Source organism: Bartonella sp. CL25QHWL (assembly GCF_042195335.1).
Lineage (GTDB): Bacteria > Pseudomonadota > Alphaproteobacteria > Rhizobiales > Rhizobiaceae > Bartonella.
Genome location: NZ_JBHIOE010000007.1, coordinates 57,672 through 115,342 on the forward strand (window position 1 = coordinate 57,672; position 57,671 = coordinate 115,342).

The following is a 57,671-nucleotide window of genomic DNA, read 5'->3' on the forward strand; positions in this document are numbered from 1 at the left end:
AGTGGAATTATCCACAAAAAGCACTTGTTCTCAACTTTTCTCATGAGTTTTCTCATCAAAATACATCAACCGAATTTCATACAGAACACGGTCCATTTACACAGGTTCCACTACCAGGACGAAGATCTAGTCTTGTATGGGTTGTTCATCCTTCCCGTGCTGAAGAATTATTGAATACAGAACCAAAAACAATTGCAAAAATGATCGAAAACAAAATGCAATCAATGCTTGGAAAGCTAAGCTTAGAAACATCAATTCAAGCATGGCCGCTTTTCGGACTTCTTTCTCGTCATTTTGCTGCTAATCGAACAATTTTAGTCGGTGAAGCCGCTCATGTTTTCCCCCCTATTGGGGCACAAGGATTGAATTTAGGATTCCGTGATGTCCAAACTTTAATTGATATTTTACCTAATAAAATATCCAATTCTAACTCTGAAATGATTGTTGCACATTATAACAAATGTCGCAAACCAGATATATTAATCCGAAGTGGAGCTGTTCATACACTGAACTCTGCTCTACTTTCTCATATGTTGCCTGTTCATATCATACGAAGCATTGGGCTTGGTTTGTTACATAGTTTTCCACCATTACGTAATTTATTTATGCGCGAAGGAATGTATCCGGGTTATGGATTCAAGGAAATTATGCAAATATCTCCAACAAAATCATCAAAACAGCCCTACTGAACAATAATGGATAATAACGTAAAATAAAAAAATAATAAATTGCATTTTGCAATCATATCATATTACTGATGCGAAAAATATCTTTGTTCTTTCTAGGAAAGAAAAAATTATTATATATATTTAGCATATTGATATGAAATAAGATAAAACTTAATTATAGACTAAAGCTTAAATTGTAAAGATATCTTGCTAAATCACATCTGTTAAATTTTGCACTATAAAGAAAATGAAAAATAATACCGTTTTTAAAGAGTTATTTTATAATATTAATTTTAATAAGAAAATAAATAATAAAAAACAGTTTTATTTAATCAATAGATTTTAAAATCTTTTTATTATTAAGTATAATATTAAAAATAAAATCATCTTTGGAACCTGTTAGTAACACAGAGGTTAATGAAGTGTTGTTTTAACAAATGGTAACAAGATGACACTAAATAAATTTTTGAAATTAAGTACTTTTTTTATAATGATTGTATGTGTCTCGTTGATAGTCACTACTTCAATAAGTGAAGTTTTTCACCTTCCTTATTGTCAAACCTTTACCTATAGCTCTACTCAAAATGTCACTAAAATAGGTCAGAACTCATTTACTGCTTCACAAGTTAAAAATTGTCTTATGCAAAATGGTTTTGAGAATATTAAACGATTGCGTTTAGATGACAATGGCATCTGGCGTGCTTTAGTAAAATTTAAAAAGTCCCATTTTTTCGTATCCGTTGACTATTCAGGAACAGTTAGCATTCAAAATGAAAGAAAAGAATATGATTGATTTTAAAACTTACAGCAACGTTTCTTTTTACAGCCGTAAGAAAAAAAACTTAAAAAAGTGCTGCCATTCTATTAAAGAATTTGCTTTCATTGGCGGTTTAAATGGAAGCATATCAGGAGCTATCGCGGCAATTCTTTCAGCTTATGGTTATATTGCTCTTCCAGGATTTGGTCCAGTTATCGCAATGGGTATAGGAGTAGCACTTTCTGCCGGAATAATAATAGGAGCACTGATAGGATCAGGAATGGGAGGAAGTGTCGGTATATGCTGTATTTTATGGGAAATTTATATGAATCATAATAATTCTTTCTCTTATAAATTTCATAATGAATAGAAATTTCTCGTCATTTTTTCTATGAAAAACAATTAAATCATCAACAAATTATATGTTCTTTTTTTTGATGAAACGATTATCATATTATAAATGAAATAACATCTAACTTATTAAAACTGTTTGCTTAATTCTTTATTATACATCAAAAAAGTAGATTTTTTAAAGCATCTCTTGAAGAAATGTAAGCGAGATATAATTATCAGTCTATGGAAGCTACATTTTTTATAGATCAAAAAATGAAAGTTATGTTTAGAAATATATATATATAAACATACTTTAATTTATTTGCTCTTTCTAATAACTAATATTTCTATTTAAATTATTTTTGTAAAAGTTCAATTTAAGACACTTATATAATATATTATTATATATAGATTATTAATTATAGATAATAATCTATTTAAAATAAGTATAAAGGTATTTTATGAAAAAAATATTATTATCATTATTGTTTTTTATGGCATTTTTAATTCATAAAAATTCTGTATTAGCACTATCAACACAAGTAAATATTTATAAATTAGAAGATAACAATTTCAAAAAGGCTATTGGTAGCATTAAAATTGAAGAAAACACGTACGGTTTGATTTTCATCCCTAATTTATCTACTTTATCAGAAGGGATGCATGGTTTTCATGTACATGTGAATCCTTCATGTGATACAAAAGATGGCATAATTGGTGGAAGCGCAGGTGGACATTATGATCCGGAACATACCGGAAAACATTTAGGACCTTATAATGTCAATGGTCATCTTGGTGATTTACCAGCACTTTATGTTGATAAGCACGGATATGCCATAATGAGCGTTCTTGCTCCACGATTAAAAAAAATCTCTGAAATTAAAGGGCGCTCTTTAGTCATTCATTTAGGGGCTGATAATCAATCAGATAAACCATTACCGCTTGGCGGAGGTGGTGCACGTTTAGCGTGCGGTATTATTGAAAAATAAAGAGAGTATTGTGGCAAACTGTGATAGTACACCCCTTTACTATAAGATGTGAGAAAAATTTATTTTTTAAATCTATTTCAAGAAATTGAGTAAACTGTGTGAATATTTTATAAAATTAATATTTTTGAATGTTTACTTCGGATAATAAAAAACTTAATAATAATCAAAATGAACAGCAGTAGAAATTAAAGAAATAGTAGTGTAAATTCTCCGTAAGAAGACTTCAATATGAGAAAGTAATATTTTTAATGCTTGATATAAACAAAGCAAAAAAGTCGAATTTCACTCTCTAAAGTAGCAAATTTGTAATAAATTATAGTGATTAAGTCTAGTATCTAATGGAATCACGCCCAATGCACAAAATAGAACAGGCCTAAAACAGAATTTTTACTCTTCTCCTACTCAACCCCACTCATGAGGTACGCGAAAAAAAATTTAATTGATACAATATCAATATAATAAGTCAAACAAAATAGTTAGAGTAATTTTTCATCACCCTGAAAAAAGGGCTTTTAAACAATGGAGTCTTTTTAAAAATACCCCTCATAGATACATATGATCCCAATCTAGAGGACGCATCTCACCAGTTTGATAAAATTGACGAATGAGCTTAATATAATCAAGAAAATCTTTGTTTTCCTCCACTAATCTATTAGCAGTATCCCAGTCAATATCACTACGTTCTTTGGCAGGAATTAATATCTCACTCTCGGAAGAGTTTTCCTTATTAAGTCTTATAAATCCAATTCCATGCAAACTTGAAAGCATCCGAAGCTCTTTTAATGTATCAACTCCTTCAATTTCACTAGCTACTAAATAACTCAAATTAGCCCATGAAGAATTACTAACTGTTTGAAAAAATGCTTTTCGTAAATTTGAACGATTGATGAGAATTTTTACTTCAAAAGACCAAAGCTTTGTCTTTTTATCAAAATATTGCAAAACACAGTCTTTGATTTCACGATTCCATTCCTTGCTTAAATCTTGCATCCCTACGAGATCTGGATAAAGCCATTTATTTCCGCCTGCACCATGTTTATTACGAGAACATTTCTCATTAATGCGCTTGCTATAAACTGCAAGCTCTGACCATAAAAATTTAGATAATAACGGATAAAGATCATGCTCTTTAACAGAGCCACCTTCTGTTCTACTCTTTGCATTGTCCTCTATTGCGTCAATTTCAGCACTATCTGTTTGTTTAGTAAAATAATATTGTCGCGGTCGTCCTTCAGTGGTTTTAATTTCTGAATAACGCTTTTGTAATTGAGGGCGCTGCGATCCTATTTCAGCAACAATTTGCTGAATAAGAGCTGCATCACTATTAAGGGGATTGATTATCGCCGTTGAATGCTTTTGTTTTTGGCGGCATTTCTCTGGGTAATTTTCAAATATCCATTGAGCAATTTCTCGAGCTGTAAACTTTTTCGTCGGGTTTTTCTTTAAAAAATTAAAAACAGTGTTTGTTAAATTTAAAGTCATATGAAAAACTCCCCCTTTTATCCTCTGGGTATTTCATTATATTCAGGCGTTTTAAATGAAAGAACAATAAACTGTTTAAGTTTTTTAAAAAAAGAACATTTATCAAATTACTCAATAAAATCAAAATATTTTTTTAATTTATGACTATAACTCAAAGATCTTTTCACATAACGAAAATAAGATTGTACTTTTATAAAAAATTGTAAATGTGCTACAAATCCCCATACAAAAGCATAATCTTGTATAACTTTTCTATACATTTTTCTTTTTATTTTAACGTCGTTAGAAAAAAGTTAAAAATAATTATTCAAACATTTGATTGAACCTCACACCCGTCAATTAAAAAACTTATGTGTTTTATTTTTGAAGCAAAAAGTTACGAGCTCTCAAGTATAGATTCTGAAATGGTAAACTCTGCACACAAACCTTCAAAACTACTATTTGCTTTAATAGCATCATGGGGAATAAGAACATAATACCATTTTTTATCGCCATAAGTCGCCGCATAGCGCGTTGCATGACAACACCATTGAACTGCAGCTTCTCTCTTTTTTAAAACAATAGGATTTTGCATTTCAGAGGCTTTTTTAGGCTCACAAAGATATTTGGCATCCTTCGTTTCTACAACAAAGTCCGGTTCATAAGTCGATCCTTTATCATATTCTATTCTGAAAAAACCTCGAGCGGGTTTCATCCATTTCAAGACTTGTGCATCATCCTCTAATATTTGAGCAAATCGTAATTCCCCTTCTACTGAATCAAACTTTTGTAAAGGATAACAGCATTTTCTAAAGCCGCTGAATACAAGTTTTTTAATATCACTTTTAATGGCAGGAATATTACGAAAATCAAGAGGAGATGTCCCTTGCGGTAACACATAATGGATAGGTGATAAAGTTGTAAAACCTCGTGTAACTTTAACCGCATAATCTTTTTGCGTTTCCCATTGATGTTCTCTTAATTGCGCAACAATAAAACTAGTAAGCTTGTGCTGATAGTGAATTAATACGTTCTCAACAGCTGTATCATTGGGTAAATAAGATCGGAAATGTTCTACTATCTGACTAGCTAATTTTCGTAATAAGAGCGTATGGTTATCATAATCGACAAAGTCATTATCAATCAAACCACGAATGATGTAGTTTTCAAGATAAGGCTCTTTTACATATTCATTCTTAGAAGTAAGAAAAATGCTTTTATGGGTACGCAATTCTCGAATTAAAAGTTCTTTACTAACAGGTTGAAAATTTAAGCTTTCTAGATTTTTTAAATCAAAATCATAAAAACCATAAGTAACATCACGCGAAGGTATGAGTATAATATTTGGAATATCTATTATCAGTTCTGTTAATTGTTTTGTCAGAATTGTCACCACTTTTGATACAAGAGACTTTTGTGATGAAGGCTTAATATTCATAACTTTATTAGCAATTTTTTCTTGTATCTGTGCAGAACAAAGCATTTGAGAACTTGGCAATTTATCATTCTCTTTGATAAGATCCCACGCGATCGCTGCAATTTCTTGCTCCTCAGGCGTTAATGTAGGGGAATCTGTATTACGTAATATGATACCTTGTAAATCAGAAGATGCTCCATTTATATCGGAATTACGTGTTACCATCGTTTGCATCAATAAAGCTTCTACTTGACTTGGAACTGTCACTATATCGGTCTTTTCAAAGGGGATATTCCCTCCTGTTCCAATCTCAATATGCTTTTTTATAATTGAGTTTGGATCGTTTGCACGATCAATAATATCTTGAAAACGATCATGCGCAATAATTGTTAAACGATCAATAGCTTCCACGCCTGTTCTATACCCATAAGGCAAACGCAATCCACGCCCAATTGTTTGCTCTGTTAAAATTTCTGAAGCCGATGCACGCAACGGTACAATAGTATAGAGATTCGTAACATCCCACCCCTCCTTTAATTTATTAACGTGAATAACAATTTCTGTTGGGTTATGAGAATCTTCAATTGCAATCAGCTTTTGAATATTTTGATCTTCTTCTATATTCGACTGTTTTGTATGAATCTCTATAACTTTTCTCTTATAAGCTCCTGCAAAAAAATCATCTGATTCCAATAAATCACGCAATTTCTGTGCATGATTTGTATCTTGAGCGACAACTAAAATAAAAGGCTTAACGAACTTTTTGTTATAATCTTTTGCATAGACAATTAAATCTGCTTTCACGTTTTCATGGGCATGAATTGCATCTTGTAATTTGATATGTTCTAATTGTTCAGATGTATAATTTTGAGGTTGAAAATCTTTACGTGTAGCAACAGCAGGCTCTTTTACAAAACCATCCCTCATAGCCTCTGCAAGTGAATAACTATAGACAACATTTTTAAAATCTACGGGTTTTGCACCTATTGTTTTTGGTGTCGCTGTAAGCTCTATTCCTAAAACAGGTTTTAACTCATTAATTGCTGCCGCACCAGCAGAAGCTCGATAACGATGTGCTTCATCCATTAACAAAACTAAATCAGGAAGATTTGCGAGATAATCAAAATAACTTTCACCAATCGTTTCTTGTAAGCGTTTAATTCGCGGAATACTAGATTTTAGTGCGCCTTTTTTATTATCTGTTGTATTAATTTTAGAAATATTAAAAATATTGATAAAGGCCGTATCTCTATTCTCAAACAAACGCTTTTGTCCTTCAAAATGGTGTTCATCAACGCGAATACCTTTACCACTTTCATAATCTTCACCTGTAATAATAACGGGTCTATTGGCAATAAATTCACTCATTCCACTGAAAACATACTTTGGACTTTGGGGACTAAAATCCTGTTTTAACTTTTCATAAATAGTCAAATTTGGCGCTAAAACAAAAAAATGTCGGCTACGACCTGTTAAGTAAAGATAGCTAATAAAAGCCCCCATAAGTCGCGTTTTCCCAACACCTGTTGCTAAGGCAAAACAAAAAGAGGGAAAGTTTCGTTCAAAATCTTGCACAGAAGGATAAAGATTTTTTATCACTTCTAACTCTGCAACCAAATCAGCATTTTTAGAAAGCTCTATATTTTCTAAGATTTTTACCAAAATATTTAAAGATTCACGTTGAGGATCACGTAACGATAAGCGAGCAGAAATCCTTTTTTCAACAGTGTTCATGAAAAACTCCGCTTTTTATATATTATTCAAATAGATCTAATTCTGCTTGCGCAATATCTTTATTTTTGTTGTTTTCTTTTACCACAATCACTGGTTCAAGATTGGCTACATTTAAACTGTAATCGTCCCTTCCCCATTCGCATTTTTCTAATATTGCACGGGGGATTTTAGTGAGTGTCAGATTTTCAAAGGATGCTGATTTTGTATCAAAGGCTGTACCACAAACCAGCAACGTGCGATGAGAGCCTACCTCTTCACTCATTATACGGAGTTGTTCATGGGTCATAGCGCTTGTTGTGACATAAATATAATCTGTTTCGGTTGAATACCCTTGCATCCAATAATGATTTTCATCAGGTGCGTAGGTAAATCCCATATGTTTGCACATTGCTTCTGAAAGCATCGCAGCATTATATTCGCGACTAATAATCCATTGTCCCCATGGATCTTTTTGTAACAGAGAAGGTGCAAGGCGATAATAGCGAAATCCACCGCCACCTTGCCAATTGACACTTTTGGAAATTCCCCCTTGATCAGTTCCATCAATGACTTGTTTTAAACGAGGGATAATGTGGGTGTGACAATGTTCACCAAGTTCAATCATAATCCACTTTCTTCCCATTTTATGAGCAACAGCACCGGTTGTGCCGGAACCCGCAAAAGAATCCAATACAAGATCACCGGGATTTGTAGATATCTTAATAATTCTTTGAAGAAGATGTTCAGGTTTCGGAGTATTAAATAATTCTACTTCATGATTAATAAATATTTTTTTTAATTCATCTTTAGCATTTGCATTATTGGAGAGACCTATCCAAATAGTTTCTGGAATACTTCCTTTATTTTCTGAAAGAAAAAATTTACGGTATAAATTATTTCCTTTAATAAGAAGGCGATCCTCTTTATCTAACTGCTGCATACTCTCTAGATTAACAAGCCAAAGGCGTTTAGAAAAAAACTTCCCTGTTTTGGTGGTGTATTCATATTCAGATCCGCCTTGCTGTCTAGCCCACAACCCAAGAATACGATATGCACCTCTTGAATCATTATCTGGATTTACATATGCTTTTTTTGTTACATCATCTAATTCAATTCGATTAATATAAAATTTTGAAAAGTCTTTTGCATAAACTAAGATATGATCGTGGGTTGTGCTAAAATAACGAGAAGAATTATCCTTTCCTCTTTTTTTATGCCATATGAGATTAGCAACAAAATTATTACGTCCAAATAACTCATCACACAGTATTTTAGCATAATGTATTTCATTGTCATCCAACTGCATAAAAAGCGCACCATCATCCGCCAGTAAATGATGTAACAATTCTAGCCGGTCTCTCATAAGACTGAGCCATATGGAATGCTCTAAACCATCTTCATAATGTTCAAAGGCATTGCCTGTATTATAAGGTGGATCGATATAGATACATTTTACCTTCCCCGTATATTCTTTCTCAAGCGCTTTGAGCGCGAGCAAATTATCACCAAAAATAAGCTTATTATCAAAAATATCTTGGGATGATATTTGATGCGAAGCGTGATAAGATTTTTCAAGATCCTCTAATAAGATACGAGGCTCTAGTTTTGGGCGTTTTTCTTTTCCAATCCAGTTAAGTTCTAGTTTTTGTTTATTATAACTCATGCGATCGTCCTTAAATTCAAATGCTTGTGAAAAATAAACAGCTTATTCATGAATGGCTAAATTAGAGTCTCTTAACAATACTTTTAGTACCATCCGACAGCAATTTGAGCTTCTTCTGACATACAATCAGGTGTCCATGGTGGATCAAAAGTCATAGTGACTTCAACATACGAAACCCCTTCAACTGCACTGACTGCATTTTCTACCCACCCCGGCATTTCACCAGCAACAGGGCATCCCGGTGCTGTAAGAGTCATTTCAATTTTTACTGAACGATCATCTTCAATATCAATACGATAAATCAGTCCTAGCTCATAAATATCAGCAGGAATCTCTGGGTCATAAACTGTTTTAAGAGCAGCAATAATATCATTCGTCATACGATCAATTTCATCTGCTGGAATTGCTGATATGTAAGATTTTTTATTTTCACTTACAGTTTCAACAGATTCTGTAGAATGACGCTCTTCAATTAATTCAGCCATTAAAAAATGTCCTTGTTTCTTGCAATGCTTCTACCAATTGATCTATATCTTCTTTAGTGTTATACATGGCTAACGATGCGCGGCAAATAGATGTTAGACCAAAGCGCTGTAATAAAGGCTGTGCACAATGAGTTCCCGCACGTATTGCAACCCCTTTTCTATCAATAAACATAGCGATATCATGGGCGTGAATTCCTTCAATTGTAAATGATATAATAGCTCCTTTATTGGGAGAATGACCATAAATACGCAATGACTCAACCATTTTAAGTTTTTCCTGCGCATAAGCTAAAAGGGACCTCTCATGGGCATGAATCGTGCTACGACCTTTCTCTTGTATATAATCAATAGCCGCAGTTAATCCAATAGCTTCAACGATAGGAGGGGTACCTGCTTCAAAACGGTAAGGAGGAGCATTATAAAACACCTTATCGGTTGTTACCTCCTCGATCATTTCCCCTCCCCCTTGAAAAGGACGCATTTCTTCTAATCTATCTTCTTTACCATACAAAACACCAATACCAGTGGGACCATAAAGCTTATGACCTGTAAAGACATACCAATCACAATCGAGATCTTGCACATCAACGGTTAAATGTACTGCTCCTTGAGAACCATCAACAAGAACCGGAATAGAATTTTGATGTGCTAGTTTAATAATCTCTTTAACAGGAGGCACAGTTCCTAATATATTGGACATATGCGTTATAGCAACAAGCCGCGTTTTTTCGCTTAAAGCCTTTTGGAAATCTTCAATGTGCAGAACACCATTTTCATCGACAGGAACAAAAATAAGTTTAACACCTTTTTGTTCACGGAGAAAATGCCAAGGAATAATATTTGAATGATGTTCCATGATCGTTAGAACAATCTCATCACCTTCTTTGAGTTTTGGCATCGCCCAACCATAAGCAACAGTATTAATAGCTTCTGTTGCATTTTTCGTAAAAACAATTTCTTCAGCTTTTTGAGCATTTAGAAAAACCCGAACGGTTTCACGAGAATTTTCATAAGATTGTGTTGCTATATTGGCTAAAAAATACATTCCCCTATGCACATTAGCATAACTATAGTGATAATAATTATTCATTGCATTGAGTACTGACATTGGTTTTTGGGCAGAAGCACTGCTATCAAGATATGCTAATCGCTTTCCATAAACTTGATGGTGCAAAATAGGAAAATCACGCCGAATTTCTTCGACATTATAAGTAAATGTTTGTACGTTATTTTCCATTTTTTCTACCTTAAACATTTTTTTCAAGCCATTTACTAATGATATTCTCCAAAACGATTTGAATCTTATCCTGCTTGATGTCATCAATGAGCTCAGAGATAAATCCTTTAATCAAAAGTGCACGAGCCGTTTTAAATGGGATACCACGCGCCATAAGATAAAAAAGATAATCATGATTAATATTAGCAACTGTTGCACCATGACCGCACGCAACATCATCAGCAAAAATCTCCAGTTCAGGCTTTGCATTAAATTCTGCATCATCTGAAAGAATAAGGCTATTACAAGCCATGCGTGCATCTGTTTTTTGCGCTTTTTGAGAAACACGTATTATTCCTTGGAAAACACCAACAGCCTTATCTGTAACCACATTGCGTATAATTTCGGTTGATGTTGACTTTTCTTCCACATGACGAACAGTCATTGTAAGATCACTATGTGTTTGTCCTGATAATAAATTTATGACGCGTAATTGAAAATTAGATTCTTCTCCCTGTAATTCAATATCGATTTCTTGGCGATTTAATTGGCTCCCTATATTAATGACATAAAGTGATAACTTCGCTCTTTGATCAAGAACAGCACAAAATCGACCAAATTGTGTAGAATTAAAATCACGATTGCGAATGAGAATCCACGTAACATCACTATCAGCAGCAATACTTAATGAAAATATTGAACTGACAAAGGTATCTTTATCATTGCCAACCTGATGTTCAATAAACATAACTTGACTATTTTTATCAACTTTTATATCCGAAAAAATATGAGATTGTCCCCCCATTTGTATATTTTGTAATTCAATGGGTATATTTAACTTTGTATTTTCAGGGATGTGAAAAAGCCAACCATCTGTAACAAAAGCTGTATTTAACTGTCCAATAAAATCTTCATCAGAAATGTTTTGATTTATCTGCACAGAATTATCTTCTAATGCGTCTGAAAGGCGTTTTACTGTAATATTGTCTACCTTTGACTCTATCGATGTTTTTCCATTGTTTATGGAGAAAACAGAACTTTCTGAAAGCAATGCATCAACCAATTGATTGTCTTGAACTTTTGAAAAATTGCTAATAGACTTCAGTAAGGTACGCAGATTGGTATAATGCCATCTTTCGATTTTACGGGAAGGAAGCCGTGTCATTTGAAACTGCTCAATAGTTTTCTTGCGGATTTCCTGTACAGCTTTATCACCAGGTAAGTCGTTTACATACTGATTAAAATTACTGAGGATATTTTCTTCAACCGCTAACAAGTTTTGCTGTGCATTCATATTTAATAACCTCAAACCGCTTCCCTGATAAGACCAGCATACCCATTTTCCTCTAAATAAAGCGCTAAGGATTTATCACCGCTTTTGATAATTTGTCCTTTATAAAGAACATGTACCGTATCAGGAATAATATAATTAAGTAGCCGTTGATAATGGGTAATCACCAGAAATGAACGTTTTGAATCCCGAAGTTTATTAACACCATCTGCAACAATTTTTAGTGCATCAATATCTAAACCAGAATCCGTTTCGTCTAAAATGCAAAGTTTAGGTTCAAGAAGTGCCATTTGTAAAATTTCAGCGCGTTTTTTTTCTCCACCTGAAAAACCTACATTTAATGGACGCTTTAGCATATCCATATCTATTTCAAGTTTGGCTGAAACTTCTTTAACATATTTTATAAATTCAGGAATTTTAAGTTCTTCGTGACCTCGTGCTTTGCGTTGAGAGTTCATCGCAACTTTTAAAAATTCCATTGTTGCTACTCCTGGTATTTCCATTGGATATTGAAATGCAAGAAAAACACCATATGCAGCACGTTCTGCTGGATCCATTTCTAAAAGTGATTGCCCATTATAGAGAATATCTCCTTCTGTTATTTCATAATCATCACGACCAGCAAGTAAATAAGACAAAGTTGATTTTCCGGCTCCATTTTGTCCCATGATAGCGGCAACTTCTCCATCTTGAACTGTCAAGTTTAAACCACGAATAACTTTTGTATCGGTCTCAGCAATACGGGCGTGCAAATTTTTTATCTCTAACATAATTTAATCCTGTTTTGGCTGTTTTTTCAGATACAGATGCGGATTATTTTGCCTTAGCATCCATCTACTTTTGTAATTAGCATAGAGGTCATTTTTAGCATTATATGCTACTGTTACAGCCTTTTTACATAAAGTCTTCTATTTATCTAATTAAATAAAATTATCCAACACTACCTTCAAGGCTAATACCAATAAGCTTTTGTGCTTCGACAGCAAATTCCATGGGAAGTTTTTGAATGACCTCTTTTACAAAACCATTTACAATTAATGCGATAGCTTCTTCTTCGGGAATTCCTCTCTGCATAACATAAAAAAGTTGGTCATCAGAAATTTTTGATGTTGTGGCTTCATGTTCAAACTGAGCTGTTGCATTTTTTGCTTCAATATAAGGAACTGTATGCGCACCACAATCATTCCCGATTAACAAACTATCACATTGCGTAAAGTTACGCGCATTTTGTGCTTTTCGATGAGCTGTGACTTGTCCTCGATACGTGTTATTTGAAAAACCTGCAGAAATACCTTTGGAAATAATGCGACTGGAAGTATTTTTTCCCAAATGAATCATTTTTGTACCGGAATCAATTTGTTGATGACCGTTTGCAACGGCAATAGAATAAAATTCTCCACGCGCATTATTACCACGGAGTAAGCAAGATGGATATTTCCAAGTAATCGCAGAACCAGTCTCAACTTGTGTCCATGAAATTTTAGAGCTATCACCTCGACAATCTCCACGCTTCGTCACAAAATTATAAATACCACCCTTTCCATCTCTATCGCCAGGATACCAATTTTGTACTGTAGAATATTTAATCTCTGCATTTTCAAGGGCAATAAGCTCAACAACAGCAGCATGAAGTTGGTTTTCATCACGTTGGGGTGCTGTACACCCTTCAAGATAAGAAACATAGGAATCTTCAGCGGCGATAATCAATGTTCGTTCAAATTGGCCAGTGTTGCGTTCATTAATCCTAAAATAAGTTGAAAGCTCCATAGGACAACGAACCCCTTTGGGAATATAAACAAATGAACCATCTGTAAAGACAGCTGCATTTAAGGCCGCATAATAATTATCACTTATAGGTACAACTGTTCCTAAATATTCTTTAATAAGCTCAGAATGTTCAATAATCGCCTCTGAAATAGAACAAAAAATCACACCGGCGCGTGCCAACTCTTTTTTGAATGTTGTTACAACAGAAACAGAATCAAAGACTGCATCAACAGCCACCTGCCCCGATACAGACATACTGTCATCAAAAGTGGAGGGATCAGACTGTTTTCTTACTCCTGCCAAAATCTCTTGTTCTTTAAGGGGAATGCCAAGTTTCTCGTACGTTGCTAATAACTCAGGATCCACTTCATCCAAAGATTTTGGTCCTGTATGATTTTTTGGAGCAGCATAATAATAAAGCTCCTGAAAATCAATTCTAGGATATTCAAGACGCGCCCAATGAGGCTCTTGCATTGTCAGCCAACGTCGGTAAGCCTTTAAGCGCCATGTTAGCATCCATTCAGGCTCATGTTTTTTAGCGGAAATAAATTTGATAATATCCTCATTTAAGCCTTTTGGAGCTTTATCGGTTTCAATATTGGTTTCAAAACCATATTTATATTGGTCAACATCTATTTCACGTACTTGGCGTATCGTTTCTTGTATTGCCGGCATAAATTTTCTCCATTTTTTGGCGTCAAAAACCGGTAACTAAAGTCTTGTTTTTTACAAGATTAAAGTAAGCAAGTTATCTCTAGGCTATAGGTAAAGTGCAAAAATTTCAATCAAACTTATTTTATTTTTAAAATAATTCTAATTTTTATAACTTTCTGATGATAAATCTTCCCCTTTTTTCCTGCTTATAATTTGAGAAAAAAACGACAGAAAATCATCAATATCTTCAGAAGTTGTGCCACGCCCTAGCGAAATGCGAATGGCACCATTTGGAACATGATACCCCATTGCCTCCAACACTTTGCTTTGTTTTACTTTTCCCGAAGAACAAGCAGAGCCGGATGATAAAGAAAACCCTTCTAAATCAAAAGCAATTTGCATCGTTTCAGCTTTTATATTTTTCACGGTAAAGTAAGTTGTATTTGGCAAACGTTGAACTCTTTTGCCAAAAATCTCAACATTTTTACTTATTCTTTGTAGTCCATTTTCTAATTTATTGCGTAAATATATTAACTGTTTTATTTCCTCCTGTGTGAAGCAATCAGTCATTGCTGCCCCAAAAGCAGCAATAAGGGGCAATGCTTCTGTTCCTCCACGGAGACCTTTTTCTTGTCCTCCCCCAATAATAAGAGGGTGTGGCATGAGAAGATTACCACATGAAACAAAAGCACCGATTCCTTTCGGACCGCCAACTTTATGTGCAGACAATATAAAAAAGTCTCCTCCTAGCTGATTAATATCCACAAAATTTTTATCTACATATTGTGTCAAATCAACAATAAGAGTGCCTCCTAAATCCCGAACAATAGCGGCGATTTCTGTTAATGGTTGAATAACACCCGTTTCACTATTTGCAGCTTGAATAGCAACAAGAGGTAAACCTTTTGTTTTATCATGAACCGTTAAGAGTGATGTTAATTTATCTTGTTGTATGAGCCCATCTTGATCAACAGCAATGACGCTTATCAACTCTTTAGAAAAACGTCCTCCCTCTGCCACAGAGGGATGTTCAGTCGCTCCAAGGTAAAGACGAGAAAATTTAACTTTTGCATTCCCCATATTGTAAAAGGGTGTTAACAAAGTCATTGCGGCTTCACTCGCACCAGAGGTAAATACCACGTGATCTGGATCTGTTTTAAGATTTTCAGCGATTTGCCGACGAGCCTTTTGCAACAAAGTTTTAGCCGCACGCCCTTCCTTATGAACAGATGATGGATTACCAAATATTTCTAAAGATTCCAGTAACGCTATTCGTGCCACTTTTTTGAGTGGTGTTGTTGCGTTATGATCAAAATATCGGCGTTTTATAACCATTTTACATCGCAATCATTAATCTTATGAATTGATTAAAAAAATAGCGCAATTTTCTTGAAAAATGCACTAAAAAAAGAATATCTAATAATTATTTAAGAGATTCTATGGTAAAAGTCGACCAAGATCAATGAAAGCCTTTTATTGCATTTAAGGAGCATTTTATGCCAGAAATTATTTTTAACGGTCCTGCGGGTCGGCTCGAAGGACGTTATCAACCTTCACAACAAAAAAATGCACCCATTGCGATTATTTTGCATCCTCATCCCCAATTTGGTGGAACTATGAATCATAAAATTGTCTATGACCTCTTTTATATGTTCCAACAACGTGGCTTTACAACTTTACGTTTTAACTTTCGTGGTATTGGTCGTAGTCAGGGTGAATTTGATTATGGAATAGGAGAACTTTCAGATGCTGCTGCTGCTCTCGATTGGGTGCAAACACAACATCCAGACTCTAAAAATTGTTGGGTAGCAGGATATTCATTTGGAGCATGGATTGGTATGCAGCTTTTAATGCGCCGACCGGAAATTGAGGGATTTATCTCAGTTGCCCCTCAGCCTAATGTTTATGACTTTTCATTTCTTGCACCTTGTCCCTCCTCTGGGCTTATCATTCATGGCGGTATCGATAAAGTTTCCCCTCCAAAAGATGTTCAAATACTTGTCGATAAATTAAAAACACAAAAAGGTATCATCATCACACAAGAAATATTAGAAGAGGCTAATCACTTTTTCAGTGGATGTCATGAAGAACTTATTGAGCGATGTGCCCACTATTTGGATAACCATATCTCCAATGAACTTCTCGCTCCTCCTCCTGAAATACTTTCACTAACTTAGGAAAATACGATAGATTTATAAAAAATTAGCAAAAGTCGTTTCTGATCATAACAAAGTAATTTTTTCAGTTTGCATTTAAAATTTTTCTAAATTTTATTTCAGGATAGAAATGAGAATAACAGCATACCTGTTTTCTATCACTGATAAGTCTCTTTTTTAACGTAAAAAGGAAATAATACCTGTATTATTATCTTTATGTTACCAATATGTCTCTTTCTCTTGTGAGGTGTGTGTCAGTTATGATAGATAACGCATTAATAACTCATTATATAATCGCCTATTCTATAAAATAATGCACTCTTAAATTAGGAAATTAAATCTGTGTTTGCCTTTAAATCTGATTTTTTACACATTATGAGCGAACGTGGTTTTATCCACCAAATTTCAGATGAAAAAGGCTTAGATGATCTTTTTTCAAAAGAAACTGTAAGCGCTTATACTGGATTTGACCCAACAGCATCGAGTTTACATGCTGGAAGTCTTCTTCAGATTATGATGCTTTATTGGTTACAAAAAACAGGTCATCGCCCCATTGCTTTAATGGGTGGAGGAACCGGATTGATTGGTGATCCTTCTTTCAAAGATGAAGCGCGACGCCTTCTGACACAAAATGATATTGCTGAAAATATTGATGGTATTAAAAAGGTATTTGCTAACTATTTGACATTCGGTGACCGAGAAACCGATGCTTGTATTGTGAATAACGCGGAATGGTTATGCAATTTAAACTACTTAGAATTTTTGCGTGATGTAGGAAAACATTTTTCTGTCAATCGTATGTTGTCATTTGATTCCGTTAGACTCAGACTTGAGCGTGAGCACTCTTTGTCATTCTTAGAGTTTAATTATATGATTCTGCAAGCTTATGATTTTGTTGAACTTTATAAACGTTATGGATTGCGTATGCAAATGGGGGGCTCTGATCAGTGGGGCAACATTATTAACGGAATCGAATTAGGGCATCGTTTAGGAACACCGCAATTATATGCGTTAACATCACCATTGCTGACAACCTCTTCCGGTGCCAAAATGGGTAAATCATTGAATGGGGCTGTATGGCTGAATGCGGATAAGCTTTCACCTTATCAATTTTGGCAATACTGGCGCAATACAGAAGATGCTGATGTAACACGATTTCTAAAGCTCTATACTCCATTGCCAATGGATGAGATTCTTAAACTTTCTCTATTACAAGGGACAGAAATTAACGAAGCAAAAAAAATTCTTGCAACAGAAATTACAGCAATGTTGCATGGACGTGTTCTTGCTGATGCAGCAGCAGAAACAGCTCGCAAGACGTTTGAAGAAAAAACTCTAGGAGAAAATCTTCCAACTGTTGAAATTAATGCCTCAGAATTAAAAAAAGGTGTTGGATTGCTCACTCTTTTAGTACAAGCAGGACTCGCTAGATCTAATAGTGAGGCACGCCGACACGTTCAAGGTGGGGGGGTCCGTGTAAATGATCAAATTATTGAGGATGAAACACATCTTATTATTGAAGGGGATGTCAGTGCAGAAGGAACCGTTAAACTTTCTTTTGGTAAGAAAAAACATGTTGTGATGAAACCAGTATAATCTTTTGCTGTTTTGTTTATGTTGTCGACCTTGTTCTTTCAATTCAATTGTTGTGATAGGGCGAGTTTTGTTAGGAAATAAAGGTCTCTTCAAAACAATAATATTCTAGAGAGTTGAATAGTTCTTTTCTTCTGTGTACTCTGATATCTTATACCTGTTACACAAGAAAGAAAGATGAAAATAATGACAAGACCAATGAAAGGTGCTCTTGCTCCTGATTTTAATTTGCCGCGCGATGGAGGAGAGATGGTATGTCTTTCTGACTTTAAAGGAAAGTCTGTTGTTTTATATTTTTATCCAAAAGATGACACCAGTGGTTGCACAAGCGAAGCACTTGATTTCACAAAATTAAAGATGAAATTTGATGAAATCGGTGTTTCTGTTATTGGAATCTCTCCAGATAATGTAAAAAAACATGATAAATTTAAAGTAAAACATGAACTTGATGTCATCTTGGTTTCTGATGAAGAAAAAACAACCCTCGAAGCTTATGGTGTTTGGGTTGAGAAAAGCATGTATGGACGCAAATATATGGGAGTTGAACGGAGCACTTTTTTAATTGATGCAAATGGAATAATAGCAGAAGAATGGCGTAAAGTAAGCGTATCTGGGCATGCTGAAAATGTTTTAGCTACTGCAACACTTTTATATCATAATGGTAACTTGTAAATTGAGTGTTTGATTTACCTTAAAAAGCAAAAGTTATCCTCCTTAATTGATTTTAGTTTTTCAACGGATTCAATTTTTACAATATATTGATTTATAAGGATAATGAATTGTTTTACATTTATATTAGTCCCCCGAATATCGCAAATTTTCCTTATTTCAGATTCTTCCTATCACTTGCAATATCATAAGCAGAATTGGCGTGTGAGAAAAAAAATGAAGAAAGAAACAAGAAAATCCCTCTTTAAACCTTTAAAGTATCAAGGACTATCGTAACATCACAACATCAATAAAACGAACAGCTTAAGAAAAAATCTACATGGCTTGAAGGAAGGATATATAATTAACGAATATCCTCAATTTTTTTGTCTTGTCTATAAATGCGCCGTGCGAGTGCTGCCTCTATAAATGCATCTAAATTACCATTAAGTACGGATTGTGGATCCGTATTTTCAATTCCTGTACGCAAATCTTTGACAAGCTGATAGGGTTGAAGAACATAAGATCTAATTTGATGTCCCCATCCGATTTCTGTTTTAGAAGATTCAGCAGCATTGGTTTCTTCTTCTCTTTTTTTAAGCTCTTCTTCATAAAGCCGTGCACGCAACATCGACCAAGCCGTAGCGCGATTTTTATGTTGAGAGCGCTCTGTTTGACATTGAACAACAATACCCGTTTTTATATGCGTGATGCGAACAGCAGAATCTGTCGTGTTAACATGTTGTCCTCCTGCTCCCGATGCACGATATGTATCAATACGCACATCTGCCTCTGAAACATCAACTTCAATATTGTCATCAATAACTGGATAAACCCAAATGCTTGCAAAAGAGGTATGGCGCTTTGCATTCGAATCAAATGGAGAAATCCGCACTAAACGATGAACGCCTGATTCTGTTTTTAACATTCCATAAGCATTATGCCCTTTTACAAGAATAGTCGCTGACTTTATTCCTGCTTCTTCTCCATCATGAATTTCTAAAATTTCAACCTTCATTTCATGCTGTTCAGCCCATCGCATATACATACGTAAGAGCATAGAAGCCCAATCTTGGCTTTCTGTTCCCCCTGCTCCAGCATGAACTTCTAAATAGGTATCATTCGGATCTGCTTCTCCTGAAAGAAGTACATCAATTTGCCTTTTATCTATCTCATTTTTAAGATTACGTATTGATCTTTCTGCATCAGCGATAATTTCAACATCACTTTCTTCTTCGCCCATCGCAATAAGCTCAATGCATTCTTCAAGTGTTTTTGTAAATGATAAAAGACCATTGATTGAATCATCAAGACGTTGACGCTCACGCATCATATCCTGTGCTCGTTGTGCATCATCCCATAATGATGGATCTTCTGCTTTTTGATTAAGATATTCGAGACGCTTTAGTGATTGATCCCAGTCAAAGATGCCCCCTTAGCAATTGTATTGCTTTCTGGATTTCATCAACTAATGTTTCTATTTCTGCTCGCATAATTTAACACCGTATTTTTAAAAACTCTTTTTGGTTGTGTCTCTTAGCATTTTATACAAATTTAATAGCTGCTATCAGAAAATGGTACAATTCTATCACTCTAATTTACAGAACCGACATTGTAAAAAAGAGATAAAAACCATGACTCATGGCAAAAGGAGATTTTGTCGATTAATACAGCCCACCTGTCCCACTTTCAAGTGCTTTGTTGACTTGTGGAGAAGTCGTTACTGCAGGAACACCTTCTTGAAAAGAATTTGTACTCCCAATAACTTGATATATATCAGCAGGACCAGTCCCTGGTTTAAATGCTTCTATAATAACATCTTGATCTCCTCTTTCGGCAAGCATTCCTGTTTTTCGATTAATTGGCATTAAAATCATGCCCTTTGGCATCTTAAAGGGAACATCTGGCTTCCCTTTAAGAGCATCTGCCATAAAATCACCAAAAATAGGCGCAGCTAATGAACTTCCTGTTCCATTATATCCTAACGGAGCTGGTTGATCATAACCGACAAAAATACCAACGACAATATCAGGAGTAAATCCCATAAACCAGACATCCTTAGAGTCATTGGTTGTTCCTGTTTTAGCAGCAATATGTCGATTAAGATAACGTAAACGTGCCGCAGTACCACGCTGAACAACCCCTTCCATCATCGATGTAATCTGATAAGCCGTCATAGGGTCAAGAACTTGATCTCTTTCATCAATCAATGTGGGCTCACTTTGATTATTCCATGAATGCGTATTACAATTTTCGCAAATACGATCATCATGACGATAAATTGTCTTCCCATAACGATCTTGAATTCTGTCTATCAGAGAAGGTTTAATAGAGCGTCCCCCATTGGCAATAACTGAATAAGCTGTAACCATTCGTAATACTGTTGTTTCGCCAGCCCCTAAAGCCATGGGAAGATAAGGCTGCAATTTATCTACGATCCCAAAGCGTTCTGCATATTCAGCGACAAGAGGCATTCCCATATCATTGGCAAGCCGTATTGTCATAAGATTACGAGAACGCTCAATACCATAACGCAACGTTGAAGGTCCTGCAAAGGTACCTCCATAATTTTTGGGTTGCCAAACTTCACCATTATATTGACGAACTTCAATGGGGCCATCTAAAACAACGGATGCTGGTGTATATCCGTTATCAAGAGCTGCTGCATAAACAAAAGGCTTAAAAGCAGACCCCGGTTGGCGATAAGCTTGGGTTGCACGATTGAATTCAGATGCGGCAAAAGAAAATCCTCCCACCATAGCAAGAACGCGCCCTGTATGAGGTTCCATAGCAACAATTGCACCTTCAACCTTTGGAATTTGTTGTAAACGATAAGTATTGTTTGTATTGGGTAGTTTTTCAACAAAAATGACATCCCCAACTTGCAGAACATGAGATAAGCTCTGAACAGTTTTTTGATAACCATTTTCTTTTACAACATGGAGTGCCCATTTTGAATCAGCTTCAGATAAAACAGCAATTTCCCGTTTTTTTGATAATATACCTGAAGCTTCGCGCTGTGGCTGTAAACCAATCTCTACTTTGTTGGGATTAGTAGAAAGAACAACAGCTAAACGCCATTCAGGAACATCACTTAGCCCTGTGATATTTGCAAGTTCTGTCCCCCAATCACTTTTCTCATCAATATGCGCATAAGCTCCACGCCATCCTTGCGCATGATCAAATCTAATTAATCCATCGTGCAAAGCACGTCGCGCAATAAGTTGTAAATGCGGATCAAGCGTTGTACGAATGGAAAGCCCGCCTTCATAAAGTGTTTTAGCCCCATAGCGATGTATTAAACGACGCCGCACTTCTTCAGTAAAATAATCAGCCGCAAAAACATAGCTATCACTCCCACGTATTGTCGCTCCTAAAGGTTTAGCTTTTGCTTTTTCACCTTGTTCACGCGTTACATATCCATTTGCAATCATCCGGTCTATAACCCAATTACGCCGATCAATAGCACGTTGTGTATTCTTAAATGGATCATAATTTGCTGGTCCTTTTGGAAGAGCAGCCAAATAAGCACATTGTTCTAGCGTCAGGTCATTGACGGATTTATTGAAATAAGTCAAAGAAGCAGCTGCTATACCATAAGTGCCACGACCCAGATAAATTTCATTGAGATAAAGTTCGAGAATATGATCTTTTGAATAAGTTTTCTCAATACGCATTGCTAAAATAGCTTCCTTAAATTTACGTTCTAACGTTGTTTCTGAACTTAAAAGGAAGTTTTTAGCGACTTGTTGCGTTATAGTTGATGCACCCTCTGGACGTCTTCCAGAACCAATATTACGAATATTATTGATCAAAGCTCGAGAAAGTCCTTCAGGATCTAAACCAAAATGATGATAAAAGTTTTTGTCTTCAGCCGAAATAAAAGCATTTATAACAAGCTTTGGTATTGATTGAATCGGTAAATAGAGGCGATGTTTTGTTGCAAACTCTGCCATAAGACGGCCATCAGAAGCATGGACGCGGGTCATTACCGGCGGCTCATAAAGTGAAAGAACTTCATAATCAGGGAGTGCATTTGCTTGACCACTGGTCATAACACCCCACGTTATTGCACCACAAAGTCCAATAGCAATAAAAAAACGAAGAAGATATCTTAAAAAAATTATCATAAAAACGGCTATCGCTTTCTTAAGAATTAATTAAAGAAAAAATACGTTACTTCAAACACACCAAGTGGATATCACCACAAGATTGAGATCAAGAGAAATTGTTTTCTATCTTTTATTTATACTAGGGTACACTAGAAGCCCATACTGATACTCTATTTTCTCACAAATTTAAAGAGGCTGTATCATTTTCTGCCTATAATCAGCAAATTGACGAATAGAATGAGCAATAGAGGCTGCCATTTGTTTTCTCCAATGAGGATCATTTAGTAACTTTTCATCCTCTTTATTGGATAAATAACCTATCTCTATCAAGACTGAGGGTATATCTGAAGCTCTTAAAACTTGAAAATTAGCATACCGATGTGGGTTATTAATCAAGTTAATATGATTCTTTGATAAACTTGAAATAACACTATTTGCAAAATTAACCGAAAATGTATGTGTTTCACGTCGTGTAAGATCCATCAAAATATCTGTAACTTCGAGCGTTTCATCTGCAGGCAAACCATCAAGCAAATCAACTTTATTTTCATTTTCAGCTAAAGATTTTGCAATGGCATCAGAGGCTTTTTCTGATATGGTATACACTGTAGCACCGCGAAGAGAATGTAAATCAATCGTATCCGCGTGAATAGATATAAAAAGATCAGCATCAAACTCTTGCGCTTTTTTAACTCTTTCACTTAGTCTTAAAAAAATATTGGAATCTCGTGTTAAAGCAACGGTAATATGAGAATCCTTTTGTAATTCGTCTCGCAATGCACGCGCAAAGTCTAAAGTCACATCTTTTTCTAAAATTCCAGTAACACCCCGTGCACCACCATCAATACCACCATGACCAGGATCAAGAACAACACGGAAATTATATGCTGGCATTAACTGTGTTTGTGTATCAAAATTGCTTCTTTGCTGTTTTTTTAATGTCTCATCAAATTTTTCTTGTGTACTTTTACGAATATCAATCAGCAACTGCCATAAACCATTATTTAATTTTTTTACGACATTTTTTTCAACCACAAAAGCCGTTTTACTTGTCAAAATAATGCGTGAAGTCTGTATATCAGAGAAAGCATAACGTACATCTGAAAGCATAACGGATAATGTATTCCGTTTCTTTAAAGGCGTATTTTGCATTGAAAAGTCAATTGTAGGTAAATTGATAACCAAACGTGCTGGCCTGTCCAAAATCTGTAAACGAACATTTGGTTTTGAATTAAAAACCGCAATAATACGCGTATGAACACTATCACCAATGGTTCGAAAATTAATAAGTCTCAGAGGATCTGCGGCTTGAACACTGGTTTGGAGTAGAAAAAAAGATAATAAAAAGTATGTGACGAGCACAATAACATCCCCATAAGCTGTTTTCAGCTTTTTGGTAAAAAAAACTCTTATCATAAGCAAAATACTCTACATTACCTTTGTAATAATTTATCTTGGTTATATAAAATGATACACCAATTTATTCTCTATTTTTCAATAAAAGCTAAATAAACACCCAAAAACGAAATTAAGGTCATAAAGATATTATAATTATACATGATTTACATTGTTACTTGCCAAACGCATGATATCAACATAAAAGAATATTTATGCTTCCTAGCTGATAATAGTCATCTAAATTATCTGTAACTCATATTAAGTTGTCTTTAGAGGTTTTTTGCCTATTATGCGTTGAGACTTTTTTATGGATGAAAAATTTCTATGTTATAATATTAGGATTGCATTACTTAAGATTCGTTGGTTCGGATATCCGAACTGTTTTAAAGATTATTTTACCGGAGACTTTTAAGAAATATGAGTCATAAAAAACAGATGGAAATAATGATGGGAAATGGTGTAAATGCAGTCATGCCTCTGCACGTGGTGTTCCGTCCTGTTTTTCTGGTACCTCCCTTTTATGGCAGACAGCCTTTTATGTTTACGAATAGTTATAGCGTTCGTTTGAATAAAATTGTGCATGTCGCCTTCAGGATATTAACTTATGTCAAACAAAATGCTTATAGATGCCTCCCATCCGGAGGAAACTCGTGTTGTTGTTGTTCACGGCAACAAAATTGAAGAACTTGATTTTGAATCAGAACATAGAAAACAGCTCAAGGGGAATATTTATCTCGCACGGATTACGCGTGTAGAACCGTCTCTCCAAGCAGCTTTTGTTGAATATGGTGGAAACCGACATGGTTTTTTAACATTTTCTGAAATTCATCCTGATTATTATCAAATTCCTATTGCTGATCGACTTGCTCTTCTTGAAGAAGAGGAAAAAGCAGCTATAGGAGAAAATTCTGTAGATACCTTTACGGAAGAAGCAACTAAAAATAAAAAACGCTCCAGAAGAACAAAAAAAAATGGAAAAAACAATGTCATTGCAGCCGATATTGAAAGTGACATCACATCTGAAGCGACAATAATTGATAATACAGAAGAAGCATTAAATGCCGATATCTCTGATGATGAGATCGAAATGGTCGGTGCTGAGGACATCCGTGAAGAGCTCCCAATTTATCAAAGAAAACAAGGGCGCCAGTATAAAATTCAAGAAGTCATTAAACGACGTCAAATTTTGTTGGTACAAGTTATCAAAGAAGAGCGTGGTAATAAAGGTGCTGCCCTTACAACATATTTATCTCTAGCAGGTCGTTACTCTGTTCTAATGCCCAACACAGCACGTGGTGGTGGCATTTCACGAAAAATTACGAACGTACAAGACCGTAAGCGTCTTAAAGAAATCGTAAAAGAATTAGCTGTTCCAAAAGGTATGGGCGTTATCTTACGAACTGCTGGTGCCAATAGAACAAAAGCTGAAATTAAACGTGATTATGAATATCTTATGCGGTTATGGGATACTATTCGCACTTTGACACTCGAGTCAACGGCGCCATGCCTTGTCCATGAAGAAAGCAATCTCATCAAGCGTTCTATACGAGATCTTTACAATAAGAACATTAGTGAAATTCTTGTTTCTGGAGACCAAGGATATCGTGAAGCGAAAGACTTTATGCGTATGCTCATGCCAAGTCATGCAAAAGTTGTGCAACCTTACCGTGATCCTACCCCCATTTTCGCAAGAAATAATATTGAAATTCAACTTGATAAAATGTTGCAACCACAAGTTTCTTTAAAATCTGGTGGTTATCTTGTTATTAATCAAACAGAAGCACTTGTTGCTATTGACGTAAATTCTGGCCGCTCCACGAAAGAATTCTCTGTCGAAAAGACAGCCTTACAAACTAACCTTGAAGCTGCTGAAGAAGTAGCGCGGCAATTACGCTTGCGTGACCTTGCTGGTTTAATTGTGATTGATTTTATTGATATGCTTGAAGAACGCAATGTGAAGCTGGTCGAAAAAAAATTAAAAGATTGTTTAAAAAACGATCGTGCTCGTATTCAAGTAGGTCATATTTCACACTTCGGCCTTTTAGAAATGAGTCGTCAACGTATTCGCATATCGGTTTTAGAAAGTACAACACAGCCCTGCCCGCATTGCGCAGGAACAGGAAATATACGTTCTGAATCATCCATTGCGTTACATGTCATGCGCTCAATTGAAGAATATCTTCTTCATAATTCGCAATATAATATTATCGTGCGCACACCCGTAGCAACAGCGCTTTATGTATTAAATCATAAACGCAACATTCTTGTTAATTTAGAAGCTCGTTTTAAGCTTAATATTAGTATTGAAGCAGATGATAGTATTGGAACGCAACATCTTGTTATTTCTAAAGGCTCAATAGCAGAGAGCATTTCTCGATCTTCATTGGAAGATGCCAATGAGCAAGAAATTGAAGATTCTGTTTTCATAAAGAGTGAATCTATTGAAAATCCTTCTCCCATTGAAACAAACCAAAAGCGTAGGCGCAAAAATCGTCACGGTGAAATTACTGATCATTCTCTCTCCAACGTTCATAAAAAAGAAGATACTTTGAATGATGATTCTTATCGTCGAGGACGTCGTCGAGGACGTCGTGGTGGTCGACGCAATCAAGATAATAGTTTTCATCAGATTCGCGTTCCTTACGCAGAACCAGTGGGAGATTTTGCTAAGAAAGCTTTGGCAGAAATTAAAGCAGCGCATCGCAAACGTCGTATTTCGCCTACTAAATCTTTTGAACTTGAAGAAACAACAAATAATACACAAGCTCTAGATATACAACAACAGGGTGAATCTGAAAAAATTGATACAAGTATTAAACCTAAAAAACGTAAAACACGTTCTTCAAAAGTAGTAGAAAATCAGCTTTCTTTAGAGAATGATCAAAATGTTGCAGAACAAAAATCTCTTGAAGAAAAACCTACAACCAGTTCGATGCGTAAAGCTAAAACAAAAAAAGCAGACAAATCTATTCATGAGGTAGAAGATAAAGCTCTTGAAAAGAGTAAAAAATCAACACGTGGAACACGTAAAAAATCATCTTCTAAAGAGACGCAAATACAAAAAATATTAGAGCAAGAAACTGTAATCGAGATGGAGGAAGTTGTAGAAACCTCTCCTTCCCAAATTGAAGAAACAATTAATCAATCCGTTGTTATTTCATCAACGCCTAATGATTCTTCCAAAACTGAACGTATTGGGTGGTGGAAACGCAGAATTCTTTCGAAAAATTAAGGATTAAAAAAACCGCCACAGAAAACTGTGGCGGTTCAAATAAACAATTATAGAAAACGTTTCAACCAATTCTATAGTGTGGGTTTATTACTTTTGTTTTGCTTTTTCTTGCTCAGCCCGCATACGCTCTTCAATTTCTTTTTGCTTTGATTGAATGGCTTGCTGCAGCTTTATTTGTTCTTGTTGGAAATCTTTTTCCTCCATACCAGGACCGGTATAGGCTGCTGTAAACCCATTAAGAGAAAATTCAATAGGATTAGCTGAACCACGAAAATTAACTGTGGTTACAACCATTTTTGTTCCACTTTTCATAGCTGCTATAAGCTTATCATCTAAGACATCATTAGCAATACAACTTGGTCCATTACAAATAATATAAGGAATTTTTTTAGAGAACTCGTCACCGATTTTAATGTGAACACCTTCTGGCAAAAAACGCCCAGTAGGTACTTGAATACCTATACGTTTTTCATTTTGCTTCCCTTTTATTTCAACAAGATTAAAAGCCGTTAAAGGTTGTCCCGTATTCGATAATACAGTATTCATTGTATTACAAATATCAACATCATGCTGCTTACTGCAAACTTTGTACCAACCTTGTGATAAAGTTTGCGCATTTGCAGAAATACCAGCTATAAGAAAAAGGGCAGCGGCTCCAACTAATACTGAAACAGCAGAATAAACATTTTTATGCGACATGATTAAGTTAATCCTTTCAACGCGCTCTTAAGTAACTTTAAAAAAAATATTAAATGTAATTCCAACTTAAATTTATTAAATTATAATGAAATAACAATTAATTTTACTATTTTTACTTCAATATAAAAAAAAAAGTCAAATTTAGAGAAAAAATACGATGAGCCATTCTATTTTTATACACCCATATAATTCCCCTCTTCATCACATTGGTATTTGATATAATCTATCTATCTATAAAATACCTCTGTGCATTTAAACTAAGATTACACAAACGAATCAATATTGCAATATTAATTAAAATAAAGTCTAATACTACTCTAAAAAACTTACTAATTAAACTTTTTACATTTATTACTCTTCATGTTAAGCTTATAGAGCCTTAGCAACAGGTTGTTGCAATGCATGAAGCTCCAAAATATCAGATAAATTTTACTGTTTTCCTTATGTGCCTCGTGTGATACACAAAAACAAAATCATCTACGATATTATTGAAACATTTAATGAATTAAAACCACTGATTGTCTAAAATTTCTGCATAATTGTAAGAGAACTTTTTGCTAATGAACAATTTTCTTCCCTTGTTTACAAAACAATGGTGATACGCTTTTGTAATAAAAATTTTATATTCCATAGCGTTTAACTAAAAAGTTTAGTTTAAAAATACGTTACTAAAGAAGTGCTTTTTTCTTAATTAAACAACACATTTTCTTAGAGAGAAAATCTATAACTGCTGAAAATATTTTATTTATAATAAACTTTCTTAAAATATAATAACATATTAATTTATAATAATAATTTATCTTTTTTCTATTTCTATATTGTATGAAAGATCCTAATAGCGCAAACCTCTCTTATATTGAATCAATAAAATTTATCCACTTGTACATCACAAGCGGAGTTAGTTTTATAGATAAAACTACTGAACAAAGGCCCCCCCTATGAATCATCTCACGTGCCTAAAGCCATAATAAATTTATGCTCATATATTATACATCTATTATTGCATCTCTGTACAAATATCATCTCTCAGCTTTATAACGTGAATAAAAAATGTAGCTTTTATCAATTTATTTTAAGTTATTTCTCAAATAAAAGAAGCTTCTAAAATGATAAATTCTTTTCAGCTTTCACAACATCAAAGATATAAATCGTTAATGATTTAAGTTTTAAGAAAAAATGAATTCAAAATATCATTTTGTTTTCCTATATAACACAACTTAGAGCTATAAAAAATCTCTCTTATCGTATTAATGAAACAAGATTTATGATATGAGATGTATCGTCATTAAAATAATTAATCAGATAAAAATAAAAAACTACAAGCACAAAAAATTATGCATAAAAAGAAAACATAAAAAAATATATGAGTTTATTATTTAATATATATATTAAGTCTTATATGATAAGAATAACAGATAATATATTATGTGTATAAGATTACTTTATTATAAATAATAATTAAAAACAAAAAATTAAAATATATTTTAACTATTATTTAGTATATTATCTTAATTTCTCTGTATTTGTATAAGTAAATTTTTAATTGGATATTCTCATAGCATTATTTTTTATGAATTTTCTAAACTATAATGTTACGAAAAATTAAGTATTTTTCTATTTTGAATATAATTCAACATAAATCAAATAAATAATTTTTAATTGAATAATTCTTCAACATGAAAACGCATACGATCTATAATATTCTTTTTCTTGTTTGGAAGCATTATATTATGTACTTCTTTAATGGTATTACAAAGCTTAGGTGCACTTTTTACAAACCAATTATCTTCTGTAAGACTATTTTTTATATCGTCAAATATTTGTTTTTCATAACTATAAGAGCCATCTGTTAGTAATTCTTTAATATCCCTGACTAAACTAGGACTTATTGAATTATTTGCGCCTTTAGCCCAACTAAAATCTTTATCTTTCCAATCAAAATCTTTGCGCAAAATAGCACCTATATCACTTTGCAATATATCCGCTAACGTATTGCAAGCAATAATAAACATGAGATAATTTTTCATTATCTCATCATCACCTCCACTTTTCTCATTCATTCCCCATTCATTAAACGTTTGAGTTTTTTTTAAATAGTTTTTTGCTTTAATCAACTTTTCTTCATACTCCCCTACTTCATACTCTCTCGCTATATGTATTCTAGAGATAATTTTTTGTTTTTTTTCAGCTAGATCCTGTAATTTCGAACCAAGATTATAATATTCATCCTTCAGAGTTTTCAGTTTTTTATATAACTTATTCCGTTCCTGTAAACGCTCATAGTATTCTGCTTTAGAAATATTTTTTTCCCAAATATCCAAATGAGATATACTTTCTTCAATAAATTGTATGCTCTCTTTAATATTCTTTCTTTTGTTTTTTAAATGTTGGTATTGTTCATCAGAAGATAACTCAGCATAAGCGTTTTTTACGCCATGTATTAAAGTGAGTAATAAAAAAACGATAGTTAGACACTTTTGTAATGAAGAAAGCATGCTATCTTTACCTAAATTCTTTCTAAAAAATTTACAGGAGCTTATTAGCTTATTATATTGAAAGTGCTATTTAATGCGGTCCAACCGTCTAATCTATTTTCTTAATTATATCAATACGTATATAATAAAAACCAAATAAATATATAAAGGGTTCTTTATTATAAACTTAAATTTTATTCTTATACAAAATCAATAACTGTTTGTTTTTATAGAATGATTTTATAAAAATGAGTAACAGTTCTGAAACAATAAAGATATTTTTTAAACAGAATGTTGTTCTGCCATTTCGACAAGCTGTGTCATAATATTCGCTGCTCCAACAAGCCTTTCATCCGCTGAGGACCAATCACGAATAAGAGCAATACTTTGATCTGGTCGAATTTTTGCCATTGAACCTTGTTTTCCCACCCACTGAACAAGAGCAACACTATTTGCAAAATAGTTATTACGAAACTGTATGACAATCCCCTTTGGTCCAACATCTAATTTTTCTACATGTGCTTTTCGACACAATGTTTTAATATGAAAGACTTTAAGAAGATGTTGAACCTCAAGGGGCAAAGGACCAAAGCGATCAATTAACTCCGCTGCAAATTCATCAATTTGTTCTAAACCATCAAGTTCTGTTAAACGACGATAAAGTCCCATACGTAATGATAAGTCAGGCACGAAACTTTCTGGTATCATCACTGTTGTACCAAGAGAAATTTGAGGTGACCATTGCTTATCTTCATTTAGCTCTCCATCTTTTAATTCAGCAACAGCTTCTTCAAGCATTTTTTGATAGAGTTCAAATCCAACTTCTTTGATATGCCCCGATTGCTCTTCACCTAAAAAATTTCCTGAACCGCGGATATCCATGTCATGGCTTGCCAATTGAAAACCGGCCCCTAAGGTGTCAAGAGATTGTAACACTTTAAGACGACGATCAGCAGCAGTTGTTAAAACTTTACCAGCAGGAAATGTAAAGAGAGCATACGCACGTTGTTTTGAACGTCCTACCCTACCACGTAACTGATAAAGGGCAGAAAGACCAAACATCTCAGCACGATGCACAATTAGGGTATTGGCTGTTGGAATATCAAGACCTGATTCAATAATGGTTGTTGATAGCAGCACATCATATTGTCCATCATAAAATGCATTCATGATATCATCAAGTTGTCCAGCCGGCATTTGTCCATGAGCCACAACGAATTTCAGTTCTGGCACATGTGTTTTGAGATATTCTTCTACAAAAGCCAGATCAGAAATACGAGGACAAACATAGAAACTTTGTCCACCACGATAATATTCTCGAAGCAGGGTCTCTCGTATAACAAGTGCATCAAAGGGTGAAATAAAAGTACGAACCGCCATTCTATCAATGGGGGGGGTTGTTATCAATGAAAGTTCACGTACACCCGATAAAGCTAACCCTAAAGTGCGTGGTATGGGAGTTGCTGAAAGTGTGAGAACATGAATATCACTTTTAAGCTCTTTTAAACGCTCTTTGTGTTTGACACCAAAATGCTGTTCCTCATCAATGATAAGAAGGCCTAACCGTAAAAAATTAACTGCACCACTTAATAATGCATGGGTTCCAATGACAATATCGATTGTACCATCTGAAACACCTTTTTTTACTCGTGCAAGTTCTTTCGCTTTTACAAGCCTCGAAGCATGTCCAATTTTAACCGGTAATCCTTGAAAACGCGAAATAAATGTTTTGTAATGTTGACGTGAAAGCAAAGTTGTCGGTACAACAACAGCAACCTGATATCCATTTAATGCTGCAACAAAAGCACTTCGAATAGCTACTTCAGTTTTTCCAAAACCAACATCACCGCATATCAAGCGATCCATCGGCTTACCTGAGGCTAGATCGTCCAAAACAGCATCAATTGCATTCATTTGATCTTCCGTTTCTTCATAGGGAAAGCAAGCAACAAACTCATCAAATGGTCCAATTGGTGGAAGTAAAGCAGGCGCAGCACGAGTCATACGCTCTGCAGCTATACGGATTAATTGCCCTGCCATTTCCAATAAATGTTTTTTAAGCCGAGCTTTACGTGCTTGCCAAGCAACACCCCCTAATTTATCTAAAGTTACCTCTGTTCCTTCTGAGCCATAACGTGAGAGAAGCTCAATATTTTCAACAGGTAAAAAGAGTAAATCACCTCCAGCATATCTAATTTCAAGGCAATCTCGTAAAATTCCAGTGGTTCTGATGGTTTTAAGACCAACAAATTGGCCAATACCGTGGTCGATATGCACAATAATATCACCAGAATTTAAAGCAGAAATTTCAGAAATAAAATTTGTATTATTCTTACGCCGCTTTGGTGATCTTATAAAACGATCGCCAAGGATATCTTGCTCTGCTATAATAGCCAAATCTTCAGCCTCAAAACCATGTTCTATCATGATAACAGCTGCTAATATGCGATCTCGTGGGGTTGCTTTGACAGTTTGCAAGGATTTTACAACATCTATTTTTTTCAATCCATGCTCATCGAGAACTTGTAACAAACGATTGAGAGATCCTTCACTCCAACACGCTAAAAGCACTTTTTTACCAGCAGTGCGTAAAGATGCGATATGATCAATAACACTTGAAAAAACATTTTTTTCCTGCGCATTACGCTCTTTTACAAAATCATATCCTTGTTTAACATTGGTGTGAATAACAGTTTGTTCCAAACTTTGTGGAACATTAAAAGGCGAAAAATCAATACGCTGCGAAGATTGTTGCGCACCTTCCAAAACACGCTCTGGCGTTAAATAAAAAAGACTAGGATCTATTGGATGATAAGAAGTAGAATTTTTTTCATCACTTTCGCGCTCTTTGCGCGCATTATAATAGTCTTCAATAAGACGATAGCGCTCAATGAAGACTTCTTCTATGAGATGCTCAAAAACTATCGGTAAGTTGCCACAATGGTCAAAAAAGCTATCAAGGTTTTCATAAAAAAATGGAAGCCAATGTTCCATACCGGCAAAACGCCGACCTTGAGAAATTGCTTCATAAAGCATGTTATTTTTTTGTGATACACCAAATGTACGGGTATAATTGCTTTTAAAACGATTGATGCGTTCTGGTGTAAGAACAACCTCACTCATTGCCTGTAATAAAAGTTCAGTTTTTTGGCCTGTTGTCCTTTGATTTTCTGGATCAAATACGCGGATACTTTCTAGGGTATCTCCAAAAAAATCAAGACGTAAAGGTTCAACATCCATCGGAGAAAAGATATCAAGTATTCCTCCTCTTACAGCAAACTCACCAACATCACGGACAACCGTAACGCGTTCAAAACCATTGGTTTCTAGAAATTGAATAAGATTTCCCATGTTATTGCGCTGGCCAACACGTGCGTGAATAAGCTGAGCTTCTATCATTTCACGAGGAGGTAGCTTTTGCATAATCGCATTTGCTGTTGTTAATATAATTGCAGGATGTGGATCTTTACGTAAATTTGCTATGTGTGCCAATGCTGATAGTCGACGTGCCATAACAGCAATTCCTGGTGACACACGATCATAAGGCAAACAATCCCATGCAGGAAATTGAAGTACGGGTAAATTGGGCTCAATAAAATTTAAAACTTGTTGTAAATGCACAATTTTTGTTCCGTCACGGACAACATAGAGGAGCGGTTTACCTTGTGCAATTTCTGAACTTAATTTAGCAAGCGCAAAGGCTTCAAATCCATCAGTAACGCCATCTAAAATCATACGAACAGAATTATTTTTGGGAATAACAATTTTTTTAAATATAGGCATCGGGATTAATAACTTAAGCAAGTACGATAATTGGCAATATCACGAAAAAGTGGACTATCAACCTCAGAGGGGGGCAAAATTTCTCCAGTAATCCATGTCAGTAAATCACGATCATCAAAAGACATAATATACTCAAGCTCAGAGAGCGTTCTATCATTCATCCCAGTAATATGAGCATCGACATAATGTCCAAAAATGAGATCCATTTCACGAATACCGCGATGCCATGCACGAAAAATCAATCGACGACGACGAGCATCTAATTGATTTTTGTCAACGACAAAAACTGTCATAAAAAATCTCCTTGAATAAAGTAATATAAACTATTCAATTAGTCGTATAAAATTTGTACCTTGCTTTAAGGAAGTTCTATAATCTTTTGTTCTTTAAGTGTAATTCGACGATGCATTTGCTTAGCCAAAGCGTAATTATGTGTTGCAATAAGAGCAGAAAGACCAGACTGACGAACAAGGATAGATAAAGCTTGAAAGACATAAGCTGAAGTTACTGGATCAAGATTTCCTGTAGGTTCATCAGCCAAAAGAACCGAAGGGCCATTTGCTACTGCACGTGCAATAGCAACACGTTGTTGTTCTCCTCCCGATAACTCTGAGGGACGATGGTTCGCACGATGAGAAACACGCAGATACGTCAATAATTTGCGCGCACGATCTTCTGCTATAGATTTTTTTAATCCTGCTATCATTTGCGGTATCATGACATTTTCTAACGCCGTAAACTCTGGAAGTAAATGATGAAATTGATAAACAAAACCAATATCATTCCGTCTTATAGCTGTTCGCTCACTATCAGAGCGCTTTGCACAAGAAACACCCCGTAACATCACATCACCAGCTGTTGGTTTTTCTAATAATCCAGCAATATGAAGAAGTGTTGATTTTCCAGCACCAGATGGTGCAACAAGTGCGACAAGCTCTCCACGATTAAGAATAAAATTCGCTTTATCTAAAACAATGAGCGGCTTATGGCTCTCGAAAAAGTGTCTTTCAATCTCTACAAGCTCTAAAATAGCTGTCATTATTCATACCTCAAAGCTTGTACGGGGTCTAGCTTAGCAGCACGCCATGCCGGAATGAGAGCAGCAAGAAACGACAAGAATAAAGCCATCATAGCAACCAAGATGGTCTGTTTCCACTCAATTTGTGCAGGCAATTTTGTTAAAAAATAAAGTTGAGGATTAAAAACATCGACATTAAATAACCAAGATATAAAATCTTGGATATGATTAATATTCGCGGTCGCGATAACACCTAAAACTAAACCCAATATAGTTCCAATAAAACCAATCATCATTCCTGTAATGATAAATATACGCAAAATTGCACTCTGTTGAGCCCCCATCGTGCGTAAAATTGCAATATCATGACTTTTATCTTTTACAAGCATAATCAGCCCTGAAATAATATTTAAAGCAGCAACAAGAACGATCAGAGAAAGAATGAAAAACATAACATTTCGTTCAATCTGTAAGGCTGAAAAAAAAGCCTGATTGCGTGTACGCCAATCAATTAAATAGACCTGTTGTTCAACTGCTTTTTCTACAACAGGTTTTATTTGATCAACAGCATCAGGATCATTTAGAAATAATTCCAAAGACTGAACCTTATCTCCCAAATTAAAAAACATTTGTGCTTCATGGAGAGGCATAAAGATAAATATTGAATCATATTCAGACATACCAACTTCAAAAATAGCAACGACTTTATAAGCTTTCACACGTGGGGTAACGCCAAAAGGAGTCTCATCACCATCTGGAGTAATAATACGAATATCTCTTCCAACTGTCAGTCCTAATTTTTCTGCTAAGCCACTTCCAATTGCAACACCTTCTTCTTGATCAAACCGAGAAATCGATCCTAATTTAATGTTTTGAGAGACTGTTTTAAGCTTTTCTAGATCTTGTTTGCGCATACCACGAACTAACGCGCCAGAGCCACCTTGAACTTCACCTTGAACAAGCGCTTGACCTTCAATAACAGGTAAAGCAAACTTCACACCATTTGTAGTTTCTAAAGAAGAAATAAGAGTCTTATAATCAGAAAAACCAGAATCAACTGTTTGAATAATAAGATGCCCATTCATACCAAGAATACGATTGAGAAGTTCTGTACGAAAGCCATTCATCACCGCCATAACAACAACCAGAGCAAATACGCCCAACATAATCCCAATAAGAGAAATAATTGAAATAACAGATGCAACGACATGTTTTTTATTGGGAATCATATAACGAAAAGCGATCATCCACTCATAAGATGAAAAGCATTTGTTTTTCAGCCTCTTCATAACATTTCCTATTAAATTATAGAAAGTTGGCTGAGCACATCTTCAACCTTTAGAGATTTTTTTATTCCTGTTTTTCGATCTTTAATTTCAACTTCATTTTGTGCAATGCTGTTAGGGCCAACAATGACTTGCATTGGCAAACCAATCAAATCCATTGTTGCAAATTTTGATCCAGGACGTTCATTTCTATCATCTAATAACGGATCAAAACCAACCTCCTTTAATCCCTGATAGAGAAACTCACATGCCTGTGTGCATTTTTCATCATCGGGTTTCATATTGATAATCCCAAAATCAAACGGTGCCATCGACTTTGGCCAAATAATACCATTTTCATCATGAGAAGCTTCAATAGCGGCTGCAACAAGACGCGAAGGCCCAATACCATAAGATCCCATAGAGACCACATGCTCTTTTCCATCTTGTCCCATAACTTTTGCTCCCATTGGAGCAGAATATTTAGTACCAAAGTGGAAAATATGACCTACTTCAATACCACGCGCTGAAAGACGATTATGATCAGAAACTTTAGCCCACTCCTCTTCATTATGCATTTCTTCCGTTGCTGCATAACAAGATGTCCATTGCTTAACAATATCATCTAAAACAGCTTTATCACTAAAATCGATTGAACTATCTGGAACGGTAAGTTCAAGAAATTGTTTATCACAGAAGATAGCACTCTCTCCTGTTTCAGCCAAAATGATAAATTCATGACTGAGTTCCCCCCCTATTGGACCTGTATCTGCACGCATAGGAATTGCTTTTAATCCCAGGCGAGAAAAAGTGCGTAAATAAGCAACAAACATACGATTATAAGATGTTTTAGAGCCTTCATAATCAAGATCAAAAGAATAAGCATCTTTCATTAAAAATTCTCGTGCTCGCATCACACCAAAACGTGGACGAATTTCATCACGAAATTTCCATTGAATATGATATAAATTCAGCGGAAGATCTTTATAAGAACGAACATAAGAGCGAAAAATATCTGTTACCATCTCTTCATTGGTTGGACCATAAAGTAAATCACGCTTTTGACGATCTTTAATGCGGAGCATTTCCAAACCATAATCATCATAACGACCGCTTTCACGCCAAAGATCAGCAGACTGAATTGTAGGCATCAATATTTCTATTGCACCCGCACGTTCTTGCTCTTCACGAATAATTTTACAAACTTTATCAAGCACTTTTTTTCCCAAAGGAAGCCAAGAATAAATCCCTGATGTTTGTTGTCGAATCATTCCAGCGCGCAACATGAAGCGATGAGAAACAATTTCTGCTTCTTTAGGATTCTCTTTTAAAAGTGGAAGGAAATATTGAGAAAGACGCATTGAAATAATTAACTCCTAATCAGATCTATCATATCGGAACAATTTATCACACCCTCTATTCATCTATAGCCGCATTCTGAATACTTGCAAATATAACGATCTTATCATTTAAAAATTTATTGTGCTTTATTCTCTATTTTTCTTATTTAGCAATAAAATAAAAATGCTCTTCTCTTTTTAAATAACGTAATATGAAAGTTCTTTATTTTGACCGATGTAAAAAAACTGTACAGATAGGTTTTTTTTGCCAAATTTCATGAACAGCCGCTCTCACTGCACGTCGTGTTGCCTCTCGAATAAGTTCATTATTTTTCTGTTTCATGCGTGGGATATTATAAACTGTATTTTCTACGATATCTAAAAGAATATCTTTTAAACTTTTCCCCTTTCCATTACTTTCAGGTAACCCTAATATTGTTAGACCTATATCCCCTAATAATTCATGCTTACTATTTATATGGAGAGAAATAGTAACATGACCAGCATAACTTAGTTTGCGGCGCTCACGAATCCCTAATTCATCTTCATCTCCAATTAAGCAACCATCCTTATAGATGCGGCCAACAGGAACTTGATCAATAACTTCTACAGGCTTTGGTGCAAGACGTAAAATATGTCCATTTCTGATATCCGTAACAGTTTTAATACCTGCTTGACGTGCTAAAGTTGCCTGAGCCTTAAGATGCATTGCTTCCCCATGTACAGGGACAAGTATTTGTGGCTTTATCCAATCATACATCTGTAAAAGTTCTGAACGACGTGGATGACCTGAAACATGAACAAGCGCATCTTCATTCGTAATAATTTCAATACCCAAATCAATGAAACGATTTTGTACCTCAATAATCGCTTTTTCGTTTCCTGGAATACTTCGTGATGAATAAATAACGGTATCACCAGCGGAAAGTGCAATATTTTTCATTCCATCACGTGACAGTTTAGCCAAAGCTGCACATGGCTCACCTTGGCTCCCAGTGACAATTAAAACAAGATCTTTTCGCGAGATATAGCCATAATCATCTTCCGTTACAAATGGCGCTAAACCATTCATATAACCAAGCTCTTGTGCAACCATAATACTTCGCTTAAGGGAACGCCCAATGACAAGCACCTTACGTCCAGCAGCTTCAGCTGCAAGAGCAATAGAACGTATCCGACCAATATTAGAAGAAAAAGTTGCTATCGCAACGCGCCCTTCAGCTTTGGAAATAATCTCAGAAAGACTGGCTTGAACTTGCTGCTCTGATGGAGATATACCATCCCGACATGCATTTGTGGAATCACAAAGTAATGCTAAAACACCTTTTTTGCCTAAAGCACGAAATCTTTTTTCATCGGTTACAGCCCCGAGTGAAGGGGTATGATCAATTTTCCAATCACCAGTATGAATCACAGTCCCCAAAGAGGTTGTAATTGCTAAAGATACAGATTCTGGTATTGAATGGTTAACGGCTATAGCCTCTACAGCAAAGGAACCTACCTGAAAACAATCACCAGCTTGAAAAATATTGAGTAAAATTTTTTGAGATTCAAAATCTAATTGTTTTTTAGTTTCCAATAACCCTGCCGTAAAAGGCGTACAGTAAATTGGCACTTGTAACTTTGGACATAAATCAAGAACGGCCCCATAATGATCTTCATGTGCATGTGTTAAAACAAGACCCCGTATATTATGTTTTTCACTTTCTAGGAAACGAATATCAGGCAAAACAAGATCGACACCTGGTAATTCAGAACCAGCAAAACTAACCCCCATATCAACCAGCAGCCATTCACGAAGACTTTGGGGACCAAATCCGTAAGCAGCTAAATTCATCCCTATCTCACCTACACCTCCCAGAGGTAAAAAAACAAATTCATTCTTATTGGCTGCAACCATAAACATCTCCCAAATCATTAAGGTATCTGATGATAAAATAATTTTTCAATAACGACCTGCATTAATAGAATCAGCGGAACCAAAATGAACATCTCCAGCTGTTATAATGGCTGTCTGACCGTCTTTTTGCTTTATGATGCAGTTAAAATCACTATCAAGACCATCAAAAATACCCTCAATGACTTTTTCATCATTCACCACTTTGACATGTTTTCCAAGGTGAGCGGAATATAAAAGCCATTTTTTTCGGATTATTTCACATCCTTTTGGTTGTTTCCAAAGAAGGTAATTTTTAGAAAAACACTCCGTCAAAACCGTAAATAATTGTTCTGCATCAATATGCAAACCGATATTCTTTAAGCTTGAAGTGGAATAAGGTGCATCTTCATAATTATATTTCACATTTATTCCAATACCAATAACCAAGGCATATTGTTGTGATGACAATTTTAAAATCTCAAGCAAAACTCCAGAGCTTTTTTCTCCTTTGAGCAAAATATCGTTTGGCCATTTTAAGCTCACAATATTGTTTGTCTGCTTTTCCTCTTTTATCAATTGTTTTATTGCCTCTGCCACACTTACTCCAGCAACAAAGCCAAGTTGAGCCGCAGTTTGATGAACAATATCATCAATTAATAAAAGACTAGAATAAAGGTTCCCTTTTGGACTAGACCAAGTCCTCCCTCTTCTTGCTCTTCCCTGTGATTGTTCTTGTGCAACAATCCAAAGATTACCTTGATGACCAGTTTTCGCTTTTCGTTGCGCAATGAGATTTGTTGAATCAACACTATCGTACGCTTCAACAGTATATCCCTGTTTTTGTGCAAAATCTGATAAAGTATAAACCATATTCATTAAAACAATGCTGTTGCTGCTTTTTCTGCTAGCTCAGCGAACCAAACTCCAAAAAGCGCGTAAAATAAAATAAAGAATACAGAAAGACTAAGACAAAACTGAAGCTCATTCGATAAAGCAACAAAATGCGCTTTTGCATCATCAAACCACATAATTTTAATGACTCTCAAATAGTAAAAAGCCCCAACGACAGACGCTATCATCCCCACGACAGCAAGTGGAGTAAGTCCAGCGTGGACAGCCGCAGAAAATGTATACCACTTTCCAAAAAAACCAGCCATAGGAGGTATGCTTGCTAAAGAAAAAAGCTGTATTGTCATCACAACAGCCATAAAAGGATTCGTCTTTGCTAACCCTGAAAGATCATAAATATTTTCAACATTGCCATTCTGAGAGCGCATTCCAAGAATAAAGGCAAATGAACCAATCGTCATTCCAAGATAAATCGTCATATAAAGAATAACACTTTTTACTCCTAGCATATCTCCAGCAGATAAACCAACAAGTGCATAGCCCATATGACTGATCGACGAATAAGCCATTAAGCGCTTAATATTATTTTGACCAATTGCAGCAAAAGCACCCAGTATCATTGATGCAATCGCCATGAACACCAAAATTTGTTGCCATGCAGGCATCACGTTATCAACACGCCCTAGGGGAATAAAGGTCGTCACAATAATACGGATGATTAAAGCCATTGCAGCAACTTTAGGGGCACCAGCAAAAAATGCTGTAATCGGTGTGGGCGCTCCTTCATAAACATCAGGTGTCCACATATGAAATGGAACAGCAGAAATTTTGAAAGCCAAACCAGCTAAAATAAAGACAATTCCAAAAATGACCCCCAATTGTACATTCTTACCTTTTAAAGCAAGAGCAATTTCGTGAAAACCAATTTGACCGGTAAAACCATAAAGTAAAGAAATACCATAAAGAAGCAACCCTGAAGATAATGCTCCTAAAACAAAGTATTTTATACCGGCTTCAGAAGATTTTACATTATTACGATTAATCGCTGCTAAAACATATAAAGCTAAAGATTGCAGTTCTAACCCCATATAAAGCGACAGCATATTACCCGCTGAAATCATAAACATCATTCCAAGGGTTGCTAAAAGAACAAGCACTGGAAATTCAAATATATTAAACTTTTGTGCATTGGCAAAACCAACAGACATAATAAGAGAAAAGAGTGCGCCAATAAGCATTAAAATTTTCATATAACGACTAAAGGAATCGATAACGAGCGCATTGGTTTGAAATGAACCATTTTTCGGAAAAACTATAAGAATAATAATGGTTGCCACAAGAAGTGCCATGGCTAAACCTGTCACTGTTAAAGAAGCACGTGTATTGGAATAAACACCAATCATAAGTAGCACGACAGCTCCTAATGCGATTAAAAGCTCCGGAAGAATTAAGACTAATTGCGCTATTATTTCAGTTTGCATGTGCATTCTTCCCTTATCTAGTGCAGTTTATTGATGAGGGTTTCTACGGAAAACGCCGTTGCCTTAAGAATAGGCGTTGGATAGATACCAAAGAATATTGTAAGAATAACCATTGGATAAAGGAGGAATTTTTCTCTTAAAGAAAGATCTATTAATACTTTTAAATTCTCTTTATCCAAGGAACCAAAAACCACACGCCGATAAAGATAAAGGGCATAGGCTGCCGATAAGATAACACCTGTTGTTGCTAAAACAACAACCAATTTATTTACTTGAAAAACACCTATTAAGGTTAAAAACTCACCCAAAAATCCTGAGCTTCCAGGCAAACCAACATTTGCCATAGTGAAAATTAAGAAAACAACAGCATATTTAGGCATATTATTCACTAAACCACCAAACGCTGAAATTTCACGTGTATGCAAGCGATCATAGATAACCCCAACACAAAGAAACAATGCTGCTGAAACAATTCCATGGGATAGCATCTGATAAATAGCCCCTTGTATCCCCTGTTCATTTGCAGCAAAAATACCCATTGTCACATACCCCATATGCGCTATTGAAGAATAAGCAATAAGTTTTTTGATGTCACTTTGAACAAGTGCAACCAGTGATGTATAAATAATAGCGATAAGCGATAATGTGAAAACAAAAGGCGCAAAATCTGCTGAAGCGATAGGAAACATAGGCAAAGAAAAACGAAGAAAACCATACCCACCTAATTTGAGTAAGACACCAGCTAAAATAACGGAACCCGCTGTCGGTGCTTCTACGTGAGCATCAGGGAGCCATGTATGAACTGGCCACATTGGCATTTTAACTGCGAAAGAAGCAAAAAATGCAAGCCATAGCCATATTTGCATATGAGCAGGAAACTGATAATTGAGTAAAGTTGGTATATCAAGTGTCCCAGCCTCCCAATACATAACCATAAGAGCAACCAGCATAAGCACTGAACCAAGTAAAGTATATAAGAAAAACTTTATACTTGCATAAACACGACGTGCTCCTCCCCATACACCTATAATGATAAACATTGGAATAAGGCTGCCTTCAAAAAAAACATAGAATAGCATTGCATCAAGAGCACAAAAAACGCCAATAATCGCAACTTCTAGAAGAAGAAACGCAATCATATAAGCCTTTAATCTCTCTTTAACATTCTCCCAACTTGCTAAAATACAGAAAGGCAAAAGAAAAGCCGAGAGAACAACAAAAAGAATAGAAATACCATCAACCCCCATATGATAGCTAATACCCCCCCCTAACCAACTGGATTTTTCAACCATTTGAAAATTTTGGTTGCTAGAATCAAATCCTATCCAAATAATTAAAGAAATAATAAAAACAAATAGAGTCGTAAAAAATGCGACATTACGTATATTATGGCGTGCTACTTCACTATCATCTTTGATAAACAAAATCAGAAGCACACCAACAAGCGGCAAAAATGTAACCGTAGAAAGAATAGGCCAATCGGTCATTAGTTTACGCCCCCGATCATCATCCATGTAATGAGCAATGCAACGCCGATAAGCATTGCAAATGCATAGTGGTAAAGATAGCCTGTTTGCATTCGAACAACTCTATTTGTAATATCAACAACACGCGCTGCAATACCATTAGGACCTAGACCATCAATAATCTTACCGTCTCCCACTTTCCAAAGAAAAGAACCAATTCTAAAGGTAGGACGAACAAACAAAAAGTTATATAATTGATCGAAATACCATTTTTGGTAAAGAAAGTTATATGTTCTTGGCATAATACGAACCATTTTCTTAGGAAGAGATGGAATAGAAACATAAAATAAATAAGCTAAGATAAACCCAAGAAGCATCGCTATAAATGGCGACCATTTTACCCAATTAAAGACATGGTGGGCATCATGAAGAATGTGATTATGGCTGCTTGTAAATAATGCTCCCTTCCAAAAAGCATTATACAACTCACCAAAAAAGTAAGGTTGGAAAACGACACCAGAAAATATTGCTCCAATAGATAAAAGAAAGAGTGGAATCAACATAACTGGAGGCGATTCATGAACATGATGCATCACATCAACTGTTGCCCGTGGTTTACCATGGAATGTCATAAAGATAAGCCGCCATGAATAGAAACTTGTTAAAAAGGCAGCAAAAACAAGAAGATAAAAAGCATATCCTGAAGCAATATTATGAGATGCAAAAGCAGACTCTATAATCGCATCTTTTGAGAAAAAACCTGCAGTCCCGAAAAGTGTTCCTGGAATTCCAACACCGGTCAAGGCAATGGTCCCGACCATCATCATCCAATAGGTGACCTTTATATGTTTGCGTAACCCACCCATTTTTCGCATATCTTGTTCATCAGATACAGCATGAATCACAGAACCTGCACCAAGAAACAATAAGGCTTTAAAAAAAGCATGCGTAAAAAGATGAAAGACAGCAGCGCCATAAGCTCCAACACCTAATGCCACAAACATATAACCAAGTTGAGAGCATGTAGAATAAGCAATAACACGCTTAATATCATTCTGCACCAACCCCACAGTTGCTGCAAAAAACGCTGTTGTTGCACCAACAATAATAATCACGGTCAAAGCAGTCGAAGAAAGTTCAAAAATTGGCGACATACGCGCAACCATAAAAACACCAGCCGTTACCATTGTAGCAGCATGAATAAGCGCTGATACAGGGGTTGGTCCTTCCATTGCATCAGGCAGCCAAGTATGTAAAAGAAATTGTGCGGATTTTCCCATCGCACCAATAAATAATAAAAGACATGTAATGGTAATTGCCGTCTGCCCATCAAATTGCCAATCTAAAAATGTCACATTTTGTATAAAGCTCTTGTCGGCAGCTTTTGCAAAAATAGAGGCAAAATCAACCGATTGGAACAAAACAAAAATACTAAAGATTCCTAAGAGAAAACCAAAGTCTCCAACACGGTTAACTACAAAAGCTTTCATTGCGGCCTTATTAGCAGAATCGCGCTGAAACCAAAAACCGATGAGTAAATAAGAAGCAAGTCCGACACCTTCCCATCCAAAAAACATCTGAATCAAATTATTGGATGTGACCAACATAAGCATCATAAATGTAAATAAAGAAAGATAAGAAAAAAAACGAGACCTTGAAGGATCATGATGCATATAACCAATTGAATAAATATGCACCAATGCCGAAACACTGTTTACAACAATAAGCATGACAGCTGTTAATGCATCAACATGTAAAGCCCAATTAAAGCTTAAGTCACCAACAGTCATCCAATGTAATACCGATACATCAATCGCTGGAATATAACCAAGTGCAGTACTGAAAAATGCTATCCACGATAATATGGCAACAACAACCATAAAGCTACATGTTATCAATTCACTCGCACGATCTCCTATCGTTTTTCCACCTAGTGCAGCAATTAAAAAACCCAAAAGCGGAAGAAAGACAATCGTATAATACATCACTGGTTAGCCTTTCATTACATTAACATCTTCAACCGCAATGGAACCACGATTACGGAAAAAAACGACCAGAATTGCTAAACCAATGGCAGCTTCAGCAGCTGCTACGGTTAAGACAAATAAAGCAAATACCTGACCAACGAGATCATGAAGAAATGCTGAAAATGCAACAAAATTGAGATTAACTGAAAGCAATATAAGCTCAATGGACATCAAGATAATAATCACGTTTTTTCTGTTGAGAAAAATTCCAGCAATACCAATTGTAAACATCAAAGCAGAAACAGTGAGATAATGTGTAATATCAATATACATCTACATAGCCCCCTTATATACCTTTGCCTGATTCAACTTGTTTGATTTCAATAGCACTTTCTACCGTTCTAGAAACTTGCTCCGCAATAGATTGCCGCTTTACTCCTAATTTATGACGAAGTGTTAGAACAATAGCTCCAATCATTGCAACCAATAAAATCATTCCAGCAATTTGAAAATAGAAAACATAATCCGTATAGAGAATATCACCTAATGCTTGTGTATTTGTTCGCTGGGCTAAATCTGGCATTGGTTGCGTAACATGCGTTCTCAAGATTGGAGAAAAATAGCTACTCATAAAAACAACAATCAATTCTACAGCGATAATAACACCAATAAGAGCTCCAATAGGAGCATAGCGAAGAGTTCCACTCTTTAACTCAGCAAAATCAACGTCAAGCATCATAACGACAAATAAAAATAAAACAGCGACAGCTCCAACATACACAACAAGCAGAATAAGCCCTAAAAACTCTGCCCCTGCAAGTAAAAACAAAGCTGCTGCATTAAAAAATGCGAGGATTAAAAACAAAACAGAATGCACTGGATTGCGTGCTGTAATAACAATAACTGCACTTGTTAGCATAATAAAAGCAAACAAATAGAAAAATGCCGCCGCTAGATCTGTTAGCATAGGCTTCTCCTTAATTATTCAAACAATTGGTATAAACTTCATACCAGATTACAATTTATCGGAAAAATATCCGACACCTCATTTAACGATACACTTAACGATAAGGCGCATCCATCAATATATTTCGAGCAATTTCTCGCTCCCAGCGATCTCCATTCAATAAAAGCTTTTCTTTATCATAATAAAGTTCTTCACGTGTTTCCGTCGCAAACTCAAAATTTGGACCTTCGACAATAGCCTCAACCGGACAAGCTTCTTGACAAAAACCACAGTAAATACATTTAACCATATCGATATCATAACGGACAGTTCTACGTGTACCATCATTGCGCCGTGGCCCAGCTTCAATTGTAATCGCTTGAGCAGGACAAATCGCTTCACATAATTTACAAGCAATACACCGTTCTTCACCATTTGGATAGCGACGCAATGCATGCTCACCGCGAAAACGCTGAGATACAAAACCTTTTTCATAAGGATAATTAATCGTGGGCTTTGGTGAAAAAAATTGGCGCATAGCTAAGAAAAAAGCACTCACAAATTCCAATAGAAGAAGTGACTTTGCCGCCTGAATGAAACCTGACATCGTAAAATCTCCTCTTAAACGAAATCCGTAAACTTTAAAAAAGCAGCAGTTATCACAACCATTGCTAGTGAGAGAGGAAGAAAAACCTTCCAACCAAGCCGCATGAGCTGATCATAGCGATAACGTGGAACAAATGCTTTAACCATAGCAAACCAAAAAAATACAAAACAGACTTTTAAAACAAACCAAATGATACCAGGAACCCAATTAAGCCACCAAACATCTAAAGGAGGCAGCCAACCGCCTAAAAATAGAATGGTTGTTAATGCGCACATTAAAACAATCGCAACATATTCACCTAAAAAGAAGAGCATGTAAGGCGTTGAAGAATATTCTACCATATGACCAGCAACAAGTTCAGATTCTGCTTCCACCAAATCGAATGGAGGACGGTTTGTCTCTGCAAGCGCAGAAATAAAAAATATAATAAACATTGGAAAAAGGACCAACCAATTCCAATCGAGAAAACTGTTAAAAGGAAGACCAAGAGTTGTACCAAAACCATGACTTTGTTTAAGAACAATTGTTGTAAGATCCAACGAACCACTCACTAAAATAACGGTCACAAGCACAAAACCAATGGAAACTTCATAAGAAACCATTTGTGCCGCCGAACGAAGAGCTCCTAAGAAAGGATATTTTGAATTTGATGCCCATCCCCCCATAATAACACCATAAACTTCAAGAGATGAAATGGCTAAAATATAAAGCAAGCCAACATTAATCTTCGCAACCTCCCAACCCTCATTGACAGGAATAACAGCCCAAGTTGATAAAGCAAGTGTCGCTGAAACAAAAGGAGCCAAAAGAAAAACCCCCTTATTTGCACCTGCTGGGATAATAGGTTCTTTCACAACAAATTTAATTAAATCTGCAAAAGACTGTAACAATCCCCATGGACCAACAACGTTTGGTCCACGACGCAATTGTACCGCAGCCCAAATTTTTCTATCTGCGTAAAGAAGGTAAGCAACTAAGACCAAAAGAACGACCAAAAGAAGAAGTGTTTTTCCGATTATAATGAGTAATGGCAACAGCCAAGTCATAAAGAAATCATACATCATTATTCTTTTTCCTTTGCCCTTACTTTACAGTACAGTTTGCGTAGAACGATTTTTTGCAAGAGATGAACATTTAGCCATAACAGCAGAAGCACGTGCTATCGGATTTGTTAAATAAAAGTCTTTAACCATAGAAGTAAATGTTTGACTCTCGAGAGAAACCATTTTTGAACCAAGCGCCTTAAGACCACTTATATCAGAAGGCACTATATCATCAACAGCACAAAGGTGTGGATAATCATTAAACAAGCATTGCCTTAATTGAGGAAGAGAATCAAAAGGGAGTTTTTGTCCTAAAATATCCGATAAAGCACGCAAAATAGCCCAATCTTCTTTTGCTTCACCTGGAGCAAAACCAGCCCGATTTGTCATTTGAACACGTCCTTCTGTATTCACATAAAGCCCTGATTTTTCAGTGTAAGCAGATGCAGGCAAAATAACATCAGCAGCATGTGCACCATTATCACCATGGCTCCCAATATAAACTGTAAAAGCTTTTGTATTGGCTAATTCTACTTCATCAGCACCAAGCAAAAATAGAACTTCACAGGTTTTAAGTATATTTGCAACCCCAAGCTTAGAAGTAAAGCCTATGTCTAACCCTCCAACAATCGATGCTGCATTATGAAGAACCCCAAACCCATTCCATGTCTCACTAAGAGCACCAATATTATCAGCTAATTTAGCAAGACTTTTTAAAACAGATAAACCTTCATTTCCTGAAACAGCCCCCTCTCCGATAAGAATAAGGGGCCTCTTCGCTTCTTTTAAGACATTAAAAAAAACATCCTCTCCACGAATAAGTGTCGTTAATGTATCACTCCCAGATCCAAGGTAAGAATAAGGATAACGTAAATCGACTTTCTCTCCAATTAATGCAATAGGAAAATTGCCCATCCGTTGGCGCTTTAAAATACGCGCATTTAAAACAGCTGCTTCATGACGTGGATTAGATCCCACAATAAGCAGTGCATCAGCCTGTTCAATACCTACAATTGTAGGATTAAAAATATAACTCGAGCGTCCAAACTCTGGCGATAAAGCCCCCCCTCTTTGACGACAATCAAAAAGCGTTGAGCCCAAAGAGCTCAATAATGCTTTAAGGGCATACATTTCTTCAACAGAAGCAAGATCTCCAGCAATGGCTCCAATTTTTTCTGGAAAAATTTTAGAGATCACCATTTTAATTTTTGCAAAAGCTTCTGTCCAACTGACAGGTTGAAGCTTTCCATCTTTGCGTATATATGGCTTATCAAGCCGCTGAGTCCGTAATCCATCCCAAATAAAACGCGTTTTATCAGAGATCCATTCCTCATTTACATCTTCATTCGTACGCGGCATAATCCGCATAACTTCACGGCCGCGGCTATCAATACGGATAGCACTACCAAGCGCATCCATCACATCAATCGATTCCGTTTTTACCAATTCCCACGGACGGGCATGAAACGCATAAGGTTTTGAAGTTAAAGCTCCCACTGGACAAAGATCAATAACATTTCCCTGTAATTCAGATGTCATAGCTTTTTCAAGATACGTCGTAATTTCAGCATCTTCACCACGACCGATCAAACCAAGCTCAGAAATACCTGCAACTTCCGTTGTAAAACGAACACACCGTGTACAATGAATACATCGTGTCATAACAGTTTTGACAAGAGGTCCAATATATTTATCTTCTACAGCACGTTTATTTTCTGTATAACGAGAACAATCTCGTCCATAAAGCATTGCTTGATCTTGAAGATCACACTCTCCCCCTTGATCACACACTGGACAATCCAAAGGATGATTAATGAGAAGAAATTCCATAACACCTTCACGTGCTTTTTTTACCATCGCCGTATTGGTAAAAATTTCAGGTGCTTCACCGTTAGGCCCTACTCGTAAATCACGAACCCCCATAGCACAAGAAGCCTGAGGTTTTGGAGGACCACCCTTAACCTCAACTAAACACATACGACAATTTCCAGCAATTGATAAAGATTCATGAAAACAAAAACGTGGCACTTCAACACCCGCCGCCTCAGCAGCCTGAAGCAACGTGTAGTAATCAGGAACTTCAATCTCTTTGCCATCAACTTTGATATTTATCATCACCCATCCAACCTGCGGATAACCCACTTAAAATTTGCATTCGGTTGCTCTTAGAACAAAATCCGTTATTAAACCGCTTCTAAAGCAATATTTTTGCTTTGGACTACATTTCGCGTGTATTCATCAATTCTACGCTCGATTTCCGGACGAAAATTACGTATCAACCCCTGTACAGGCCATGCGGCAGCATCACCAAGCGCACAAATAGTGTGTCCTTCAACCTGTTTAGACACTTCAAACAAAAGATCAATCTCGCGTTTTTGCGCTCTTCCTTCAACCATACGCCCTAAAAGACGCATCATCCACCCCGTCCCCTCACGACACGGTGTACACTGACCACAACTCTCGTGCTTGAAAAAAGCAGCTATACGCCAAATTGCCTTGATAATATCGGTTGATTTATCCATAACAATCATTCCCCCTGTGCCAAAAGAAGACCCGACATCTCTCATCCCATCAAAATCCATGATCGCATCGATCATATCCTCACCACGAACGACTGGACAAGAAGCCCCCCCTGGAATAACCGCTAAAAGATTATTCCATCCACCACGAACACCACCCGTATGTTTTTCAATTAATTCACGGAATGAAACACCAAGAGCGTCTTCAAATGTACAAGGTGCATTAACATGCCCTGAAACCATAAATAATTTCGTTCCAACATTATTTGCTCGTCCAATTGATGAAAACCACGAAGCACCCCGCCGCAAAATCGTTGGAACAACGGCAATAGACTCTACATTATTTACTGTTGTTGGACAGCCATAAACCCCCATATTGGCAGGAAATGGTGGCTTAAGCCGAGGTTGCCCCTTTTTTCCTTCAAGACTTTCAAGAAGAGCCGTTTCTTCACCACAAATATAAGCACCAGCTCCATGATGAATAACAATATCACAAGCATGCCCATATTTCGTTTTTTTGCCAAGTAACCCCGCATCATAGCACTCATCAACGGCAGCTTGAAGCGCTTCACGTTCACGAATATATTCACCACGAATATAAATAAAAGCAACATTGGCTCCCATAGCAAAAGTAGCGATTACACATCCTTCAATCAAAGTATGGGGGTCATGACGTAAAATATCACGGTCTTTACAAGTTCCAGGTTCAGATTCATCGGCATTGACAACCAAATAATGAGGACGCCCATCATTCTGCTTTGGCATAAAGGACCACTTCATTCCAGTAGGAAAACCAGCACCACCACGACCGCGTAAACCCGATGCCTTCACTTCGTCAATGATCCAATCACGACCTTTGTCAATCATCTCTTTCAGACCATTCCAATGCCCACGCAACATCGCAGCCTTTAATGATTTGTCTTTTAAGCCATAAATATTGGTGAAGATACGATCTTTATCAGCTAGCATACCTCACCTTTTTTCTATTACCCATAGCATTTTCCGCTTTTCCTCAAATGCAATTTTTAAATATCTTTTCAAGACTTCTTACTTTTCGTTAAATGTTGCCATCATGGGTAGAATAATAAAATATTTTTTCAAGAAAAATACTTAATTATGTTCCCATTCTTTCCTTATCCTTTTTTGGTGAAGACTTGAGAGATCTTTTTTTCTTTCTCATCATCAATAAGAGAAGTTAAACCACTAATCGGTTCCGACGATTTACGACTATTTTGTGGACCAACCGCTATCTCAGAACTTTCACCTGCTTCAAATGCATCAATAATTTCTTCAAGGCGTTCAGCTGTAAGATCTTCATAAGTATCTTTAAAAATCATAACCATCGGAGCATTAACACAAGCACCAAGACACTCTACCTCTTCCCATGATAAGGTTCCATCCTGATTGGTCGCAAAAGGTTCATGATGAATTTTTTTCTGACAAACTTTAATCAATTCATCAGAACCACGTAACATACAAGGCGTTGTACCACAAACTTGAATATGCGCTTTTGTTCCAACAGGCTTAAGCTGAAACTGAGTATAAAAAGTAGCAACTTCTAAGACACGGATATAAGCCATAGAAAGAATCTGAGCAATATGCTCAATTGCAGCACGTGTCACCCAACCATCTTGCTCTTGAGCGCGCATTAATAATGGAATTACAGCAGACTGCTGACGCCCTACAGGATATTTTTTTATGGTATTTTGTACCCATATCTGATTTTCTTTTGTAAAAGAAAACTCAGCCGGCTGATAAACATCATCTGCAAGACGGCGTACGGACATTAGCGATCAACCTCCCCAAAAACAATATCAATCGAACCCAAAATAGCTGTAGCATCTGCCAACATATGACCTCTGGTTAAAAAATCCATAGCTTGGAGATGAGCAAACCCAGGAGCACGCAACTTGACACGATAAGGCTTATTGGTCCCATCAGAAACAAGATAAACACCAAACTCACCCTTCGGAGCTTCCACAGCAACATATACTTCTCCAGGAGGTGTATGAAAACCTTCCGTATAGAGTTTAAAGTGATGAATCAGTGCTTCCATCGAGCTTTTCATTTCACTCCGCGTCGGTGGTACGATTTTGCGATCCAAGCTCGAAATCGGTCCATTTTTTTCAGTACTCAGTAAACGCTCCACACATTGGCGCATGATTTTCGCTGATTGACGCATTTCTTCCATACGAATAAGATAGCGATCATAACAATCGCTATTTTTACCTACAGGAATATCGAATTCCATTTCATCGTAACATTCATAAGGCTGACTTTTACGCAAATCCCACGGAACACCAGCTCCACGAATCATAACCCCAGAAAAACCGCGTGCCCAAGCTTCATCAATACTTACAACGCCAATATCCACATTACGCTGCTTAAAAATCCGATTTGGGGTCACAAGCGCATCAAGTTTTCCGAGAGAAACAAGAAATGGATCAATAAAATCACCAATATCTTCAACTAAAGATTCTGGTAAATCTTGATGCACGCCACCGGGACGAAAATAATTTGCATGAAGACGAGCACCACAGGCACGCTCATAAAAAATCATCAACCTTTCACGTTGCTCAAACCCCCAAAGCGGTGGTGTTAAAGCGCCAACATCCATTGCCTGTGTCGTTACATTAAGCAAATGATTAAGAATACGCCCAATTTCAGAAAACAAAACACGTATTAATTGCCCTCTTTTAGGAACTTTAATATCTAATAACTTTTCAATAGCAAGAACAAAGGCATGTTCCTGATTCATAGGAGCAACATAATCCAAACGATCTAAATAAGGACCCGCTTGAAGATAAGTCTTTGTTTCCATTAATTTTTCAGTACCGCGATGCAACAACCCAATATGTGGATCTACACGCTCAACAACTTCACCGTCCAACTCCAGAACCATGCGCAAAACCCCATGCGCGGCAGGATGCTGCGGACCAAAATTGATATTAAAGTTTCGAACATTGACCTCAGCCACAATCAACCCCTTGCTTTTTAAAAAACTTCATATCAAATATCAAAAAAATCTATCACGCTAAAAAATATTTAATTATTTAAGAAATACAGTACTCTAATATAATGCCTTATCAAAACCAATATTATTTTTTTTCATCTGCTTTTCCATCACGTGGCAAAGTATACTGTCCTCCTTCCCAAGGAGACAGAAAATCAAAATTACGCATCTCTTGGCGCAAAACAACAGGCTCATAAATCACTCTCTTTGCTTCATTATCATAACGGCATTCAACAAATCCTGTCACAGGAAAGTCTTTGCGTAAAGGATATCCTTCAAACCCATAATCTGTTAAAATCCGTCTCAAATCCGGATGTCCTGAAAATAAAATCCCATACATATCATACGTTTCTCGTTCATACCACTCTGCACCAGGATAAACCGTACAAGCTGAAGCAACAGGAGTATTTTCATCAGTACGAACCTTTACACGTAAGCGTAAATTCTCACGAGGAGATAACAATTGGTAAGAAACATCAAAGCGCTTATCGCGAGAAGGATAATCCACACCACTAATGTCTGTAAGATTAATAAATTGACAGCGAGAATCATCTCGAACAAACATTAAGACATCGATAATTGCATCAAGACGTGCCACAATGGTCAATTCACCAAAAGCAAGAACAGTCTCTTCAAGCTTATTTTTTAACTTATTTTCCAAATAAGCAGCAAGTTCAACCAATGTTTCATCCACCATGACAAGAAAACTCTCTATCGCTCTATGGATCCGGTACGACGGATTTTTTTCTGTAACAACAATATGCCGTATAATAATGCCTCTGCTGTAGGTGGACACCCTGGAACATATATATCGACAGGCACGATACGATCACATCCCCGCACTACTGAATAGGAATAATGATAATATCCCCCACCGTTTGCACATGACCCCATAGAAATCACATAACGTGGCTCAGGCATCTGATCATAAACCTTCCTTAAAGCAGGCGCCATCTTATTTGTGAGCGTACCAGCAACCACCATCACATCGGACTGGCGGGGTGAAGCTCGTGGTGCATATCCAAAACGCTCATTATCATAATGAGGCATTGAGCATTGCATCATTTCGATAGCACAACAAGCCAAACCAAAACTCATCCACATTAAAGAACCGGTACGTGCCCAAGTAATCAAAGCATCTGCCGAGGTAACTAAAAAACCCTTATCTGATAATTCAGCATTGATATCACGAAAAAACTTATCATCAGATCCTATCAGCCCACCAGTATTTGGATCAATGATTCCTTTTGGTTTTGGAGCTGTAATCGTTGAATTATTAGATCTTAATTCCATTCAAGAGCTCCTTTTTTCCATTCATATATAAATCCAATAGTCAAAATCGCTAAAAATACAATCATCGACCAAAAGCCAAACATACCTATTGATTCGAATGAAACAGCCCAAGGAAAAAGAAAAGCAACTTCAAGATCAAAAATAATAAATAAAATTGATACCAAATAGAAACGAATATCAAACTTCATGCGTGCATCACTAAATGAATTAAACCCACATTCATAAGCCGATAACTTTTCAGGATCGGGGGAACGATATGCTACAATGTAAGGTGTAATCAACAAAACTCCAGCAATAACCGCTGACACAATAATGAAAATCAAGACTGGTAAGTAAGAGCTCAATAAATAAGCCATAACCCTCTTCCATCGTAACGAAATGCCTGAGTTTAACACAATGATTCAATATTGCGAGACCAAACAGACAAATTTAACAATCGCTCTATTAACTCTATTCATACTGCTTCAAAGGCATACAGAGCGATACTTTTCTTATCGGCATAGGTAACGCAGAGCAAAGAAAGACGCAAGCCCTATTCTTATAAACCATATAAAAAGAAAGAAAAAACATATTTATCCCCCAATCAAATACTCCACCACCTCACTTATAGCATATGGATACTTAAAAAAAGGAAATTTCATAAGGAATCAAGAAATGGCGCGAGTGACGGGGCTCGAACCCGCGACCTCCGGCGTGACAGGCCAGCACTCTAACCAACTGAGCTACACCCGCGCATTTTTTTTCGAACCAATTTAATTTGGTACAAGCGGTCGTGTAAGGGGTTCACGCGTTTATGTCAAGAAGGATTATGCATTTTTAAAAAAAATTATCAAATACCATCTTTATTCTTGCGTTTAGAAAAATTTTTCCTTAAAGAGTCTCCATTCAATTGCTGATCATTGCATTGGGCGATTAGCTCAGCTGGTAGAGCGCCTCGTTTACACCGAGGATGTCGGGAGTTCGAGTCTCTCATCGCCCACCATATAGCTTTACATTCCTATTCAGTTATTGATTCTTCATATATTTTTTAAAGATGAGAGATTCCTGAATAAAGTATTGTTATTTCTATGGATTCGACTAGTGTCCAAGGATATTATGATATACGGGGGCGAATAAATTTGATCGCTTGTGGAAAAACATTGAAACAGTTAAGAATCTTCAACCTCTGCAAAGTATAGGAATAAGAGCGACAGTTACCAAAGAGATTCTAGAAAATATTATTAATTTTATCGATTTTTGTATAAGCAAAGATGTCGATTATATCGGATTCAGCCCGCTCGATACGTCGTCATTTAGTTTTTCTAGAAAAAATAATACAAAGGATCGATCTAAGGCTTTAAGAAACAAAACTCTTCCGCCAAACACTTCACTTTTTCATTTGAGAGATGAATTATCAAGGAAAGAATCCCCCCTCCAGATTTATATAGATAAAAAGTTCCAAGAAAGGAAAATCTCATGGACGTCACAAAATTTTGTAAATTGTATTAATTATTACTTAGGCGAAAATTCTATGTACGTTTCGTCGCCGTTAATGTGTTTATTTCCATTTTCATCCTTGGTATTGGACTATAATGGAGATTTAAAAAATTGCTTTTATTCAGAAGCTTTTGGGAATCTACAAAATTATGAGGCAATAGATTGGTCTGCTCAGAGCGTTTTAAAATCTTTGAAAGAATCTGGCGCATGTAGCGGATGTCGTGGGAAGGTATTTTGTGGATAAGGTTAAGCAATTTAAGATTTATAGTGTTAGCAAGTCTACTGCTATAGTGGTTGCTGTTTTACCACTTTTTTTGTCGGAAAAATTGCATTTGTCACAAGCGGATATTGTTTTAATCGGTAGTTATTTTTTATTGCTTCCTTTGATCTTAGAAATCCCCTTGGGTTTATTATCAGATATTTATGGAAGTAAGCGCGTTATTTATACTGGGCTGTTTTTCTTTCTTTGCGGTTTTTTAGCTCTTTTTATGAATTATGCATATTTTGCTTACGCCACTTATTTGTTGTGTATTACATTAGCAGCCGCTTGTTTCTCAGGTGCGGAAGATAGTTTACTCTTTTCTATAGTACCAAAGCATCGCACACTGTTTTCCGTTAAGTCCGAAGTGGCTGCTGTTACCTATAGTGTGACAACGGTACTTATTTTTTTAGGAGGAATACTTTATTATGTGCATCCTGCATTGCCTGTGATTTTTCAAGTCCTTTCATTAATTTTTGCTATTTTTATGTTTTCAAAACTGACGAAGGGATTAGATAGTTTTCATATCAACGCTCATCCGAATATTTTCACAGTTATGTGCGCCAGCCGTAAAGAAGTCAAAAATCCTTATCGCTTCACTCTTATTTTTTTAAGTGCAGTTTCAGCTTTTGCTATTTTGGTTAATAATCGAACTGTTTCTATCGCATTTTCTGATTTTTTGCCATTTCAACCTGCTATTTTGGTTTCGATTATTTTTATCATTGGGAATTTTTTTTCAGC

43 protein-coding genes, 2 tRNA genes and 1 pseudogene (2 of these 46 cut by a window edge) are annotated in these 57,671 nt (G+C 36.0%); 10 read left to right on the forward strand and 36 right to left on the reverse strand.

Annotated features, from left to right (window positions below; genetic code table 11):
• The 4 genes from ACFILY_RS05400 to sodC form a co-directional block, all read left to right on the forward strand.
• On the forward strand, positions 1–689 hold the 3' portion of the coding sequence (locus ACFILY_RS05400) for a UbiH/UbiF family hydroxylase (RefSeq protein ID WP_375637628.1). Its footprint begins 538 nt before the window's first position; the window shows 689 of its 1,227 coding nt (coding positions 539–1,227); its start codon lies off the left edge, out of view; it ends in the stop codon at positions 687–689.
• A gap of 427 nt (positions 690–1,116) precedes the next feature.
• Positions 1,117–1,461 carry a hypothetical protein gene (locus ACFILY_RS05405; RefSeq protein ID WP_273791056.1) on the forward strand — a complete coding sequence of 115 codons (345 nt, stop codon included), beginning with the start codon at positions 1,117–1,119 and terminating at the stop codon, positions 1,459–1,461.
• Positions 1,439–1,795, forward strand: a complete 357-nt coding sequence (locus ACFILY_RS05410; protein WP_375631138.1) for a hypothetical protein — start codon at positions 1,439–1,441, stop codon at positions 1,793–1,795. The genes ACFILY_RS05405 and ACFILY_RS05410 overlap by 23 nt, the downstream gene beginning before the upstream one ends.
• Positions 1,796–2,219: 424 nt before the next feature.
• Complete coding sequence (sodC, locus tag ACFILY_RS05415; RefSeq protein ID WP_273791249.1) at positions 2,220–2,747, forward strand: superoxide dismutase [Cu-Zn] SodC; 528 nt, start codon at positions 2,220–2,222, stop codon at positions 2,745–2,747.
• A 543-nt stretch (positions 2,748–3,290) separates the two neighbouring features.
• Here the strand turns inward: sodC and ACFILY_RS05420 are convergent.
• The 9 genes from ACFILY_RS05420 to ACFILY_RS05460 form a co-directional block, all read right to left on the reverse strand.
• On the reverse strand, positions 3,291–4,229 hold the full coding sequence (locus ACFILY_RS05420) for a COG2958 family protein (RefSeq protein ID WP_375637629.1): 939 nt from the start codon (positions 4,227–4,229) through the stop codon (positions 3,291–3,293).
• Between the two features lie 376 nt (positions 4,230–4,605).
• Positions 4,606–7,359, reverse strand: a complete 2,754-nt coding sequence (locus ACFILY_RS05425; protein ID WP_375637630.1) for a DEAD/DEAH box helicase — start codon at positions 7,357–7,359, stop codon at positions 4,606–4,608.
• A gap of 22 nt (positions 7,360–7,381) precedes the next feature.
• On the reverse strand, positions 7,382–9,001 hold the full coding sequence (locus ACFILY_RS05430) for a site-specific DNA-methyltransferase (protein WP_375637631.1): 1,620 nt from the start codon (positions 8,999–9,001) through the stop codon (positions 7,382–7,384).
• 83 nt (positions 9,002–9,084) lie between these two features.
• Positions 9,085–9,486: an SUF system Fe-S cluster assembly protein gene (locus ACFILY_RS05435; RefSeq protein WP_273791253.1), complete on the reverse strand. Its 402-nt coding sequence runs from the start codon at positions 9,484–9,486 to the stop codon at positions 9,085–9,087.
• The gene (locus ACFILY_RS05440) at positions 9,479–10,723 is read right to left on the reverse strand and encodes a cysteine desulfurase (RefSeq protein WP_273791254.1); all 1,245 of its coding nucleotides are present in this window, start codon (positions 10,721–10,723) and stop codon (positions 9,479–9,481) included. Before ACFILY_RS05440 ends, ACFILY_RS05435 begins: the two co-directional genes overlap by 8 nt.
• Positions 10,724–10,733: 10 nt before the next feature.
• A complete protein-coding gene (gene sufD, locus ACFILY_RS05445) occupies positions 10,734–11,996 on the reverse strand; it encodes a Fe-S cluster assembly protein SufD (RefSeq protein WP_375637632.1) in 1,263 nt (420 codons plus the stop codon).
• Between the two features lie 11 nt (positions 11,997–12,007).
• Positions 12,008–12,763: a Fe-S cluster assembly ATPase SufC gene (gene sufC, locus ACFILY_RS05450; RefSeq protein WP_375637633.1), complete on the reverse strand. Its 756-nt coding sequence runs from the start codon at positions 12,761–12,763 to the stop codon at positions 12,008–12,010.
• A gap of 160 nt (positions 12,764–12,923) precedes the next feature.
• Positions 12,924–14,435, reverse strand: coding sequence for a Fe-S cluster assembly protein SufB (gene sufB, locus ACFILY_RS05455; RefSeq protein WP_375637634.1), 1,512 nt, complete (start codon positions 14,433–14,435; stop codon positions 12,924–12,926).
• 138 nt (positions 14,436–14,573) lie between these two features.
• The gene (locus ACFILY_RS05460; protein ID WP_375637635.1) at positions 14,574–15,749 is read right to left on the reverse strand and encodes a cysteine desulfurase family protein; all 1,176 of its coding nucleotides are present in this window, start codon (positions 15,747–15,749) and stop codon (positions 14,574–14,576) included.
• A 161-nt stretch (positions 15,750–15,910) separates the two neighbouring features.
• On the opposite strand from ACFILY_RS05460, the gene ACFILY_RS05465 reads away from it, so the two are divergent.
• The 3 genes from ACFILY_RS05465 to ACFILY_RS05475 all read left to right on the forward strand — a co-directional run bounded on the left by ACFILY_RS05465 (position 15,911) and on the right by ACFILY_RS05475 (position 18,835).
• On the forward strand, positions 15,911–16,591 hold the full coding sequence (locus tag ACFILY_RS05465; RefSeq protein WP_273791258.1) for an alpha/beta hydrolase: 681 nt from the start codon (positions 15,911–15,913) through the stop codon (positions 16,589–16,591).
• Positions 16,592–16,912: 321 nt separating this feature from the next.
• Positions 16,913–18,166 (forward strand): tyrosine--tRNA ligase, encoded by a 1,254-nt coding sequence (gene tyrS / locus ACFILY_RS05470; protein WP_375631146.1) that lies wholly within the window; start codon positions 16,913–16,915, stop codon positions 18,164–18,166.
• Positions 18,167–18,349: 183 nt separating this feature from the next.
• Positions 18,350–18,835, forward strand: coding sequence for a peroxiredoxin (locus tag ACFILY_RS05475; RefSeq protein ID WP_273791260.1), 486 nt, complete (start codon positions 18,350–18,352; stop codon positions 18,833–18,835).
• Between the two features lie 340 nt (positions 18,836–19,175).
• On the opposite strand, the gene prfB is transcribed toward ACFILY_RS05475, so the two are convergent.
• The 3 genes from prfB to ACFILY_RS05490 all read right to left on the reverse strand — a co-directional run bounded on the left by prfB (position 19,176) and on the right by ACFILY_RS05490 (position 24,339).
• Positions 19,176–20,304 (reverse strand): peptide chain release factor 2 gene (prfB, locus tag ACFILY_RS05480; protein WP_375637636.1). Its coding sequence is split into 2 segments (ribosomal slippage): positions 19,176–20,234 and positions 20,236–20,304, totalling 1,128 coding nucleotides; the frame shifts between segments, so codons are not numbered across the junction.
• Between the two features lie 171 nt (positions 20,305–20,475).
• A complete protein-coding gene (locus ACFILY_RS05485; protein WP_375631148.1) occupies positions 20,476–22,941 on the reverse strand; it encodes a penicillin-binding protein 1A in 2,466 nt (821 codons plus the stop codon).
• A gap of 168 nt (positions 22,942–23,109) precedes the next feature.
• A complete protein-coding gene (locus tag ACFILY_RS05490) occupies positions 23,110–24,339 on the reverse strand; it encodes an N-acetylmuramoyl-L-alanine amidase (protein WP_273791263.1) in 1,230 nt (409 codons plus the stop codon).
• 586 nt (positions 24,340–24,925) lie between these two features.
• Here ACFILY_RS05490 and ACFILY_RS05495 point away from each other — a divergent pair.
• Positions 24,926–27,553 carry an Rne/Rng family ribonuclease gene (locus tag ACFILY_RS05495; RefSeq protein ID WP_375631149.1) on the forward strand — a complete coding sequence of 876 codons (2,628 nt, stop codon included), beginning with the start codon at positions 24,926–24,928 and terminating at the stop codon, positions 27,551–27,553.
• A gap of 87 nt (positions 27,554–27,640) precedes the next feature.
• Here the strand turns inward: ACFILY_RS05495 and ACFILY_RS05500 are convergent, their stop codons facing one another.
• The 24 genes and pseudogenes from ACFILY_RS05500 to ACFILY_RS05615 form a co-directional block, all read right to left on the reverse strand.
• Positions 27,641–28,252 carry an invasion associated locus B family protein gene (locus ACFILY_RS05500; RefSeq protein ID WP_273791265.1) on the reverse strand — a complete coding sequence of 204 codons (612 nt, stop codon included), beginning with the start codon at positions 28,250–28,252 and terminating at the stop codon, positions 27,641–27,643.
• 1,655 nt (positions 28,253–29,907) lie between these two features.
• Positions 29,908–30,747 (reverse strand): hypothetical protein, encoded by an 840-nt coding sequence (locus ACFILY_RS05505; RefSeq protein ID WP_375637637.1) that lies wholly within the window; start codon positions 30,745–30,747, stop codon positions 29,908–29,910.
• 261 nt (positions 30,748–31,008) lie between these two features.
• Entirely contained in the window at positions 31,009–34,509 is a 3,501-nt protein-coding gene (gene mfd, locus ACFILY_RS05510) for a transcription-repair coupling factor (RefSeq protein ID WP_375637638.1), read from the reverse strand.
• A gap of 5 nt (positions 34,510–34,514) precedes the next feature.
• A complete protein-coding gene (locus ACFILY_RS05515) occupies positions 34,515–34,802 on the reverse strand; it encodes a succinate dehydrogenase assembly factor 2 (RefSeq protein WP_273791268.1) in 288 nt (95 codons plus the stop codon).
• Positions 34,803–34,867: 65 nt separating this feature from the next.
• Positions 34,868–35,548 carry an ABC transporter ATP-binding protein gene (locus tag ACFILY_RS05520; RefSeq protein ID WP_273791269.1) on the reverse strand — a complete coding sequence of 227 codons (681 nt, stop codon included), beginning with the start codon at positions 35,546–35,548 and terminating at the stop codon, positions 34,868–34,870.
• Positions 35,548–36,816 carry a lipoprotein-releasing ABC transporter permease subunit gene (locus ACFILY_RS05525; protein WP_273791270.1) on the reverse strand — a complete coding sequence of 423 codons (1,269 nt, stop codon included), beginning with the start codon at positions 36,814–36,816 and terminating at the stop codon, positions 35,548–35,550. Before ACFILY_RS05525 ends, ACFILY_RS05520 begins: the two co-directional genes overlap by 1 nt.
• Positions 36,817–36,827: 11 nt before the next feature.
• Positions 36,828–38,153, reverse strand: coding sequence for a proline--tRNA ligase (gene proS / locus ACFILY_RS05530; protein ID WP_375637639.1), 1,326 nt, complete (start codon positions 38,151–38,153; stop codon positions 36,828–36,830).
• Positions 38,154–38,355: 202 nt separating this feature from the next.
• Positions 38,356–40,032, reverse strand: coding sequence for a ribonuclease J (locus ACFILY_RS05535; RefSeq protein ID WP_273791272.1), 1,677 nt, complete (start codon positions 40,030–40,032; stop codon positions 38,356–38,358).
• A gap of 45 nt (positions 40,033–40,077) precedes the next feature.
• Positions 40,078–40,887 (reverse strand): biotin--[acetyl-CoA-carboxylase] ligase, encoded by an 810-nt coding sequence (locus ACFILY_RS05540; RefSeq protein ID WP_375631153.1) that lies wholly within the window; start codon positions 40,885–40,887, stop codon positions 40,078–40,080.
• Positions 40,887–42,341, reverse strand: a complete 1,455-nt coding sequence (nuoN, locus tag ACFILY_RS05545) for an NADH-quinone oxidoreductase subunit NuoN (protein ID WP_375637640.1) — start codon at positions 42,339–42,341, stop codon at positions 40,887–40,889. Before nuoN ends, ACFILY_RS05540 begins: the two co-directional genes overlap by 1 nt.
• Positions 42,342–42,358: 17 nt before the next feature.
• Positions 42,359–43,828 (reverse strand): NADH-quinone oxidoreductase subunit M, encoded by a 1,470-nt coding sequence (locus ACFILY_RS05550; protein ID WP_273791287.1) that lies wholly within the window; start codon positions 43,826–43,828, stop codon positions 42,359–42,361.
• Positions 43,828–45,792, reverse strand: coding sequence for an NADH-quinone oxidoreductase subunit L (gene nuoL, locus ACFILY_RS05555; protein ID WP_375637642.1), 1,965 nt, complete (start codon positions 45,790–45,792; stop codon positions 43,828–43,830). The genes ACFILY_RS05550 and nuoL overlap by 1 nt, the downstream gene beginning before the upstream one ends.
• Before the next feature lie 6 nt (positions 45,793–45,798).
• Positions 45,799–46,107, reverse strand: coding sequence for an NADH-quinone oxidoreductase subunit NuoK (nuoK, locus tag ACFILY_RS05560; RefSeq protein WP_273791275.1), 309 nt, complete (start codon positions 46,105–46,107; stop codon positions 45,799–45,801).
• 13 nt (positions 46,108–46,120) lie between these two features.
• The gene (locus ACFILY_RS05565) at positions 46,121–46,741 is read right to left on the reverse strand and encodes an NADH-quinone oxidoreductase subunit J (protein WP_273791276.1); all 621 of its coding nucleotides are present in this window, start codon (positions 46,739–46,741) and stop codon (positions 46,121–46,123) included.
• Between the two features lie 94 nt (positions 46,742–46,835).
• Entirely contained in the window at positions 46,836–47,327 is a 492-nt protein-coding gene (nuoI, locus tag ACFILY_RS05570; RefSeq protein WP_273723184.1) for an NADH-quinone oxidoreductase subunit NuoI, read from the reverse strand.
• A gap of 14 nt (positions 47,328–47,341) precedes the next feature.
• Positions 47,342–48,388, reverse strand: coding sequence for an NADH-quinone oxidoreductase subunit NuoH (gene nuoH, locus ACFILY_RS05575; RefSeq protein ID WP_375637643.1), 1,047 nt, complete (start codon positions 48,386–48,388; stop codon positions 47,342–47,344).
• Between the two features lie 27 nt (positions 48,389–48,415).
• Positions 48,416–50,485, reverse strand: coding sequence for an NADH-quinone oxidoreductase subunit NuoG (gene nuoG / locus ACFILY_RS05580; protein ID WP_375631155.1), 2,070 nt, complete (start codon positions 50,483–50,485; stop codon positions 48,416–48,418).
• Positions 50,486–50,553: 68 nt separating this feature from the next.
• Positions 50,554–51,858 carry an NADH-quinone oxidoreductase subunit NuoF gene (nuoF, locus tag ACFILY_RS05585; RefSeq protein WP_273791278.1) on the reverse strand — a complete coding sequence of 435 codons (1,305 nt, stop codon included), beginning with the start codon at positions 51,856–51,858 and terminating at the stop codon, positions 50,554–50,556.
• 145 nt (positions 51,859–52,003) lie between these two features.
• Positions 52,004–52,676, reverse strand: a pseudogene (gene nuoE / locus ACFILY_RS05590) (NADH-quinone oxidoreductase subunit NuoE).
• Positions 52,676–53,866, reverse strand: coding sequence for an NADH-quinone oxidoreductase subunit D (locus ACFILY_RS05595; RefSeq protein WP_273791280.1), 1,191 nt, complete (start codon positions 53,864–53,866; stop codon positions 52,676–52,678). The pseudogene nuoE and the gene ACFILY_RS05595 overlap by 1 nt, the downstream one beginning before the upstream one ends.
• A gap of 121 nt (positions 53,867–53,987) precedes the next feature.
• Positions 53,988–54,599: an NADH-quinone oxidoreductase subunit C gene (locus tag ACFILY_RS05600; RefSeq protein ID WP_273791281.1), complete on the reverse strand. Its 612-nt coding sequence runs from the start codon at positions 54,597–54,599 to the stop codon at positions 53,988–53,990.
• A gap of 14 nt (positions 54,600–54,613) precedes the next feature.
• On the reverse strand, positions 54,614–55,195 hold the full coding sequence (locus ACFILY_RS05605) for an NADH-quinone oxidoreductase subunit B family protein (protein ID WP_273791282.1): 582 nt from the start codon (positions 55,193–55,195) through the stop codon (positions 54,614–54,616).
• A complete protein-coding gene (locus ACFILY_RS05610) occupies positions 55,186–55,551 on the reverse strand; it encodes an NADH-quinone oxidoreductase subunit A (RefSeq protein WP_005773599.1) in 366 nt (121 codons plus the stop codon). Before ACFILY_RS05610 ends, ACFILY_RS05605 begins: the two co-directional genes overlap by 10 nt.
• Before the next feature lie 299 nt (positions 55,552–55,850).
• Positions 55,851–55,927, reverse strand: a tRNA-Asp gene (locus ACFILY_RS05615).
• Positions 55,928–56,101: 174 nt separating this feature from the next.
• Between ACFILY_RS05615 and ACFILY_RS05620 the strand changes: the two genes are divergently transcribed.
• Together ACFILY_RS05620 and ACFILY_RS05625 are read left to right on the forward strand one after the other, a co-directional pair.
• Positions 56,102–56,177: transfer RNA gene (locus ACFILY_RS05620), tRNA-Val, on the forward strand.
• A gap of 730 nt (positions 56,178–56,907) precedes the next feature.
• A protein-coding gene (locus tag ACFILY_RS05625; protein WP_375637846.1) for an MFS transporter crosses the window boundary here: on the forward strand, positions 56,908–57,671 show its 5' portion. It continues 1,021 nt past the right edge of the window; 764 of the gene's 1,785 nt are visible here — the first part of the coding sequence; its start codon is at positions 56,908–56,910; the stop codon falls past the right edge of the window.

What these genes read in the sequence shown, in the direction of transcription:
- ACFILY_RS05475 (WP_273791260.1), top strand. Translation starts at nt 18,350, where the DNA reads ATGACAAGACCAATGAAAGGTGCTCTTGCTCCTGATTTTAATTTGCCG.
- proS (WP_375637639.1), bottom strand. Translation starts at nt 38,153, where the DNA reads ATGCGTCTTTCTCAATATTTCCTTCCACTTTTAAAAGAGAATCCTAAA.
- mfd (WP_375637638.1), bottom strand. Translation starts at nt 34,509, where the DNA reads ATGCCTATATTTAAAAAAATTGTTATTCCCAAAAATAATTCTGTTCGT.
- ACFILY_RS05605 (WP_273791282.1), bottom strand. Translation starts at nt 55,195, where the DNA reads ATGGAATTAAGATCTAATAATTCAACGATTACAGCTCCAAAACCAAAA.
- nuoI (WP_273723184.1), bottom strand. Translation starts at nt 47,327, where the DNA reads ATGTCAGGTTTCATTCAGGCGGCAAAGTCACTTCTTCTATTGGAATTT.
- nuoG (WP_375631155.1), bottom strand. Translation starts at nt 50,485, where the DNA reads ATGATAAATATCAAAGTTGATGGCAAAGAGATTGAAGTTCCTGATTAC.
- ACFILY_RS05465 (WP_273791258.1), top strand. Translation starts at nt 15,911, where the DNA reads ATGCCAGAAATTATTTTTAACGGTCCTGCGGGTCGGCTCGAAGGACGT.
- ACFILY_RS05430 (WP_375637631.1), bottom strand. Translation starts at nt 9,001, where the DNA reads ATGAGTTATAATAAACAAAAACTAGAACTTAACTGGATTGGAAAAGAA.
- nuoL (WP_375637642.1), bottom strand. Translation starts at nt 45,792, where the DNA reads ATGTATTATACGATTGTCTTTCTTCCGCTTTTGGGTTTTTTAATTGCT.
- nuoN (WP_375637640.1), bottom strand. Translation starts at nt 42,341, where the DNA reads ATGCAAACTGAAATAATAGCGCAATTAGTCTTAATTCTTCCGGAGCTT.
- ACFILY_RS05490 (WP_273791263.1), bottom strand. Translation starts at nt 24,339, where the DNA reads ATGATAAGAGTTTTTTTTACCAAAAAGCTGAAAACAGCTTATGGGGAT.
- ACFILY_RS05540 (WP_375631153.1), bottom strand. Translation starts at nt 40,887, where the DNA reads ATGAATATGGTTTATACTTTATCAGATTTTGCACAAAAACAGGGATAT.
- ACFILY_RS05435 (WP_273791253.1), bottom strand. Translation starts at nt 9,486, where the DNA reads ATGGCTGAATTAATTGAAGAGCGTCATTCTACAGAATCTGTTGAAACT.
- ACFILY_RS05600 (WP_273791281.1), bottom strand. Translation starts at nt 54,599, where the DNA reads ATGGTGGATGAAACATTGGTTGAACTTGCTGCTTATTTGGAAAATAAG.
- sufD (WP_375637632.1), bottom strand. Translation starts at nt 11,996, where the DNA reads ATGAATGCACAGCAAAACTTGTTAGCGGTTGAAGAAAATATCCTCAGT.
- nuoF (WP_273791278.1), bottom strand. Translation starts at nt 51,858, where the DNA reads ATGCTAGCTGATAAAGATCGTATCTTCACCAATATTTATGGCTTAAAA.
- ACFILY_RS05500 (WP_273791265.1), bottom strand. Translation starts at nt 28,252, where the DNA reads ATGTCGCATAAAAATGTTTATTCTGCTGTTTCAGTATTAGTTGGAGCC.
- ACFILY_RS05515 (WP_273791268.1), bottom strand. Translation starts at nt 34,802, where the DNA reads ATGACAGTTTTTGTCGTTGACAAAAATCAATTAGATGCTCGTCGTCGT.
- ACFILY_RS05425 (WP_375637630.1), bottom strand. Translation starts at nt 7,359, where the DNA reads ATGAACACTGTTGAAAAAAGGATTTCTGCTCGCTTATCGTTACGTGAT.
- ACFILY_RS05495 (WP_375631149.1), top strand. Translation starts at nt 24,926, where the DNA reads ATGTCAAACAAAATGCTTATAGATGCCTCCCATCCGGAGGAAACTCGT.
- ACFILY_RS05525 (WP_273791270.1), bottom strand. Translation starts at nt 36,816, where the DNA reads ATGAAGAGGCTGAAAAACAAATGCTTTTCATCTTATGAGTGGATGATC.
- ACFILY_RS05440 (WP_273791254.1), bottom strand. Translation starts at nt 10,723, where the DNA reads ATGGAAAATAACGTACAAACATTTACTTATAATGTCGAAGAAATTCGG.
- sufC (WP_375637633.1), bottom strand. Translation starts at nt 12,763, where the DNA reads ATGTTAGAGATAAAAAATTTGCACGCCCGTATTGCTGAGACCGATACA.
- nuoH (WP_375637643.1), bottom strand. Translation starts at nt 48,388, where the DNA reads ATGTATGATTTCTTTATGACTTGGCTGTTGCCATTACTCATTATAATC.
- ACFILY_RS05550 (WP_273791287.1), bottom strand. Translation starts at nt 43,828, where the DNA reads ATGACCGATTGGCCTATTCTTTCTACGGTTACATTTTTGCCGCTTGTT.
- ACFILY_RS05405 (WP_273791056.1), top strand. Translation starts at nt 1,117, where the DNA reads ATGACACTAAATAAATTTTTGAAATTAAGTACTTTTTTTATAATGATT.
- ACFILY_RS05610 (WP_005773599.1), bottom strand. Translation starts at nt 55,551, where the DNA reads ATGGCTTATTTATTGAGCTCTTACTTACCAGTCTTGATTTTCATTATT.
- ACFILY_RS05420 (WP_375637629.1), bottom strand. Translation starts at nt 4,229, where the DNA reads ATGACTTTAAATTTAACAAACACTGTTTTTAATTTTTTAAAGAAAAAC.
- sodC (WP_273791249.1), top strand. Translation starts at nt 2,220, where the DNA reads ATGAAAAAAATATTATTATCATTATTGTTTTTTATGGCATTTTTAATT.
- ACFILY_RS05410 (WP_375631138.1), top strand. Translation starts at nt 1,439, where the DNA reads ATGAAAGAAAAGAATATGATTGATTTTAAAACTTACAGCAACGTTTCT.
- ACFILY_RS05505 (WP_375637637.1), bottom strand. Translation starts at nt 30,747, where the DNA reads ATGCTTTCTTCATTACAAAAGTGTCTAACTATCGTTTTTTTATTACTC.
- nuoK (WP_273791275.1), bottom strand. Translation starts at nt 46,107, where the DNA reads ATGTATATTGATATTACACATTATCTCACTGTTTCTGCTTTGATGTTT.
- ACFILY_RS05565 (WP_273791276.1), bottom strand. Translation starts at nt 46,741, where the DNA reads ATGCTAACAGATCTAGCGGCGGCATTTTTCTATTTGTTTGCTTTTATT.
- ACFILY_RS05485 (WP_375631148.1), bottom strand. Translation starts at nt 22,941, where the DNA reads ATGATAATTTTTTTAAGATATCTTCTTCGTTTTTTTATTGCTATTGGA.
- ACFILY_RS05520 (WP_273791269.1), bottom strand. Translation starts at nt 35,548, where the DNA reads ATGACAGCTATTTTAGAGCTTGTAGAGATTGAAAGACACTTTTTCGAG.
- sufB (WP_375637634.1), bottom strand. Translation starts at nt 14,435, where the DNA reads ATGCCGGCAATACAAGAAACGATACGCCAAGTACGTGAAATAGATGTT.
- ACFILY_RS05460 (WP_375637635.1), bottom strand. Translation starts at nt 15,749, where the DNA reads ATGGTTATAAAACGCCGATATTTTGATCATAACGCAACAACACCACTC.
- ACFILY_RS05535 (WP_273791272.1), bottom strand. Translation starts at nt 40,032, where the DNA reads ATGGTTGCAGCCAATAAGAATGAATTTGTTTTTTTACCTCTGGGAGGT.